This is a genomic window from Actinoplanes sp. NPDC048988 (genome assembly GCF_043197815.1).
Taxonomy (GTDB): domain Bacteria; phylum Actinomycetota; class Actinomycetes; order Mycobacteriales; family Micromonosporaceae; genus Actinoplanes.
In genome coordinates, this window is sequence record NZ_JBICTW010000003.1 from 391,135 (window position 1) to 445,814 (window position 54,680).

A 54,680-nucleotide genomic window follows, 5' to 3' on the forward strand; every position below is an offset into this window, starting at 1 on the left:
GTCCAGGCTTGGGGTTCGGCCCGCTGCAATTGACGTACGCCGTCCGGGCCGAGCCACGGCGCACAGTGCCGCAGATAGGCCGGCACCGACCACAGATCGCCCACGATGTCGGCCGCCTCGAGAATCGGCCAGGCCCGGCTGAACGCGCTCGCCAACTCGCGATGGCGTACCAGCGAACGGCGCAGCGATTCCTCCGGCTCGTCGCCGTCGTATTTCGCCACCAGAATCGCCAGCAATTCCTCCCACACCTGATCGCGGCCCTCGTTGTGCGGCGTGCCCGGCCCCGGCGCGCCGAACGCCTCGGCCCAGTCGCCGGCCGTGAGCCGGATCTCGGCGTCGTCGGTCGTCACCGTCAGGCCGGTGCGCGGCGGTTCCTCGTAGAAGCGCACCGCCGCCTCGATCGCCCGTACCATGCCGGCCTCGGCTTTCAGCCGGGCCACATCCGGGTCACTCTCCGGGACGGCTTGCGCCCCTTGGGGTACGAGGTCACGCAGCGTGCACGTCAGCACGTCCTCCTCGCCGAGGCTGGGCAGCACGTCGGACACGTACGCGAGGTACGGCTCGTGCGGCCCCACGAACAGCACACCACCCTGCCGGTGGCCCAGCCGCGGATCGGAGTAGAGCAGGTACGCCGTACGGTGCAACGCGACCACCGTCTTGCCCGTGCCCGGCCCGCCGTCGACCACGAGCGCGCCGCGCGACCCGGCCCGGATGATGGCGTCCTGGTCGGCCTGGAGGGTGCCGAGCACGTCGCGCATCCGGGCCGACCGGTTCGTGCCGAGGCTGGCCACGAACGCCGACTGGTCGTCGAGGGCCGCGTTGTTCTCGAGGCCGTCCGGGGTGAACACCTCGTCCCAGTAGTCGGTGACCCGCCCGCGCGCCCACCGGTAGCGGCGCCGGCTCACCAGCCCCATCGGGTTGGCGTGGGTGGCGCCGAAGAACGGCTCGGCCGCGGGCGACCGCCAGTCGACGAGCAACCGCCGCCCGTGACTGTCGGTGAGCCCGAAGCGGCCGATGTACACCGGTTCGCCGTCGCCCGACCCGACCATCCGGCCGAGGCAGATGTCGAGGCTGTAGCGGCGCAGCGAGCGCAGCCGGGCGGTCAGCCGTTTCACCGCGTCGTCCCGGTCGACCGCCTGCCGCCCCTTGCCCGCGGGCGCCTTCCGCTCGACCTCGAGGCGCGCGGTCAACTCGGCGATCGACTCGGCCAGGCTCTGCGCGATGACGGCGAAGTGCTTGTCGTCCTCGGCGATCAGGGCCGGGTCGGCCTTGGCCGCCAGATTGGCCGGCAGATCGAATGCGCGCATAGAAAGTCCCCCGATAATCGCCGACAATTCGGCCATTCTGCGGCACTAACCGGCTCTTGCCGCAAGACCCCCTATGTGCTATATGTTGGAAGTGGCGAGAAGTGCTTTTTACTTCTCGCCTTTTTCTTTGCCGTCCTATATCGACGATCGTGAGTTCATGGTTCTCTCACCGATCGTCGCCGGATTGCTGACGCTGACGCTCACACCCGCTGCCGCCGTCACCCCCACCGCCGCCCCGCCGCGCGAGAACGCCGTCGTCACCTGGAACGCGCACGCGCAGACCGCCATCTACGAGGTGGCCCGCCAGGCCCCGTACGTGGCCCCGCGCAGTTTCGCCATGGTGCACGGTGCCATCTACGACGCCGTGAACGCCATCGCCGGCACCCCCTACGAGCCGTACCTGATCGCCCCGCGCGCCCACCGCACCGACTCGGCCGACGCGGCGGTCGCCTCCGCCGCGTACACGGTCCTGCTTGATCTCTTTCCCGCCCAGAGCGACGCGCTCCGCGAGCAGTACGACACCGCCCTGGCCGCGATCCCCGCCGGCCGTTCCAAGGCGGCCGGCATCGCCGTCGGCGCCCGCACCGCCGACGCCATGCTCACCGCCCGCCGCGGCGACGGCGCCTTCGAGCCGGCCACCTGGAACATCTCGACCGAACCGGGCCAGTGGCGCCCGACCCCGCCGGCACTGGCCGCCGACGGCGCGTGGGTCGGCGACATGAAACCGTTCGTGATCGACAGCAACACCCGATTCCGTACGGCCGGACCGCCCCCGCTGACCACCGCCCGCTACGCCGCCGACCTCAACGAGGTGAAGGCGATCGGCGGCGCCACCAGCACGATCCGTACCGCTGACCAGACCGAAGCCGCGATCTGGTGGCACGACCGCCGCCTCACCGAATGGGAGATCAAACGCCAGGTCGCCACCCGCCAGCACCTGAACACGTTGCAGGCGGCCCGCTTCTTCGCGATCACGGAGATCGCCAACGCCGACTCCCTGATCGCCTGCTTCAACGAGAAGAAACACTGGAACTTCTGGCGCCCGATCACCGCGGTCCGGGAGGCCGCCTCGGACGGCAACCCGCAGACCACCGCCGATCCAACGTGGACACCGTTGCTGGTGACCCCGCCGTTCCCCGACTACACCTCAGGCCACACCTGCTCGACCTCCACCATCATGGCCACGATGCGCGCCTTCTTCGGCCGCGACGACATCCCGTTCAGCGCCTACAGCGCCGACGCGGGCACCACCCGCTCGTTCACCAGCTTCTCCAGCGCCCTGAACGAGGTCATCGAGGCCCGGACCTGGGGCGGCGTCCACTTCCGCTCGGCCGACGTCCAGGGCGCCAGAATCGGCACGGGCGTAGCCGCGTACGTTCTCAGACACGCTTTCCGGAGTCGTCACTGACCCACGCGCCGAGCACGGCCGCGAGAGCCCGCATGCGCTCCAGGGTGAGCTCGTCCGGTTCCCCCACATCGACGCTGCCGTCACTGACGTCGTCAAGGTGAAACGGAACGAGCTCACCGGACGGGTGCCCCGTCCAGCACGCGACGGGCGGGCACGCGATCCAGCGCCGCCCGTCCGGCACACGCGCCTCGATCCGCGTCTCCCACGCGAAGTCACCCTGCTCGGCGACCACACGGTCCCACTCGGTGGCCGAGATCGGCACCTCCCGAGTCAGGTAGTAGCGCGGATAGGGCAGATCGGCCGCGACAATGTCCCGCCCGGCGATGCGGTCCCCGTCCACGGTGACGATCTGAACCGACTCGAAGCTCAGCCACGCGCCCAGCGCGGTCGCCATCGCCGCCATCCGCCGAACCATGTCGTCGTCCGGGTTCTTCACGGCCACCAGCCCGCGCTCGTACCGGGTCCACCAGCCACCGGCCACGTCCAGGAGCCGAAAGTCGATCCCCGGCGTGATCCGCGGAACCATGCTCATACCGGGCGCCCGCTCGACATACGCGACGACCTCAGCTTCCAAATAGGAAATCGCGTCGCGTAAAGCGACGGCACCACACGGCTGACTTCGAGATCGACACCCATCAGACGATTGTCACCGCGCGGCCGAGGCGTCCTTCGCGGGCAGGCCGCGGACCATGTCGTGCGCGATCATGCGCAAGAGGGCGGCCTGGTGGACGTTCGCTCGGTTCTTGTCGGGCACCAGCAACCAGCCGACCACGCCGCTGACGACGGAGCCGAACGCCAGCAGGAAACCCGCCGCGACTCCGGCCACCGGCAGCCCATGGGCGACGAGGCCGGAGCGGCCCAGAAGGCCGGATGCCACGGCGAGGAGGAAACCGAGAACGCCGTAGCGGAGGCCGCGTACGTAGGCCCGATACGAGCCCTCGGCCCGCAGCCACGTCGGCTGGGCGCTCATGCCGTGACTTCCACGAGGCCGTGGCGGGCCATGATGGTGGCCCGGCGGGCACGGTTGACGGTGCGGACCCGGCGGCCCAGGACGAAGGCGTCGAGCAGGGTCCAGACGCCCAGGCCGCCCAGGGTGAACAGCATCGCCACCGAGCGGGCCGTGTCGCCCAGGTAGAAGCGGTGGCCGCCGAACAGGCCCGTCACGCACCACAGGGCGTACGCGACGCGGGGGTCCTTCTTGACGGCGTCGTACTCGAATTCGGCGCGGGCCGCGGTCAGGTCCATGCGCACGCGTCGCCGACGGTGACCGGGCCGGGGGTGACGACCTCGGCGACCACGCCCAGTGTCATGTCGTGGTGGGTGGCCAGCGTCTTGAGGAGGTCGTTGCGGGGGCGGGCGGATTCCTGGGCCATGTCGATCATTACGCAGCGGGTGAGCGGGCGGATCACCCGCAGCACCGTTGCCGGGCCCACGCGCAGCAGGCGGCCCGGCCAGTCGTCCTCGAGGACCGGTGCGGAGATCAGGAGGTTGGCCCGGAAGCGCAGCGCCTCGGCCGGGTCGCCGGTCAGGGCGGCCACCATCCGCAGCGACGCCGTGGTGAGCAGGCTGACCGGGCCCTCGTCGTGGTGCTTGACGGCCGCCTCGGGGGTGACGGTGACCGGGCGGCCCAGCACCTCGCTGATCGCGGCGTGCCCGGCCGGGTCGTCGGCGGCGAAGCGGCGCCCGTCCGGCGTTTCGACGATCGGGGCGGCCGTCGAGGCGTACGCCCGCAAGCCGAAGAGTCCCTCCATCCGCCGGAATCGGCGGGTGTTCTTGCCGCTGCCGAACTTGCCGTCGGCGTCGCGGACGGCCCACAGGCGATCGCCGTCGAGGCCGCGGGCGCCCACCGCCGAGGCCGGGACGACCTCGCCGAGCATCGACTTGACGGGGAAGCGGCGGATCTCGGTGACGTTCACGCGGCGCCGAGGTGCTTGGCTATCGCGTCGCGGACCGCCGCCTCGTCCACCGGGGCGCCCGAGATGCGGCGCAGCGAGGTCATCTCGACGTCCGGCAGGCGGCAGGCCGTGAAACGGTCGAAGACCGTCAGGTCGGGGTCGATGTTCAGGGCGAACCCGTGCGACGTGATGCCGCCGCGGATGCGCATGCCGATCGACACCAGCTTCTCGTGGGTGGGTGTCCAGACCCCGACCAGGCTGTCGGCGCCCTTGGGGGTGTCGCGCCGAACCGTCTCGTACCCCAGCGAGGCCAGCCCTTCGATCAGCGACGTCTCCAGCCACCGGACCACGTCGGCCGGCCCGCCGCCGCGCAGGTTCATCACCAGGTAGCCGACCAGCTGGCCCGGCCCGTGATAGGTCGCGTGCCCGCCCCGGTCGACCGGCACCACCGGAAACCCCGGGTCCACGGGCAGGTCCGAGACCGCGGTGTGCTTGCCGTACGTGATGACGGGCGGGTGGGTCAGCAGGAACAGCCGATCGGGCGCGCGCCCTTCCCGCCGCTCGTCGACCCACGTGGACATGAGCCGGAGCCCTTCGCCGTACGGCACCTCACCGAGATCGACACGCCGCAGAGAACTGTCAACCATGGCCGCCATGCTGCCACCTCCTAGGACTCGGCGAGGACCCGGCGGGACAGGATGTCGGCTTGGCGGGTCGGCTCGGGGATGCGGTATCGCCCGCTCAACCGGACCGCCAGGGAGGTGCAGTCCGGCAACGCGATCCGGTGGCCGGCGGAGACGAAGACAGGCTTCACCCCGGTTTGGGTACGCACGGCGCGCCCGACGACCTCGCCGTCGTCCACCATGTCCGCCCACGAGCCGCGCGCGTCCGCGATGTCGGAGAAGGCGCCGACGTACGGCGTCTTGGCGATGCCGAACGACGGCACGTCCAGCAGCACCCCGAGATGGCTGGCGAGGCCGAACCGCCGCGGATGGGCCACACCGTAGCCGTCACAGACGAGCAGGCGCGGGGAAACCGACAGGCGCGCCAGGGCGTCCTGCAGCAGGGGCAATTCACGAAAGGCCAGCAACCCCGGCACGTACGGGAACGAGACCGGCCCGGAAGCAGTCGCGACCTCGACCACCGACAGGGTCGCGACGTCGATGACCACCGCCGCCGCGACGCCGAACGCGTCCGCGTACGTGACGTCGAGCCCCACCACCGTCGGCGGCACCTCGAAGCCCGGCGGCGGCATGATCACCCGCGGGCGCAGAGCCTCCTGGATCGCGGCGGCTTCGGCGGGGAGCATCCCGGAGACGATACCGGCCTCCGGGATGCTCCCGTGCACAACCTCAGGCGGGCAGGACCGCCACGCCGCGGGCGGCCAGCGTCGTCTCCGGGCCGCCGAGCGAGCTGATGTCCAGCTGCTCGTCGGTGCGGTTGACGACGAAGCGGACACCCTCGCGAACCGTCAGCTCGACCCGGCCGCGCAGCTCCGACGGGAGCTCGCTGACCACGCCGGCCCGGCCGGCCAGGTCCTTCAGCAGCGGCGCGAGCGCGTTCGGGGCCAGCTTGGTCGAGACGTACGAGGCCGAGCCGGCACCGGCCGCGCGGCGGGTGACCGCCGGGCGCCCGGCGTAGTCGCCGGTCTTGTACGTGGCCAGCACCTCGGTGGCCGGGTCGATCAGGTCGATCCGGTCGCTCCACAGCGTGCCCTCGAGACCGTCCGAGAGCGCCACCGTGTCGCCCTCCAGCAGCGGCGCGAACTCCTCGATGCGCACGCCCAGCAGGTCACGCAGCGGGCCCGGGTAGCCACCGAGCCAGATGTGGTCGTTCTCGTCGACGATGCCCGAGAAGTACGTCGCCACCAGGTGGCCGCCGCCCTCCACGAAAGACGTGAGACGAGACGCCAGCGACGACGGCATCACGTGCAGGATCGGCGCCACGATGAGGTCGTAGCCGTCGAACGAGGCCGAGGCCGGCAGCACGTCGACCCGGACGCCGAGGTCCAGGAACGTCGTGTACCAGTCCAGCGCCTCCTGCTTGTACTTCAGCAGCTCGGTCGGGTGCGAGTCCTGCTCGGAGGCCCACCAGGACTCCCAGTCGAACAGGATCGCCGCCTTGGCCGGCGTGCGGCGCCTGCCCTGCACGTACGACAGCTCGCGCAGGCGCGACCCCAGGGCCACGACGTCACGGAACAGCTGGCTGTCCGTGCCGGCGTGCGGCACCATCCCCGAGTGGTACTTCTCGGCGCCCGCCCGCGACTGCCGCCACTGGAAGTAGCAGACCGCGTCGGCGCCGTGCGCCACATGGGTCAGCGCGTCGCGGGACAGCTCGCCCGGCCGCTTGGCCAGGTTGACCGGCTGCCAGTTGACCGCGCTGGTCGAGTGCTCCATCAGGAACCACGGCCGGCCGCCGGCCAGGTTGCCGGTCAGGTTGGCCGAGAACGACAACTCGTCGAGGCTCTGCGCGCCGGGCAGCCGGTAGTGGTCGTTCGAGACGAAGTCGACCTCGGCCGCCCAGTCGGCGTAGTTCATGCCCTTGGTCTCGCCCATCACCATGAAGTTGGTGGTGACCGGGACGTCGGGGGTGAGCTCGCGCAGGATCTCCCGTTCGGCCCGCAGGTAGTCCTTGAGCACGTCCGAGGAGAACCGCTTGAAGTCGAACTGCTGGGTCGGGTTCGGGAATGACGCGGCCAGCCGCGGCGGCAGGATCTCGTCCCACTCGCCGTAGCGCTGCGCCCAGAAGGCCGTGCCCCACGCTTCGTTCAGCGCCTCGACCGTTCCGTACCGGTTGCGCAGCCAGACCCGGAAGGCCTGGGCCGCGTCGTCGGAGTAGTCGTAGATGTTGTGGCAGCCGAGCTCGTTCGAGACGTGCCAGGCGACCAGCGCGGGGTGGTCGGCGTACCGCTGCGCCATGGTGCGGACCAGGCGCAGCGCGTACTCCCGGAAGACCGGCGAGGTGGGCCGCCAGTGCTGGCGGCCACCCTGCCAGAGGATCTGCCCCTCGTGGTTGACGGGCAGGATCTCCGGGTGTGCGGTGGTCAGCCACGGCGGCGGTGAGGCCGTCGCCGTGGCCAGGTCGACCGAGATCCCGTTGGCGTGGAGCAGGTCCATCACCTCGTCGAGCCAGGCGAAGTCGTACCGGCCGTCGGCCGGTTCGATCCGGGCCCACGAGAAGATGGCGAGGGAGACGATGGTGACGCCGGCTTCGCGCATGGCGCGGACGTCGTCGTCCCACACTTCCCTCGGCCACTGCTCCGGGTTGTAGTCCGCGCCGTACTCGATACGCGAGTCCGTCCGCAGCCAACGGGGTGTCACTGAGTCACTCATTTAACGGTGAAGCCCTGCTCGTTGCCGTACTTCGCGGACTGGTCCTGCCACGCCTTGAGGCCGTCGGCCAGCGTGGTGCTGGAGACGTACGCCTTGCCGGCGGTGTCGTTGAAGATGCTGTTCGAGTAGACCTGGAACGGCAGGTAGGTCCAGCCGCTGACCACGTTCTGCGACGACTTGGCGAAGATCTCGTTGGCCTTCTGGCCGCCGAAGTACTTGAACTCGGTGCCCAGGAACTTCGGGTCGGTGAGCTGCTTGGTGGTGGCCGGGAAGGCGCCACCGTCGACGCGGACCTGCACGCCGTCGCCGTCGTTGGCGAACTTCACGAAGCCGTACGCCAAAGCCTGGTTGTTGTTGAGGCCCTTGTTCATCAGCGACAGGGCGCTGCCGCCGTTCTCGGCCGAGGCGGTGGCGCCGGCGGTCCACTGCGGCATCTCGGCGGCGCGCCACTTGCCGGACGCGGCGGGGGCGCTGGAGACGAAGTTGGCCGGCATCCAGGCGCCGGTCGCGATGGTGGCGATGGTGTCGTTCTGCATGCCCTGGAACCACTGGTCGGACCAGCTGGAGATCGGGGCCAGCAGCTTCTCGCTGATCAGGGTCTGCCAGACCTTGACGAACTTCTGGCTGCCCTCGTCGGTGAAGTTGATGGTGACGTTGGTGCCGTCGACGGTGTAGGGCTTGCCGCCGGCCTGCCAGATCATCGAGGTGGTGAAGCCCGCGTCACCGGTGTCGTTGGTGATGTAGGCCTTCGGGTCGGCCTTGTGCAGCTTGCGGGCCGCGTCCAGGTACTCGTCCCAGGTGGTGGGGACCTTGATGCCGTACTTGTCGAAGACCGTCTTGTTGTAGTACAGCGCCATCGGGCCCGAGTCCATGGGCAGGCCGTACGCCTTGTCGCTGGAGTGGACCGAGTTCCACGGGCCGGTGGCGAAGTCGGCCTTGAGGTTCTCGGCGCCGAAGCCGGACAGGTCGGTCAGCGACTTGCCCAGGGCGAACTGCGGCAGCGCGTAGTACTCGATCTGCGCGACGTCGGGGATGCCCTTGCCGGCGGCCACGGCGTTCTGCAGGGCGGTGTACTGGTCGTTGCCGGTACCGGCGTTCACCAGGTCGATCTTGACGTTCGGGTACTTCTTCTGGAACTCGGTGACGACGTTCTTCAGGGTGGGCTCCCAGGCCCACACCGTCAGGTTGCCGCCCTTCTCGAGCGCCGCGGTGACGTCGGCGTCGGAGACGGTGGCCGACGAGCCGGACGAGCTCGAGTCGTCGTCGCCGCCACCACAGGCGGCGAGGCCCAGGGACAGCACGGCCGCGCTGGCCACCGCCCCGATCTTCAGGAGCTTGGACATGTAAGGACCTTTCACTCTTTCACGGAGCCGGCCGACAAGCCGGACTGCCAGTAGCGCTGAAGCAGGAGGAAGGCCGCCAGGAGCGGCAGAATCGTGAGCAGCGAGCCGGTGATGACCAGGTTGTAGACGGCCTCGCCGCCGGCGGTGGTCGACTGCGCGTTCCACGCGTTGAGGCCGACGGTCAGCGGGTACCAGTCCGGGTCCTTGAGCATGATCAGCGGCAGGAAGTAGTTGTTCCAGGTCGCGACGATGCTGAACAGGGCCACGGTCACGATGCCGGGGGCGAGCAGCGGGACGCTGATGCGGAAGAAGGTGCGGAACTCGCCCGCGCCGTCCATCCGGGCCGCCTCGAGCATCTCGTCCGGGATGGCCTGGGCCGCGAAGGTCCACATCAGGTACAGGCCGAACGGCGTGATCAGGGACGGGATGATCACGGCCCACGGCGTGTTGGTCAGGCCCATCTTGCTGAACAGCAGGAACGTGGGTACGGCGAGAGCCGTGCCGGGCACGGCGACGGCGCCGAGGACGATCGCGAAGACCGCGCGCTTGCCGACGAACTGGAACTTCGCCAGGCCGTAACCGGCCAGCGCCGCCAGCAGGGTCGCACCGCCGGCGCCGACGACGACGTACAGCAGGGTGTTGCCGAACCACCGCAGGAAGATGCCGTCGTTGTAGGTGAAGGTGTCATGGATGTTCTGCCAGAGCGCGAACTTGCCGTCGCTGTCGAACCAGAGCCCGAACGAGGTGAACAGGCTGCCCTGGGTCTTGGTCGAGTTGATGACCAGCCAGGCGAGCGGCACCAGGGCGTACAGCGCCATCAACGCGGTCAGGACGGTCAGCGTCACGCTGCCGGTACGCCGCTTCTTGCGGGCCGACGGGCGCACCGTGAGCGGCTTGGCCGAACGGGTTTCCACCGAGGTCGTCATCAGCTCTCCCGGTTTCCGCGCAGCTGCACGACGTAGGCGATGACCATGGTGATGATGCCCATGATGATCGCGACCGTGGCGGCGTAGTTGTACTGCTGACCCGAGAAGGACAGCTGGTAGGCGTACAGGTTCGGGGTGAAGTACGTGGTGATCGCGTTCGGCGCGAGCGGCTGCAGGATGACCGGCTCGGTGAACAGCTGGAAGCTGCCGATGATCGAGAAGATCGTCGCGATCGACAGCGCGCCCCGGATCGCCGGCAGCTTGATCGACCGGATGATCCGGAACTGGCCGGCGCCGTCGAGCGACGCCGACTCGTACAGGGAGCCCGGGATGACCCGCAGCGCCGAGTAGAAGATCAGCATGTTGTAGCCGATGAACTCCCACGTCACGATGTTGCCGATGGACGCGAGCGCGAGGTGGGGGGACAGCGGGTTCGGCAACGAGATGTCGAACGCGTCATTGATGTTGCCGACGAGACCGAACTGATCGCCGTAGATGAAGCCCCACATCAGCGTCGCGACCACCGCCGGCACCGCGTACGGCAGGAAGATCGAGACCCGGAAGAACGCCTTGCCGTACAGCCGCCCGCTGTCGATGGCCAGAGCCACGATCAGGGCCAGGATCAGCATGATCGGCACCTGGACGACCAGGAAGATCGCGACCCGGCCGAACGACTCCCAGAACTGGCTGTCGGAGAACAGCCGGGTGTAGTTGTCCAGGCCCACGAACGAGTTGCCGCCGATAAGCTGGTTGCGATACAGGCTCAGGTAGATCGAGTACACGATCGGCGCCAGGAAGACCAGCGCGAAGATCAGCATGAACGGGCCGACGAACTGCCAGCCTCGCCAGGAGCGGCGCCGGCGTGCCACCGCCGGCTGGAGGACCGCCATGGTCACCCTCTCAGTGATGCGATGATGTTTACGTAAACATCATGCACCGATGTCGTTCGATGTTTCTTCTTGTTTTCGAATGTTCGATGTTTACGTAAACATCGTGAGTGCGATAGTGTCACCGCGTGCGATCGTCGTCAAGCAGTGTTCGGCGAGTTTCCATGGCGGATGTGGCCCGGCTGGCCGGCGTGTCCTCCCAGACAGTGTCGCGCGTCTCGAACGGGCACCCCGGTGTCGTCGACGCGACGCGACAGCAGGTCCTCGACGCGATGAAGGAGCTGGGCTACCGGCCCAACAGCGCCGCGCGCGCCCTCAAACGCGGCGAGTTCCGCACCATCGGCGTCATCCTGTTCACCCTGGCCACCACCGGTAACAGCCGCACGGTCGAGGCTATCGCCAATCACGCGGCCGAGCAGGGATATGCCATAACGCTGATCCCGGTGGCCAGCCCCACCCAGGACGGCGTGCTCGGCGCCTTCACCCGCCTCGGCGAGCTCGCGGTCGACGGCGTCATCGTCATCATGGAGGTCCACCTCCTCGACGCGGTCGCCCTCGAGCTGCCCCCGGGCGCCCAGGTGGTCGTGGTCGACTCGGACGCCAGTGACCGCTACCCGGTGGTCGACACCGACCAGGCCGACGGCGCCCGCCAAGCCGTCAGCCACCTGCTCGAGCTCGGCCACGAGACGGTCCGGCACGTCAGCGGCCCGGCCGACTCGTTCTCGGCCGGCCGCCGGGCCCAGGCCTGGCGCGACGTGCTCACCGAGGCCGGGCGCCCGGTCCCGCCCATGCTCCAGGGCGACTGGTCGGCCGAGTCCGGATACCGGGCCGGCCTCGAGATCGCCGCCGATCCGACGTGCACGGCGGTCTTCACGGCCAACGACCAGATGGCCCTGGGCGTGCTGCGGGCCCTGCACGAGCGGGGCCGGCGGGTCCCCGAGGACGTCAGCGTGGTCGGTTTCGACGACATCCCCGACGCGGTCTCCTACCTGCCCCCGCTCACCACCATCCACCAGGACTTCGCCGAGATGGGCCGCCGCTGCGTCGACCGCCTGCTGCACCAGATCCGCGGCCAGTCGTCCCCGCCCGGCCGCACCCTCGTGCCGACCCGCCTGGTCGCCCGCGACAGCACGGCTCCGCCGCCCGCGTCCTAACCCAGCTGGTCGCGCCGGCGGGTCAGAAAGGCCATCTCGGCGGTGTTGCCGGCCAGTTCGATCGCCCGGTCGTACGCCGTACGGGCCGCCCGGCCGCGGCCCAGGCGCCGCAGCAGGCCGGCGCGGGTCGCGTGGAAGGCGTGGTAGCCGTCCAGCCGGTCGCCGAGGCGGTCGACGGCGGCCAGGGCCACCTCCGGGCCGTCGAGCTCGGCCACCGCGACCGCCCGGTTCAGGGCGGCGACCGGCGACGCGTCGAGGCGGACCAGCTGGTCGTAGAGGGCGACGATCTGCGACCAGTCGGTGTCCCGGAAGTCCCGGGCGTCGGTGTGCACGGCGTTGATCGCGGCCAGGATCTGATAGCGGCCGGGCGCCTCCCCCGTGGCCAGGCGTTCCCGCACCAGCCGGTGCCCCTCGTCGATCAGGGCGGTGTCCCAGGCCGACCGGTCCTGCTCGTCCAGCGGGATCAGCTCACCGCCGGCGGCGACCCGGGCCGGCCGCCGCGCCTCGATGAGCAGCATCAGCGCGAGCAGCCCGGCCACCTCGCCGTCCCCGGTCATCAGACCCCGCACCAGCCGGGTCAGCCGGATCGCGTCGGCGGTCAGCTCTCGCCGTACGGGATCGGAATCGGCCCCCGTGGCCAGGTAACCCTCGTTGAAGATCAGAAAAAGCACGGCGAGTACGCCGGACAGGCGCCCCGGCAGATCCTCGGCCGCCGGCACCGCGTACGGAATCCGGGCTGCCTTGATCTTGGTTTTGGCCCTGGTGATCCGCTGCCCCATGGCGCCCTCCCCCACCAGGAAGGCCCGCGCGATCTCGGGCACGGTCAGCCCGCCCACCATGCGCAGAGTCAGCGCCACCCGGGTGTCCATGGCGAGCGCCGGATGGCAGCAGGTGAAGATCAGCCGCAGCCGCTCGTCCTCGACGGCGCCGACCGGCTCGGGCGGCCCACCGTCGTACAGCACCCGAGCCTCCCGCTCTTTGCCGTCGCGTTTACCCTCGCGCCGCAGCCGGTCGACCGCCTTGCGGCTGGCCGTCGTGGTCAGCCACGCCCCCGGGTTCGGCGGCACCCCGTCGGCCGGCCACCGCTCGACGGCCGTGGCGAAAGCTTCGGCGGCCGCCTCCTCGGCGACGTCGAGGTCACCGAAGCGCCTGGTCAGCGCGGCGACGATCCGGGACCACTCCGCACGGTAGGCCCGCACGACGGCGTTCACAGGAACGGCCGCACCTCGACCCGGCGGTGGCAGGCCCGCGACCCCTCGGCGGCCAGCTTCAAGGCCACGTCGAGGTCGTCCGCCTCCATCACCCAGAACCCGGCCATGTACTCCTTGGTCTCCACGAACGGCCCGTCGGTGACCAGCCCGAGCCCATCCCGGTTGTCAATCACGGTGGCCGTGCCGGGCGCGGCCAGCCCGCCCGCGAAGACCCAGTGCCCCCGGGCCTGAAGCCCTTCGTTGAACACGTGGATGGCGGCCATCTCGTCGTCGGTGCCGGAGTTGCTCTTGTCGTCGATCACAGAAACCAGATACTGCACGGTCATCTCCCTCGGTCACCTGTGCAACGAACGCCGCGGCCGGGATCCGACACCCGTCAGGCAAGCAATTCCTCGGTACGAGGGTCAGCCTCACCGCCGTAGTACTTGTCGAGAACAGCGGTGAAGACGGTCTGGTCGGGCGCCGCGCGCTTGAAGAGCGTCATGGACGACCGCGCCTTGAGGTTGTCCGGATAGCCGAAGAGCTGATCGGCGGTCGCCGCGGGCGACGCCACCACGGCCTCGGCGATCTCGATCAGCCGGGGCCCGAGCACCGGGTGAGCGAGATAGTCCCGAGCCTCGGCCAGATCCCGGATCGCGTAGAACTGGGCCGTCGAGCTCGACCCGAGCCCCGCCAGCTGCGGAAACACGAACCACATCCAGTGCGTCCGCTTGCGGCCCCGCTTGATCTCGTCCAGGGCCTCGTCGTAGACACCCTTCTGCGCCGACACAAACCTTCCCAGGTCCGACATCGCCCCACCTCGTCCGTCACGTGATGCGACGAGCCTAGACGTCCGGCGCCCCCGCACGCTCGCTCTTACCCGCCGCCACATCACACCGCCCCCACGCCACGCCGCCCTCGCGTCACGCCGGACTCGCGTCAAGCCGGACTCGTGTCACGCCGGCCCCGCGTCACGCCGCCCCGCGTCACGCCGCCCTGCCTCACGCCGCCCTGCCTCACGCTGGGCCGCCTCACGCCGGTCCGCGTCACGCCGGGCCGCGTCACGCCGGGCCGCGTCACGCCGGCGCCAGCGGAGCCACTTCACGAGCCAGACCAGGGCGGCCAGCCCGAGAAGGACCGCCACCAGCCCCTTCCACTCCCGTTCCAGCCGGGGCCGGCCGTCACCGAACGCCGCCTCCCCCGCGAACTTGAGCCACACGACAAGGCCGAACCACCCGATCCGCTGCCGCAGCCGAGGCCTCTCCCGGTCGGTCACCGCCGCCACCAGCGCGCCCGCGCCGAACAGAACCAGGACGACCGGCAAACCGAACTGCCACACCGCCGCCAGCAACCGCACCACCAGCCCTTTTCCGCTGTACGCCGAAGACCAGAATGACGTTCCGCCGCCGGCACCCGCTCACCCGCCGACGGTTCCCTCGGAGAAGGCTTCCACCTTGCTCTGCCGAAGTCGCCGCACCAGTTCCCGCGCCTGCTCTTCGGTCAGCCCCGTAGCCACGATCGCGACAGCTTTCCGAGCCTCAGGAACACCTCACCGCGGCGCCGCCGACCACACAGCCGGGGCGCGAAGCCGCCGGTGCGGTGTGCCGGCGCGCGTTCGCGTCAACCGGCGTGCCGGGCCATGGTGAAGATCCCAGTTCGGCCACGCCTACACCAGCGTTGACTCCGCTGAAGCGCAGGTCACAGGGGCGCGTCTGATGCGGCGCGTGGCCTATGCGTGTTTCCGGTGAAACGGCCGCGACTCGCAGGTTTCGGGGCGAACGCCACGACGATGGTCTCCCCGGACCCGGTGAACGCGGCGGACGAGCGGACCACACCGGGCCGGCCGTCGGAGCCGGCGCGCGTCGCGGCAGTCTCGGCGATCACCGACATCGACACCGCATGCCGAGAATGGGCTCGGCGGCGTGCTTGGCCGATTCTGAGTGGAACGGCCACCGCGCCCACGACGGAAATGACGAGCACGAGCGCCATCAGCGCACGAAACGGCCACTTCCCTTTTCCCGTCAGGCGTCAAGCGCGGGAAGCGCGACGCACAGTCAATTTGAGCTATCGACCGCCATCGGTGTAGTCGGCAGGGTTCAGGCGAGCCGTACGGCGCCGGTATTCCGACGCCATGCCGGGCCAGTTGGTGACGATGCGGCCCGCGGCGTTGCGGTACCAGTTCTGGCACGCGGTCCACACCGAGCCCGACAAGCGCTGCTGGATCTCCGCGTCGTAGGCGGCCGCGACGTCACGGCGTACCTCCAAGGGCTTTGACCCCTGCGCGAGCCGGCGGACCGCCTGGACCAGGTAGCGAGCCTGGCACTCGTGGAAGTAGAGCACCGACGTGTTGCCGGTGTTGGTGTTGGGCCCGTACATCAAGAAGAGGTTGGGAAAGCCGGGGATCGTCATGCCGAGGTGGGCGTACGCGCCGTCGCGCCACTCCTCGTCGAGGCTGCCCTGGCGGCCGATGATCTTCAGTGGGGTGACCAGGTCGGAGGCGGCGAAACCGGTGGCGTAGACCAGCAGGTCGCACGGGTGGAGGGTGCCGTCGGCGGTTCGCAGGCCGTCGGCGGTGACCTCGACGATCTTCTCGGTGACCAGGCTGACGTCGGGGCGCGCGAGGGCGGGCAGCCAGGCGCTGGTGAACAGGACCCGCTTGCAGCCCATCGGCTCGTCCGGTGTGACAGCGGCCCGCAGTTTCGGGTCGCGGACCTGCCATCGGCGCTGCAGTCCGGAGACGGTCCGCAGCAGGGCGCCCGAAGCGCGCCGGCCGAGCAGTGCCCGGCCGGTCACGATGGTCATGGCCCAGACGCCGGCTCGCGGGAAACCCATCAGGGCCGGGATCTTCCGGTACGCGACGCGGCGGCCGGCGCCGTAACGACGGTCGGGCCGGGGCAGCGTCCACGGGGCCGTGCGCTGGAAGACGGTCACGTGGGCGGCGCGGCCGGCGATCGCGGGGACGAGCTGGATCGCGCTGGCGCCGGTGCCGACGACGGCGACGCGGCTGCCGTCGATGGGCAGGCCGGGACGCCAGCGGGCGGTGTGCACGGCCGGGCCCTCGAACCGCTCGGCGCCGGGCAGCGCGGGCACGACCGGCTTGGTGAGCTGCCCGACCGCGGGCACGAGCACGTCGGCCTCGATCCGGTCGCCGTCCGCCGTGGTGATCAGCCAACGATCGTCGTGCCAGCGGGCCTCGACGACGTCGGTGTTCAGCCGCACCCGGCGGGTGATGTCGCGTTCGTCGGCGACCCGCCGCAGATAGCCGAAAATCTCGTGGTGTGGCGGGAAACGCCGGCTCCAGACGGGATTCGGGGCGAAGGAGTACGAATACAGCGGGGCGGGCACGTCGCAGGCACAGCCGGGATAGGTGTTGTCGCGCCAGACACCGCCGATCTCGGCCGCCCGCTCGAGCAGGACGACATCGGTGAACCCGGCCTCGAGCAGCGCCGCGGCGGCGGCGATGCCGCCGAAGCCGGCTCCGATGACGACCACTCGCGGGTTCATGGGGCGAAATTATCAGCTTGTTGGCGGGGTGCCAATAGGCTGTCGGTGCGCCGCGTGCGACACGCGGATGAGGTTGCGAGGGCACGCCCGGCTCTGTTCAATGGCCGCTTCGACAGCCACCGCGGAGAGGTCTGATGACCAAAGTGAAGATCGGATCCGACGACCACGAGACGTTCACCGAGGCGGCCGCGGCCGCCGGCACGAGCGTCGGTCAGTGGCTGACCGCGGCGGGGCGCCGCCAGGTTCTCGCCGACGCCGCCGTCCAGGGACAGCCGGGCGCGAGGATCGTGCCGGTTCCGGTCTCGGCCGGCACGGCCGCGCTCCTCGACGAGCAGGCCGCCCGGTCCGGAACGCCCGACTGGGCCTGCGCGGCGCGCCTGGTCCACGATGTACTGGCCGCGCCACTCGTCGATCCGGAACGGTTGTGGTCCCGGGCCGTCACGTCGATCAGCCTGCCGTCCGGGCGCGAGCTGGCCTACCTCGACCAGGTGGGCATCGACACGATCGTCGGCAACACCGTCCTGCTGGTCGCCGCCGACGCGTTCACCCGCGACGTCGTCGAGACGCGCCTGCGCCCGGCGATCGCCGAGGCCCTGTCACGTCAGCTCGGCCGCCGCGTCCAGGTCGCCGTCACCGTCGAGGACCCCTCGGCCCGGCCGACACGCGCGGAGGGGTCCGCCCCGCCACGCCGGGATGACCTCGCTCAAGCGCGGGAGGTGGCGCGCGAACTGCTCCACCTCCTCAGTGCCCGGGCAACTACGACCTGACCGCCTCGCCAGAAACCCGGCCGGATTTACGTCCGGCGGCAGCCGAGAGCCCGCGAGTGGCCAGAACTCTGGTCGGCTCTCGCCGGCAGCGACCCAGGCGCGTGGATCCCGCAGGCCAGCGACCAAGGCGCCGGCAGCGGCCCGGCGCGGGCGCGTGGATCCCGCAGGTCTGCGACCAAGGCGCCGGCAGCGGCCCGGGCGCAGCGCGGGTCGAGGGTCCCGACACCCGGACGGCGCACGCCCAGCAGCAGCCGCGCTCAGCGCCGGTCACGTGACCGAAGGCTCGGCCAGCTAGCCTCCAGCGGCAGCCGGCCGTACGCGCGCCTCCCGTGGCCGGAGGCCCGGCCGACTCACGCCCGGCAGAAGGCGGGCGCAAATCGCGCGGCTTGAGCCCCGGCCGACCCACCCCCGGCATAAAGGCGGCCGCAAGTCGCGCGGCTTGAGCCCCGGCCCACTCACCCCCGACATGAAGGCGGCCGCAAGTCGCGCGGCTTGAGCCCCGGCCCACTCACCCCCGACATGAAGGCGGGCGTGAGATCGCGCGGCTCGAGGCTGGTCAACTCGCGTCCAGCAGGAGGCGGGCGCAGGCTCGGGGGTCGTCGGCGAAGGGGAGGTGGCCGCAGCCGGACAGCCGTACGTGGCGGGCTCGGGGCAGCATCGCGCGTGCCCGGGCCGCCTGCCGGTACGGCAGCACGAGGTCCCGGGTGCCCCACGCGATGGTCACCGGGATGCCGTCCACCATGCCGGGGCGATAACGCCATTCCCCCACCCGGTTGCGGGCGGGGCCGAAGCCCGGCGCCGCGACCAGCGCCCGGGCGTCGGTCACGCAGTCGGCCGGGTCGAGGCGGGCCGGCCGGCCGTAGAAGACACCGCAGAGAGCCACCCGCCCCGGCGTCGTGCGCATCAGCCACGGCATGGCCGGGCCCAGCGCCGCTCCCCCGGCCCGCGCCGCGGTCAGCACTCCCCGGCACCAGCGCGCGCCCGGCGAGCCGAAGAACCCGACCGGCGAGAACGCGGTCACCGAGCGGGCCAGGGCGCGGCGGCCGAGTTCGAGCGCCACCGCGCCGCCCAGTGAGCTGCCGCCCAGGGCCGGCCGCGTCACGCCGAGGTCGTCGAGCAACGCGGTCACCCGGTCGGCCAGGTGAGGCACGTCGCCGCGGCCTCCGTCCGGTTTGGACGCGCCGAAGCCGGGCAGGTCGAGGGCGATCACGTCGTGCCGCTCGGCGAGCTCGTCGAGGATCGGCTGCCACACCTGCCAGCGGCTGCCGAGGCCGTGGATCAGGACGAGGGGACTTCCACTTCCGCGCCGGTGGAAATTCAAGGGATCCTCCTTGTTGACAGCCCGCCAACAACGGTGCCACCGTACCCCATGACGTACGACTACGACGTCCTCGTCGTCGGCTCCGGCTTCGGCGGCAGCGTCAGCGCGCTGCGGCTCACCGAGAAGGGCTACCGGGTCGGTGTGCTCGAGGCGGGCCGCCGCTTCGCCGACGACGAGCTGCCGCAGACCTCGTGGCGGCTGCGCCGCTATGTGTACGCGCCGGCGTTGCGCTGCTTCGGCATTCTGCGCCTGACGCTGCTCGACAACGTGCTCATCATGTCCGGCGCGGGTGTCGGCGGCGGCTCGCTGGGTTATGCCAACACGCTGTACGAGCCGCCGGACACGTTCTTCGCCGATCCCCGCTGGTCGTCCGTCACCGACTGGAAGGCGGAGCTCGCGGGCCCGTACGACCAGGCCAAACGCATGCTCGGCGTGACACTCAACCCGGTGGAGACCGCGTCGGACCGGGCGCTGCGATCGGTCGCGGAGGATCTTGGGGTGGGGCACACCTTCCGCCGTACGCCGGTGGGTGTGCTCTTCGGAAATCCGGGCCGTGACCCGGACAGCGGAGGCCACGCGGCCGTGCCCGACCCGTTCTTCGGCGGCGCCGGGCCGTCGCGGGCCGCGTGCACCCAGTGCGGCTCCTGCATGACCGGCTGCCGCGTCGGCGCGAAGAACACCCTCGTCAAGAACTACCTGTACCTGGCCGAACGCCTCGGTGCGACGGTCGTGCCCCTGACCACCGTCACCGACGTACGACCGCTCCCGCAAGGGGGTTTCGCCGTCCGCACCCATCGCACCGGCGGGTTTCGCCGCCGGACCTTCACCGCCGGGCAGGTGATCTTCGCGGCCGGCGCTTTGGGTACGCAGCGGCTGCTGCACCGGCTGCGCGACCGCGGCTCCCTACCGGGCGTCTCGCCACGGCTGGGCGAGCTCAGCCGGACCAACTCGGAGTCGATCCTGGGCGCGCGCACCCGCCGGCGCGACGCCGACTTCAGCCGGGGCGTGGCGATCACCTCCTCGATCCATCCCGACGCCGAGACCCACGTCGAACCGGTCCGGTACGGGCGGGGCAGCAACCTGCTGGCGCTGCTGGCCACCACGCTGGTCGACGACGCCGGCGGCCGGTCCCGGATGCTCACCGGGCTGCGCCAGCTGGTCCGCGACCGCCGTGACCTGCGGCTGCTGACGTCGCCGCGCCGCTGGTCGACCGAGACCGTGGTGCTGCTGGCCATGCAGGCCCTGGACAACTCGATCACGGTCTACCGCAAGCGGGGCCGGCTGCGCACCCGGCAGGGGGTCGGCGAGCCGAATCCGGAGTGGGTGCCGGCGGCGCACGACGTGGCCCGCCGGGTCGCCGACAAGATCGACGGGGTGCCGCTGGGCGCCATGACCGAGCTCGCGGGGCGCCCGGTGACCGGGCACTTCCTGGGCGGTTGCGCCATCGGCACCTCACCGGAGACGGGGGTCGTCGACCCGTACCACCGGATGTTCGGCCATCCGGGCCTGCACGTGATCGACGGCTCGGCGGTGGCGGCCAACCTCGGCGTCAACCCGTCGCTGACGATCACGGCGATGGCCGAGCGCGCGGTCGCCCTGTGGCCCAACAAAGGAGATGAAGATCCACGACCGGGGCCCGGTACGCCGTACGTCCGCCTGAGCCCGGTGAAACCCACCCGGCCGGCCGTTCCCGCCGACGCTCCGGGCGCGCTCCGCCTGTGAAAACACGGGTATGCCACAGTTCTCCGAACGCTCGACCCGGCCGCCTTGGAGATCACGGTCGGCGGCTGGCACGTCCGCTTCCAGGCCATCGAGCCGATCTTCCGGTCGGAACCGGGGGCCACCGCGCTCGACGCGGCCGCCGTCAGCTACGCGGCGGGCGAGGAGACCCGGCCCTATCCGTACGGCAAGGACTCGCCGCACGCGATGCTCACCTGCCGCCGCGCCGGCGGCCGTCGTCGACATTATGTGGATCGCCCTTCATAAGTAGTTCGGCTACATATATAGTTCGCCCATGCGTGAACCGACCTACTTCATCCTGGCCGCGCTGCAGGACGAACCGCTGCACGGCTACGCGATCATCAAACGGACCGAGGCCCTGTCCCGGGGCCGGGTGAAGCCGGCGACCGGCACCCTCTACACGGCGCTCGACCGCCTGACCCACGAGGGCCTCGTCCAGGCCGTCCGGGAGGAGGTGGTCAACGGGCGGGCCCGGCGCTACTACACCCTGACCCCCGACGGCCTCGCCGCCCTGAAAGCCGAGGCCGCCCACCTCGCCGAGGCCGCCCGCGTGGTCACCGACCGCCCGTTCCCCGCGGGCCGCCTCGCCCGGGCCATCGGGTTCGCCGACCGCACGGCCCGGCTCGCGTGAGCCCGCTCGAGCGCCGGTACGCGCGTCTGCTGCGCCTCTATCCGGCCGGCTACCGCCACTCGCGCGGACCCGAACTCCTGGCGACGCTTCTCGAGTCCGCCGAGGAGGGACGGCGCCGGCCCTCGGCGCGGGAGGACGCCGCGCTGATCCTGGGTGCTCTGCGGGCACACGCCGGCCATCACCGGGGCGGCTGGCTCACCGCTTTCCGGGCCGCCGCGCTCATGCTGCTCGTCTACGACGTGGCCGACCGGGCGGTCGTCGTCACGAGCGACCTCACCCGCGGCGGGCCGGCCCTCTGGTCGCCCACCGAGTTCCGCCTCACCCTCGCGGCCCTCGCGCTCGGAGCCCTGGCCATCGTGGCCGCCCTGGCGAATCGCTTCGCCGCCGCGATCGTCACGGCCGCGGCCGCCTTCGGCGTGACGCTGTCCCTGGCGTACACCATGGGAAGCCCCGTCTTCAGCGGCTTCTGGTGCTTCCCGCTGGCCGTGGTGCTGCTCGCCCCGCTGGTCCGGCGCCGGCCGGCGCCGGCCACCGCGCTTGTCAGATACGCGCCGGTCCTGCCGCTCGTGCTGATCCTGACGTCGTTCTTCCCCAGCGTGTCGGGAATCCTGAACTTCGCCGCCCTGTCCGCCCTCTTCCTGGGCAGTCTGGTCTGGCTGGCCGTCGACGAGCGCCTGGCCATGGCGGCGGGCCTGTTCCTGCTGAACACCGTCCTGGTCCGGGCCGCGCTGTTCACCGCGGAGGGCCTTCCCGCCTTCCCCCTCGTGGCGGCCGACCTGGCGGTGACGGCGCTCCCGCCGGTGGCGCTTCTGCTGGCGGCCGGAGTTGTCGTACCCCGCTGGTACGGTCCGGGCTCATCCACACGGGGAGGAACCTGATGGCTGAGGTGGCGCTGCGCCCGATCGAGGACGCCGACCTGGACGCCCTGTTCGACCAGATGCGAGATCCCGAGTCCGTCCACATGGCCGCCTTCACGGCCCGCGACCCGAACGACCGGCCCGCCTTCGACGCCCACATGGCCACGATCAGGGCGAGGCCCGACGTCACCAACCGGATCGTCACGCTCGACGGCCGCCCGGTGGGCAGCATCGCCGCTTTCGTCATCGAGGGCGACACCGAGGTGACCTACTGGATCGACCGCGCCCACTGGGGCCAGGGCATCGCCGGCCGAGCCCTGACCCTGCTCCTCGACCTGGTACCGACCCGCCCGCTCTTCGCCCGCGCCGCGAGCGACAACGTGGCCTCGCTCCGGGTCCTGCGAAAGGCCGGCTTCACCGTCACCGGCACTGACACCGGCTACGCCAACGGCCGCCACACAGAGATCGAGGAGACCGTGATGCGCCTCGACTGAGAGCCGCCCAGCTCCGCGGACTCCGCCCCGCTGACACTCCCCGCGGTCTGAACTCGGCAGGGGCCGCACTCCGCGTCGGCTGAACTCGGCACGGGTCTGATCGCGGCACGGGCCGCACCCAGCCTCGGCTGGACTCGGCAGGGGCCGCGCTCCGCGTCGGCTGAACTCGGCACGGGTCTGATCGCGGCACGGGCCGCACCCAGCCTCGGCTGGACTCGGCAGGGGCCGCGCTCCGCGTCGGCTGAACTCGGCACGGGTCTGATCGCGGCACGGGCCGCACCCAGCCTTGGCTGGACTCGCCGCGGTCCGGACTCGCCCTCCGGCTGGACTTGGCGCGGGCCGGACTCGCCCGCCAGCTCGACTTTGCGCGGGCTGAACTTTGGCGCGGGCTGAAGTCGCCGCTGGCGGCACTTGGCGCGGGCTGGACTTGGTGCGGGCTGGACTTGGTGCGGGCTGGACTTGGTGCGGGCTGGACTTGGTGCGGGCTGGACTTGGTGCGGGCTGGACTTGGTGCGGGCGGGCCGGCCGGGGTCCCGACCGGCCGGTCCGCCCGGGGAGCGGGGGCGGGGCTGCGCGCCCCCGCTCCGGTTCGGGGTGGTGCTACTTCAGGGTGATGTTGGTGGCGGTGCAGGACTTGCCGTCCGGGACCGAGCTCACCTGGGTCGGTTCGCCGCTGGTCACGCCCTTGAAGATGGCGCAGACGACGGTCTTGCTCGTGCCGCCGACCACCGTCACCTTGTCCACAGTGGCCACGTCGCCGAGGTTGGCGTTGACGCCGACCAGGGCCTTGAGCGGCGTCGTCACCGTGACGTTGGAGACCTGGACCTTGCGGGCGTACTGCTTGGAACAGTTGCCGCAGGAACGGTAGAGCTTGCCGATGTCGCGGGCCTGGAAATCCTTGATGACGAAGGTGCCGGGGCCGTTGTGCTGGAAGGTCTTGTCCGAGGCGTGCATGGCGCCGCCGCCGACGACGGTCATGGTCTGGCTCGCCGAGGTGCCCTTGAAGGTGGCGGCGTCCTCGCCCACGTCCTGCCACCAGACGTTGCGCAGCGTGCAGGTGCCGAGGCAGTGCACGCCGTCGGCGGCCGGGCTGCCGATGATGACGTTCGACAGGGTGGCGCCGTCGGCCAGCTGGAACAGCGGGTCCTGGCCCTCGTCCTGCCCGTCGCCGCCCAGGTCACCGCCGCCGACGAAGCGCACGTTCCCGCCGTCCACCGAACCCGTGATCTTGCGGGTGGCGGTGAGCGTGGTGGTGCTGACCGGCGTCGGCCAGCTGGCGGCCACCGTCGGCGCCGTGGTGCTCGGCTTGGCGGTCGCGGTGGCCGTCGGCGCGGTGGTGGCCGGCTTGCCCGTGGCCGTCGCGGTCGGCGCCGCGGACGGCGCGGACGGCGCCGGGGTGGTCGCGGAGGCGGTGGACGTCGGTGCGGTTGTGGGGGTGCTTCCCGCCGTACCCACGGAAATGTCGTCGAAAGAGGCCGACGCGCCGACCGTGAGCAGGCCGACCCGGCCCTTCGCCAGCTTCGCGGTGGACACGTCGCCCACCAGTTTGCCGTCGACGTAGCCCGTGACGCGCTTGCCCGAGACGTCGAGGCGCAGCCTGTGCCAGCCGCTGCCGGCCGTCGGCAGGGTCAGCGAACCCAGCACCGTCACCGACGAGCCCTTGACCTCCTCCAGCCGCGCCGCCCCGGAGGCGAGGACCAGCCGCTCGAACTCGTGCGAGCCGCCGGCCCGGGCCGCGATGCCGGCCGACGCGCCGGACGACGCCAGCGTCAGCGGCCGCACCGAGGCCTGCACCGAGTAGTCGGTCCAGCCGCTGTCCCCCGCGAAGAACCGGGCCAGCTCACTGCCGTTGTCGGCCTGCCGGAGCGCCTTGCTGCCGTCGGCCACCACCGACCACGACCCGCCGGACTTGGACCAGCCGCTGGTGTCGCCGTCCTCGAACGTGTCGCTCAGCGACGGCCCACCCGCGGCGAACGCGGTGGCGGTCAGCCCGGCCGCCGCGAGCGCCACCACGGCGACCCCGACGGCCAGCGCACCCTTTGCGTGCTTCATCAAACGTCCTCCTGATCACTTCAGACATGATCAAGTGGTCCGGCGCCGCCGAAAGGTTGCTCGCGTTCCAAAGATTTTTTCCCGGGTACGTCACTCGCCATGTTCGAAGGCTTCCGTGACGAGTGGATCGACGTCGGCGAGGTGGGCTTGCGGGTCCGCCACGCGGGGGACGGCCCGCCCGTGCTTCTGATCCACGGCCATCCCCGTACCGGCGCCACCTGGCACCGCGTGGCCCCGCTGCTGGTGGCCGCCGGCTTCACCGTCGTCTGCCCCGACATGCGCGGCTACGGCCGCTCCGGCAAGGCCCCCATCGAACACGACCACCTGCAACAGTCGAAGCGCACCGTCGCCCGCGACCTGCACACCCTGATGGCCAGGCTGGGCCACGCCTCCTTCGCGGCCGCCGGCCACGACCGCGGTTGCTACGTGGCCCTGCGGCTGGCTCTGGATCATCCGGAGAGCGTCCACCAGCTGGCCGTCCTGGACGGCGTGCCGATCAGCGAAGCCCTGTCCCGCTGCGACGCCCGCTTCGCCCGCGACTGGTACCACTGGTTCTTCTTCGCCCAGCCCGACAAGCCCGAACGCGCCATCCTGGCCGACCCCGACGCCTGGTACTCCGGCGACCCGGCCCGCATGGGCGCCGAGAACTACGCCGAGTTCCGAGAGGCCACCAACGACCCCGACACGGTACGGGCGATGCTGGAGGACTACCGGGCCGGCCTCGGCGTGGACAACGAGCACGAGCTGGCCGACCGCGCCCAGGGCCGGACGATCACCTGTCCCACCCTGTTCGCCTGGTCCACCCGCGACGACATGGAAAAGCTCTACGGCGACCCGCTGGCCATCTGGCGCCGCTGGGCCCCCGACGTCCGCGGCGTCCCCATCGAGTCGGGCCACCACATGGCCGAGGAGAACCCCGAAGCTCTGGCGGCCGCCCTGATCGGCTTTCTCCACCAGCCATCAGCCGCCCGGAATGGCTAGCACGTTCAGGCGACGGAGTCGGCCGCATCACCCCATGGGAGTGCACACAGCGTGACATGACAATGACCGTCATGACTCCTGCCCCGCTCCGGGGTTGCTCGCACCAGGATTGCGACGTCAAGAAGATCCGGCGGGTAGACCTCTTTTGCCACACCCATCAGCAATTCTTGCCGCTCGCTGGCCTTCCCGGCTGGGTCGCGGCGTCCACACTGCTCGGCTTCGGCATCGCGCTCACCCTGCTGGTCCTGCTCGCCGCTCGGTCCGGAAGCGCGGTGCCCATCTTCACGGCGGCGGCGGTCGTGGGCCTTCCTTTGGTGACTCTGCCGTTGCGAGACCACGGGGCGGTGCCCATCGCGGCCGGCCTCGCCTGGGCCGGTATCTGCGCTTCGGCGCTGGTGTCGTTCGACGGTCAGGGCGCGCGACTGCACGCCACGTTCGCGCTTCTCTTGATCGTCGCCACCGTCGCCGTCTTCGTGGCGTGGTCGGTGGCCGTCATGGCCGGCGATCGGCCTGGAATCGGCCGAGTGGCCGCCGGTCTTCTGACGCTGTCGTTCGGCGCCCTGGTGCTCCGGTCGGTCGTGACCAGCCCGCCGTTCGGCGCGTTCGCTCCCCTGCCCGGCGGGCTGTCTATGGCTTTGCGGCTGATCAGCGTCTTCGCCGCGGCGGCGGCCGCTCTGCTCATCGTCGGAGTCGCGGCGATCGCCGGCGTCTTGCTCGTCGTCGACGAGCGCGAGGAGTGGTCGATCCCGGCGCCGACGCGGTTCCGAAGCCTGCGCCGGCCGCGACCGCCGGCGACCACGACGATGCGCGACCGTGACCCGTTGAGCCAGATCACCCATGCGGTGGCGCGATTTGTGGCGGTCGCCGCGTACACGGTCCTGACAGCACTTTCGATGGCCGGCACCGCGCTGCTGCGGATCGCCCACGCGTTGCTGGTCTTCCTGATCGGCGTGGTCAACTGGCTGCTGCAGTTCGTCCTGGCCTGCGCCACGTACCTCAAGGACGCGGCCGTGAGCCTCGTCCGGGCCGCCGGCGACTCGCTGCGCCGGATCGTGGTGCCGGTCGCCGCTCTGGCGGCCGCCGCCCTGCTCAGCGTCTCCTTCGCGACGACGGCGCAACGCTATCTGGCGTACGGAGAACTCGTCGGGATCCCGGAGATGCTGGGCTGCCTGCTGGGCGCCGTGGTGGCGATCGACGTCGCCTGGATCGCCGCCTGTGCGGTGGGCGTGAGCGAAGCGGCCAAGTCCGCCGCCCGCTCGATCGTTCCCCTGTCGGCCTGGTTCCTGATCTTCATGTCGATCGGCGGGATAACGCTCTGGGTGTTCGGCCCCCTGCGCCCCGGCCCGATCACGGTCATCAGCACCGGCGTGCTCGTGGTCCTGGTCGCGGTCGGCCTGCTCCGCCGGCCGGCGGTACGAACGATCTGATGGCTGAAGGCGGGCGCTCGAACTGACGCGCCCGCCTTCAGCGACGGCTCAGCGGGAGGCGCCCGCGCGGCGCTTCGTCCAGATGTCGAAGGCGACCGCGGCCAGGAGCACGGCGCCCTTGACCAGCATGACCTCTTCGGACTCGGCGCCGATCAAGGACATGCCGTTGTTGATGACGCCCATGATCAGGCCGCCGGTGATGGCGCCGACAACCTTGCCCACGCCGCCCTGGACGGCGGCGCCGCCGATGAAGGCGGCCGCGATGGCGTCCAGCTCGAAGCTGTTGCCGGCGGTCGGGTTGGCCTGGTTCAGGCGGCCGGCGAAGATGATGCCGGCCAGGGCCGACAGCACACCCATGTTGACGAAGATCCAGAAGATCACCGACTTGACCTTGACGCCGGAGAGCGTCGCGGCCTGCAGGTTGCCGCCGATGGCGTAGATCTGACGGCCGAAGACCGCCTTGTTCGTCAGCACCGAGTAGCCCAGGACCAGCGCCGCCAGCAGCACCAGGACCCACGGCAGGTTGCGGAAGCGGGCCAGCTGCACCACCACGAACATGACCACCGCGGCGGCGATCACGATCTTCGTGATGAACAGCGGGAACGGCTCGACCGACTGGCCGTACTTGAGGCGGCCCGCGCGGGCGCGCCACTGCACGACCACGATGCCCACCACCGCGGCCACGCCCACCAGCAGGCTGAGCAGGTCGGCGCCGCCGAGCGCGCCCAGGCCGATGTTGCCCAGATAGCCGTCGATGAAGCCGTTGGACAGGGTGCGGACCTCGTCGGGGAACGGGCCGATGCCGCGGTTGCCCAGGATCATCAGGGTGACCGCGCGGAACAGCAGCATGCCGGCCAGCGTCACGATGAAGGCCGGGATGCCGAAGTACGCCACCCAGTAGCCCTGCCACGCGCCGATCACACCGCCCACCACCAGGGTGATGAGGATGGCCAGCGGCCACGGCACGCTGTGCTCGACCATCAGCACGGCCGCGACCGCGCCGCAGGCCGCCACCACGGAGCCCACCGACAGGTCGATGTGCCCGGCGATGATGATCAGGATCATGCCGATCGCCAGGATCAGGATGTACGAGTTCTGGACGATCACGTTGCTGATGTTCTGCGGCGCCAGCAGGTCGCCGCCGGTGAGGATCGTGAACAGCGCAACGATCGCCGCGAACGCCAGGTAGATACCGCTCTGGCGCAGGTTGACGGAGAAACCCGGGCCTTTGCGTACGGGTACCGGCGGCGGCGCGTCGACGCTCAGGTCGGCGTTGGTCGGGGCCAGGCTGCTCACGAGTGGACCTCCTGCCCGGCGGTCATCAGGGTCATCAGGCCCTCCTGGGTGGCCTCGGCGCGGGGCACCTCACCGGTGATCCGCCCGGCCGAGAGCGTGTAGATGCGGTCGCAGAGTCCGAGCAGCTCGGGCAGCTCGGAGGAGATGACGAGCACGGCTTTTCCGGCGTCGGCGAGCTCGTTGATGATCGTGTAGATCTCGTACTTGGCGCCGACGTCGATGCCGCGGGTGGGCTCGTCGAGGATCAGCACGTCCGGGTCAGTGAAGATCCACTTCGCGAGGACGACCTTCTGCTGATTGCCGCCGGAGAGCTTGCCCGTCACGCTCGACACGCTGGGCGCCTTGATGTTCAGGCTCTTGCGGTATCCCTCGGCGACCTTGTACTCCTCGTTGTCGTCCACCCAGCCGCTCTTGGCGAGCCGGCTGAGCGCCGCCGCCGAGACGTTGCGCTTGATGTCCTCGATGAGGTTCAGGCCGTAGCGCTTGCGGTCCTCGGTGGCGTACGCGATGCCGTGCTCGATCGCCTCGCGTACGGACCGCAAGGTGATCTCCTTGCCGTCCTTGTAGAGACGCCCGGAGATGTTCGCCCCGTAGGAACGTCCGAAAATGCTCATCGCGAGCTCGGTCCGGCCGGCGCCCATCAGCCCGGCCAGCCCGACGATCTCGCCGCGCCGCAACGTCAGATTCGCCTGGTGTACGAGGGTCCGGCCGTGCTGGGTCGGGCTGTGCACCGTCCAGTCCTCGACCCGCAGCACCTCCGCGCCGACCGAAGGGGTGTGCGGCGGGAACCGGTGGTCGAGGTCGCGCCCGACCATGCCCGAGATGATCCGCTCCTCGGTCAGGCCCTCGGACGGCATCGTGGTGATCGTGTGACCGTCGCGCAGGATGGTCACCCGGTCGGCGATGTCGAGGACCTCGTTGAGCTTGTGCGAGATGATCACGCAGGTGATGCCCTCGTCGCGCAGGCCGCGCAGCAGCCCGAGCAGGTGGGCCGAGTCGTCGTCGTTGAGCGCCGCGGTGGGCTCGTCGAGGATCAGCAGCCGTACCTTCTTGGACAGCGCCTTGGCGATCTCGACCAGCTGCTGCTTGCCGACGCCGAGGTCGATCACCTGGGTGACCGGGTTCTCGTCGAGGCCGACGCGGTGCAGCAGCTCGGCCGCGGCCGCGTTGGTCCGGTTCCAGTCGATCAGGCCGCGGGTGGCGAGCTCGTTGCCGAGGAAGATGTTCTCGGCGATCGACAGGTTCGAGGCCAGCGCCAGCTCCTGGTGGATGATGACGATGCCCTTGTGCTCGCTGTCGCGGATGCCGGCGAACCGGACCGGCGCGCCGTCGAACTCGATCTCACCGTCGTACTCACCGTGGGGGTAGACGCCGGAAAGCACCTTCATGAGGGTGGACTTGCCGGCGCCGTTCTCCCCGCAGATCGCGTGGATCTCGCCGCGGAGCACCTCCAGGTTGACGTCGTCGAGCGCGCGGACGCCCGGGAACGTCTTGGAGATGCCCCGCATGCGCAGGATGGTGTCACTCATGACCCGAGCTGGGCCTCGGTGTAGTACCCGGTGTCGACGAGTTCCTTCTTGTAGTTGGCCTTGTCGACGATGACCGACTCGAGGAGCATCGACGGGACGACCTTGACGCCGTTGTCGTAGTCCTTGTCGTTGTTGGTCGTCGGCTTGTTGCCCTTCAGCACGGCGTCGGCCATCTCGACGGTGGTCTTGGCCAGCTGGCGCGTGTCCTTGTAGATCGTCGAGTACTGCTCGTTCGCGATGATGGACTTGACCGAGGCGGCCTCGGCGTCCTGGCCGGTGACGACCGGGTACTTCTGCGCGGCCGTACCATAGCCACTGCTCTTCAGGGCAGAGAGAATGCCGATCGAGAGGCCGTCGTACGGCGACAGGACGCCGTCGACCTTGGCCCCGTCCTTGTAGGTCGAGGTGAGCAGGTTCTCCATGCGCTCCTGGGCCACCTTCGGCTGCCAGCGCAGGATCGCCACCGTCTTGAAGTCGACCTGCTTGCTCTTGACGACCAGGGTGCCGTCGTCGAGGAACGGCTTGAGCACGCTCATCGCGCCGTTGAAGAAGAACGTGGCGTTGTTGTCGTCCGGCGAGCCGGCGAACAGCTCGATGTTCAGCGGGCCCTTGACCGAGCCCTTGGAGCCGTCGGCGTTGAGCACCTTGAGGCCGGTCAGCAGGGAGGTCGCCTGCTGCACGCCGACCTTGAAGTTGTCGAACGTCGCGTAGTAGTCGACGTTGGGGCTGTTGCGGATCAGGCGGTCGTACGCGATGACCGGGATCTTGTTGGCCTTCGCGTTCTCCAGCTGGGTGGTGATCGCGGTGCCGTCGATCGACGCGATGATCAGCAGCTTGGCGCCCTTGGTGATCTGGTTGTCGAGCTGCTGCGTCTGGGTGGCGATGTCGTCGCCGGCGTACTGGAGGTCGACCTTGTAGCCGAGGCCCTCCAGCTGCTTCTTCACGTTGTCGCCGTCGCTGATCCACCGCTCCGAGGTGCGGGTGGGCATGGTGACGCCGATCAGGGCGCCCGTATTGTCGGCGCCGGCGCCGGCCTCTTTATCGACGGTCTTCTCGGCCGAACCGCACGCGGTCAGGGCTGTCGCCAGCACGGCGGCGGACACCACCGCACCCATCCTGGACAGTCTCATGCGGGGGACTCCTTCGTTCCGAACTCGTTCTTTGGGGTGGGAGTGCGGTCGAGTGTGAACGCTCACATAGGAACATGTCAACCGTTCAAAGCAACGTTGCGGACACGAGACCGAAACTTTGTTATCGATAACAGGTGGGTCTCAACAGCAGCGTTCCGGCGGCGTTCGTGGTATTTCCGCGCCACCGCCCGCAGGCCTCTAGGGTGGCCTTATGCGGTGGACCACCAAGGCCCGTATCCAGCGGATCTGCGCCGCGGCGCCCGGCGGCGACCTCGCCTACCGGCAGATCCAGCGCCGCCTCGGCCGCCTCGCCGCCGACCCGTTCCGCCGCCTGCCGCAGCACGCCGAGATGATGCGCCACCTGGCCGGCCTCGGCCTGAAGCTCGACGGCATGCGCTGTCTGGAGATCGGCACCGGCCACCTGCCGATCGCACCGGTCGCCATGCACCTCTGCGGCGCCCGCGAGGTCGTCACCGTCGACCTGCACCGTCGCCTGCAACCCGACCTGACCACCCAGATGCTGCACAAGATGGTCAAGGCCGAGGATCGAATTCTTTCCCTGTACGAGGGCCTGGTACCACCCGCCGCCCTCCGGGCGCGACTCTCCGTGATCGCCGGCCTGGCCGACCGCCCGCGCGAGCTGTTCCGCCGGATCGGCGTCCGCTACCTGGCCCCCGGCGACGCCGCCCGTATGCCGGACCCCGACGGCAGCTTCGACCTCAGCTTCTCCATGACCGTTTTTGAACACGTCACACCGCGCGCGCTGCAAGCCATCCTGTCCGAGTCGCGCCGCCTGCTCGCCCCGGCCGGCTTCGCCGCGCACCTCATCGACCCCAGCGACCACTTCGCCCACCAGGACCCGTCCATCACCCGGATCAACTTCCTGCGCTACTCGCCGAAGCAGTGGACCCGCCTGGCCGGCAACGAGTACGCCTACTGCAACCGCCTGCGCGCCCCCCAGCTGATCCGCATGGTCGCCGACGCCGGCTTCGGCCTGGAACGCTGCGACCGTGTCGTCGACGAGGCGTCCCGCGCGGCCCTGGACGGCGCTTTCCCCGTACACAAGGATTTCGAAGCCTTCGATCCGGTCGACCTGTGCACCACCGAGCTGACGGTCTACGCCCGCCCCAAGGTCTTCGCGGCCACACCCGCGTAGCCGTCGACGTCGCGGCCGCCCGAAGTCGAGACCGTCACCGGCCCGCTCGACAACGGAGTCCACCTCCCGCAGATCACCCTCGACAACCCGCACACCACGGTCGCGCACCAGCGCCCGAGCATGCCCGACCACCAGCGGATCGTTGTCGACATACCCGGTCCGGCTCCCCGCCGGCACCACCTCATGCGTGTTACCCGCGGCCGGCAGCCCGCTGCCGATGTCAAGGAACTGCCGAACCCCTCGCTCCCCGAGAAACCCGACCGCCCGCCGCAGAAACCCCCGGGTCTCCCGCGCCGCCTCCACGATCTCGGGAAACACGGCCCGCACCTGATCCCCCACCCGCCGATCAACCGCGAAGTTGTCCTTCCCCCCAAGCCAGTAGTTCCAGACCCGAGCCGAATGCGGAAAGCTGGTGTCCACTGTGTAGTCACTCACCCACCCAGTCTGGCACCGCGCTTCCTACCCCGCCTGCCGCTCATCCCCGAGGTGCCTCCACTCCCCCAGCTCGCCCCCGGCACCGCGCGCTTGGCTCACGCGCCCGCCCCCTCTCATGCGGCGCCTCACGCAAGTCCGCACCGCCCACGCGCCCATCCCTGCCCCGAGCGCCGGCCACCGCACGTTCCCCAGCTGTCGCGAAGCTTCTGAACCGGGACTGTGCCAGGAGAGGTGTTTCCGGCCCGACACGCCGGGCTGAAGACCTGGCGGGATGGGCACCGTGAGTGATGACACCCAACGTTACGAATCCACGGCAGAAGACCGAGGTGACGGCCGGCAGTTGTCGCCTGAGCCGGCCGCCGCGGCGGCGATGGTGGCCGCGGCCAAGGCCCGCGGACTGGAACTGACCGGCCCGAATGTCCTGCTGTTCACCAAGAGTGTTCTCGAGACGGCGTTGAACGCGGAGATGACCGAGCATCTCGGTCAGGAGAAGAACCAGGCCGTGCCGGACCTCGAGTGGGCCGGCAGTTGGGCGTGCGTCACGAGGCCCTGCGCCCCCGGCTGGGGCGGGGTCGGTGAGACGGGCGGCGCAGGCGGGCCCAGGACGAGGACGACAGGAGCGACGCCGGCGCGCTCTCCGGGAGACCGGGAACGCCGTCTTCCGCCACCGCCCGTCTTCGTGGCGGCGGGTGGGGTGGTCAGGTCAGCGCGTGTCCGTAATGCTGTGCCAGGTCTGACAGTTCGGGCTGGCCGAAGTCGCGGATCAGTTCGTCGAAGCGCTCGGCCTTGGCCGGGCCGAACCGGATGAGGTCGGCGCGGTAGGTTGCGGCGCTCACGAACACCGGCGGCGTTGTCTTGCTGTGGAACTTGTCGGCGTACATGACCAGGGTCTCCTCAGGGCTGCCGGGCGTGTAGTCGCCCGGCGGCAACGGCAGGCCCTGCCGCTCGATGTCCTCTCGGGTGATGCCCACGCCCGTGTGACACGAGCAGAAGCGCTGCAACGGCTCGGGTAGGCCGGATCCGCGCAGCAGCTCGTGGCCGAGCAAGCCGTGCCTCAGGTAGCTTTCGCCCACCGCGAGCCGGTAGACGCCGATGTCGTGCAGCAGTGCGCCCGCCCGCACCAGCGCGACGTCGACCTCGCCCTCTCGGCCGCGCAGCAGCCGCTCGGCCACCTCGCACACGATCTGGCAGTGCGTGTGGACGAGCTCGAACGCTTCCCGGCTCGGCGCATGGCGCTCGTGCAGCGCCCGAATTTCCTCATCCGTGGGGATCTCCATGATCCCGCCGACTCTAGCCGTCGCTCGTCACTGCGGGCCGGTAGTCGAATGTCACGGACAACGTCGTCTCGACCGCGGCGTCGTAGTCGACGAAGGCGGAGTAGACGTGCCGGTCCTCGGTGCCGTAGCTGTCGAAGATGCCGCCCTCCCCCGGTGACGCCACGACGTCCTGGCAGGCGGTCGCGACCTCGGCCGGGGCCGGATGCGCCACGGCGCGCACGGTCCAGTCGGCCAGCGCACCACAGACCTCGCCCGCCGACGCGGGCGTCACCGTCGTGGTCCAGCTGACGGCGAACCGCCCCGTCTCCTCGTTGACGACGATCGGCCCGTACGCCTTGCCCCGCGCCTCGAGCAGCGTCACCGGCGTGCCGGCCTGGGCCCAGCCGGCCGGCCCGCCGAGGGCGGCCACCTGGCGCGCCACCACCTCGGCGGCCCCCGGCCCGCGCGGCCGCAGCAACAGCCAGCCCCCGCCGGAAACCACCACGACAGCCACCACGAGGGCGGCGATTTTCCCCGTTGACCTGGACATGGGTCAATGGTCCTCAGGGCGTTCCGGCTGGTCAACGTGGGGGTGCTGTCGGTTATCTCTCGGGGCCGGGAGTAAGCGGAACGCTCTCCTCGAGGCGTCACATGATCCACAGAACGTATGGTGGTGATCATGGACGTGGACGTGGACAACCGTTATCTGGAGCGCGCCATCGAACTCGCCTGGGAGGCCCGCCGGCGGGGCGACCACCCCTTCGGCGCGCTGCTCCTGACCCCGGACGGCACGACGCTCGAGGCGCGCAACAGCGTGGTCACCGGCCAGGACGCGACCGGCCACGCCGAGACCAACCTCGTACGGCTGGCCGGGTCCCTGTCGTTCGAGGAACTGTCCGGCAGTGTGCTGTACACCAGCACCGAGCCGTGTGCCATGTGTTCGGGGGCGATCTACTGGTCGGGCATCGGCCGTGTCGTCTTCGCGCTCTCCGAGGCCGACCTGGCCGGCCTGGTCGAGGAGGAGGAAGGCGTTCCGCCGCTGCGGTTGCCGTGCCGGGAGGTGTTCGCCCATGGTGGCCGCGAGATCGTCGTGGACGGGCCCGTGCCCCGGCCCGACGCCACCGCCGTACACGACGGCTTCTGGAATTAACGCATCGCCTCGCTGGTGAGGCCGTGGAAGCGCAGGAGGCGGCCCACCACGGGCAGGCAACCGCGCACCCGCATGCGGTTGTCGCTGGCGGTCACCGCCTGGATGAGCACGCGGGCCGCGGACGTGTCGGCGAAACGCAGGGCGGTGACGTCGACGACGGCCTCCTCGCCGTCCGGCTCCAGGTCGGCGATGACCCCGGCCAGCACCGACTCCAGCGCGTAGCGGTTCGACATGTCGGCTTCGCCGCTGAGCTTGACGCCGTACGGCTCGGTGGTGCGCCGGCAGCGCAGCGACGACGCCGGGTCGAACGGCAGCAGCGGGCCGGCCGCGCCCGGATGGGCCAGCGCCAGGCGGCGCAGGGTCAACGGATCGAAGAGCCTTCGGTCGTACGCGCACACGCCCGCCACGAAGCCGTCGACGAACAGCTCGTTGATGCGGAACTCGTACCGGTCCAGGGATTCCGCGCCCGGCACACCCCGGGCCGCCCACGACATGTCGCCGACCACCCGCAGGCCCCCGTAGCCCTCGTCGCGGGCGTTCTGCTTCTCGGCCAGGAAATGCTCGACGGTCGCCGCCGCGTCGAACGAGCCGCCGGCGAGGTAACTGCCCTCGGGCGTCCGCGCCACCAGTTGGCCGGTGGCCAGGGCGCTGCGCGGGGATACGCCGCGGTTCATCAGCCCGTCCAGGACCATCTCGGGCGACGGGCCCAGGTAGCAGACCTTCTGCCGGAGGCGCAGGCCGGACGCGAGAACGTCGACGGCCACGTCCAGCCGTACGGCGTCGTCGTCGACGGTCCAGCAGACGTGGTCACCGAGTTCGAGCTGATCGAGAACACCCAGCCCGCCCAACGCGACACCCCCTCAGGTCCGCGCCGCTCCTCCTGGTCGCGAAGTGTCGTTCACCGTACGCTACGAAACGTCACCGGTGTGTGACCCGTACGGGTGAAGTCGCGGCCGGCGCCGTTCAGGTCGCCGCGACCCACGTGGGGTGCGCCGCCGCGAATTGCGCGACCGTGTCGTTTCGGGCCGCTCGGAGCAGGTCCAGGCTGTCGTCGCTGAGCAGCTGGACACTGCCCACGCCGGGGATGTTCTCGCTGTTGAACTTGCCGTCGTTGGTCTTCAGGGTGACCAGGTCGTTCGGGTTGACGCCGCGCATCGCGAAGACCCAGTCCTCGAGCGAGATGCCGCCCGAGTCGACGGTGACCGCCTTGCCGATCGCGCTGAGCAGACCGGGCAGTTTCGTCGGCGAGTCGAGGCCGTCCTTGACCGTCTGCTGCACGACCGCCTTGAGGAATTGCTGCTGGTGGCGCTGCCGCCCGTAGTCGAAGTCGTCGTTGGCGAGCAGGTCACGCTGGCGGACGAAGTCCAGCGCCTCGGTCGGTGTGAAGCAGTGGTTGCCCTTGCCGTAGAAGTTCGCCGTCACGCCTTTGATCTTGTGATTGAGGGTGCCGTCTTTGTTGATGACGTACGGGGCGGCCTGCTTGCCGTCAGCGGTGTGGCCGATGTGGATCGAGGTGGTGTCCTCGTCGACGTACATGCAGACCTTGCCCAGGACGTTGACGATCTGCTGGAAGCCCTGGAAGTCGATGATCGCGCCGGCGTCGGGAGTGATGCCGGTGAGTTTTTTGATGGTGAGCGACAACAACTCGAATCCATGGGAAAGGGCCGCATTCCCGGTCAAACCCCTACTGCCGTACGCGAAAGCGGCGTTGATCTTGTTCTTGCCGCCGGCGTATTTCTGGGCGCCGTTGTCGTAGGCCGGGATCGGCACGTAGCTGTCGCGGGGCAGCGAGATCAGGTACGCGTTCCTGTGGTCGGCCCCGATGTGCAGGAGAATGATCGAGTCGGAGCGGGTGGGCTCGCCCGGCTTGGCCGAGGCGCGCTGGTCGATGCCGACGAGCAGGATGTTCTTGGCGCCGGTGACCGACGCGTGCTTCTCGGTCTCGACCGTCGTCGACGACCCGAGCAGGTTCTCCTGCTTGATCGAGTTCGTGGCCGCGCTGACAGTGGCCTGGAGGGCGATCACCGAGCCGCCGCCCGCGATCACGAGCAGGGCGCCGAAGCCCACGCACCAGCGCGCCCACCGGGGGCTCTTCTTCTTCCGCACGCTCCAGCCTCCCTCGGGCTGATCAAAAGCCGATGAGAGTTCGCTGCGGAGTTGCTGAGATCACCCCTGGCATTCACCGAGGCTCCCTAATGTCCGGTTTTCCGCGACTCCCAGCCCTCGTAAGCAGGTCGACATGTCCTCACAGCCGGACGTCAGCGTCGTCATCCCGACGCGCAACCGCCCGGAGCTCGCCGTCCGCGCCGTGCGGAGCGCGCTCGGGCAGACGCACCACGATCTCGAGGTCATCGTCGTCATCGACGGCCCGGACCCGTTGTCGGCGGCGGCGCTCGCCGCCGTGGATGACGATCGTTTGCGGGTCATCGAGCTCCCCGAGAGCGGAAAAGCGCCGAATGCCCGCAATCAGGGCGTCCACCACGCGTACGGCAGATGGGTCGCCCTGCTGGACGACGATGACGAGTGGCTGCCGGAGAAGATCGAGACGCAGCTGGCACTCGCGGCGACCTCGAAGCTGGCCTCGCCGATCGTGGCCACGAGGATGATCAGCCGGACGCCCCGGGCCGACTCGGTCATGCCGCGCCGCCTGCCCGAGCCCGGCGAACCGCTCAGCGAGTACCTGACCGTGCGGCGGGGCCTGTTCTACGGCGACGGTTTCATCCAGACCTCGACCATCATGGCCCCCACCGAACTGCTGCGCCGGGTGCCGTTCACGGTCGGCCTGCGCCGGCAGCAAGAGCTCGACTGGACGCTGCGCGCGCTGCGGCACGAGGATGTCGAGCTGCTGTACGCCCCCGAGGCGCTCGTGCTGTGGCACCAGGACGAGAACCGCGAGCGGATCAGCCTGCAGAACCCGTGGGAGGAACAGCTCGAATGGCTGCGCGCCAGCCGGGAGCTGTTCACCCCGCGCGCGTACGCTGCCTTCACGATGAGCGTCCTGAGCTCCATGGCCGCGCCGACGCGCAGCACCCGGGTCTTCCGCGAGATCCTGACCGAGGCGCGGGAGCACGGCCGCCCCGGCGCGATCGACTACGTGACGTACCTGCAGATCTGGGCGCTGCCCCCGGCCGTACGGCACCGCCTGCGCGACGTCGTGCTGGGCCGGAAGACCGCCGATGCCTGAGGCGCCCCGGCGGGTCGCGGTCTGGCGCAGCGCCATGCTGCCCGCCTCCGAGACCTTCATCCGCAACCAGGCCGACAACCTGACCCGCTGGCGGCCCGTCTACGTGGGCGCCACCAAGGTCGAGTCGACGCTGGCCCGCGACACCGACCTGATCGCCTACCCGTCGCCGGCCGACCGCCGCCCGTTCCTGCGGTTGCGCCTGACCGGCAGCTCCCCCCGCCTGCGCCTGCTGCTGGCCGGCGCCGAGCCCGACCTGGTGCACGCCCACTTCGGCGGCGACGGCTGGCTGGTCTCCGGTGAGACGAAACGCGTCGGCGTGCCCCTGGTGGTCACCCTGCACGGCCACGACGTGACCCGCCAGCCGCTGTCGCCGGGCGCCCACGGCCTGCGGTACCGCCGCAACCTGCGCGCCGTCTTCCAGCGCGCCGACCTGCTGATCGCCGTCTCGGAGGTGATCCGCCAGAAGGCGATCGGCTGGGGCGCCGACCCGGCCAAGGTCCGGGTACACCACACCGGCGTGCCCGTGCCCGCGTCGGTACCGTCCGCCGGGAAACGCTGGGACGTCGCATTCGTCGGCCGCTTCGTCGAGAAGAAGGGCGCCGACGACCTGATCGCCGCCCTGGCCGCGCTCGGCTCGGCCAAGGCGATCCTCATCGGCGACGGCCCGCTGCTTCCCGAGATTCGGTCGTACGCCGCCCGGGCCGGCACCGACGCGACGTTCACCGGCGCCCAGCCCGCGTCCGAGGTCTACCGCCTGCTGGCCGAGTCCCGGGTCCTGGCCGCCCCGTCGAAAACCGCCGCCGACGGCGACACCGAGGGCCTGCCCACCACCATCGTCGAGGCCGCGGCCCTGGGCCTCCCGGCGGTGTCGACGGTGCACAGCGGCATCCCCGAGGCCGTCCTCGACGGCGAGACGGGCTTGCTGGGCCCGGAGGGCGACCGCGAGGCCCTGACGGCCAACCTGCGCAAGCTCCTGGACGACGACACCCTCCGCGTCACCATGGGCGAGCGGGCCCGCGCCCACGCCGAGGCGAACTTCAACGTCGCCACCCAGTCCCGCCGCCTCGAGGACCTTTACGACGCGCTCCTTTGACCGGCGATGCCACCATGCGCTCACAGACCCTGAGGTCGTCGTTTCAGAAGGTCTCCCCCGGCGCCGACCGCATCCAGGTCCGCAAGACGGGCCTACAGTTGAGTGATGGCCCGGGATGAGTTGCTGCGGCTGAAGTCGAGCGCCGAGGAGGACGCGGCGACGCTGGCTCGCGATCTGGAGGCGGTGTTCGCGGCGTCGCGGGACTCGAACGCCGACGACGAGCACGACCCGGAGGGCGCCACCATCGGCTTCGAGCGGGCCCAGCTGACCGCGCTGCTGGCCGCCGCCCGCGACCGGATCGCCGAGGTCGACGACGCGCTGCGCCGCGTGGACGACGACACCTACGGCGTCTGCGAACGCTGCGGAAAGCCGATCGGCGCCGAACGGCTCGAGGTGCGGCCGTTCGCCCGGTTCTGCATGAGCTGCGCCTAGCAACCGCCGGAAACGCTACCCGCGGCCCCGTTTCACCACCGCCCGCACGGCTCGGCGGCCCGCCTTGAGGCCGCCGAGGACGGCCTTTCCGGGGGCGGTGGCCGACAAAACCGCGTTGATCTGGCGGACGCGCTTGAGTTCGGCGTCGCGGCCGCGGATCTGCCGTTCGTAGAACTCGTGCCTGGCTCGGGCCTCGGCCAGTTCGCGGGCCAGGCGGTCGCGGTCGGCGGTCAGCTCGCGGACGGCTCCCGGGGCGGTGCGGGGCGGCCGCGGCGGGATGGCCGCGGGCTCGACCTCCCGGCCGGTCATGCCGGCGATCAGCGCGGTCAGTTCCGCTTCATCGGCCGGCGCCGGCCACAGGCCCGCGATGTCGCCCTCAACGGCAGCCGCGGCGAACTGACGCAACGCCACCAGCGGGTCGCCGCCGGCAGCCAGCGGGATCAGGTCACCGCCGTCCGGAATCAGCGAGGTCCCGTCGCCGGGTGGGACGACGACGATCTGGGCCGCCACCACGCCGGCGGCGGGGCTCTTCTGCCAGCGGGTCAGCAAGGTGCGCATGGTGGGCAGGTCGCGCTGCTGGGCGGCCACGAAGAGCAGGTCCTCCAGCGTGCGCCCGCGGGGCAGCTCGCCCGCCGAAAGGGCGCGGCCGTCCACCACCGCCTCGGGCGTTTCCGGGCCGCCGGTGTCACGGTCGGCGATCACGACCCAGGACGGGGCCAGGTCGGCGGCGAGGCCGTGCCGCAGGGCCCGGGTGGCCAGCGTGGCCGGGTCGGCCAGGGCGTTCTCGAGGTGGAAGCCGGCCAACGTCGCGGTCAGGAAGCCGGACACGTCGCGGTCGGCCAGCAGGGTGCGGCTGAGCAGGGCGCCGCCGTACGCGGCGTACTCCCGCTCGGCGGACAGGCCGGCCCCGGCCAGGCGGTCGCGCAGGGCGGCCAGGCCGGCCGGGCGCCGGGGGTCGCGGTCGTCGGGGACCAGCCACTCGTCGTCGGTCAGCGCTCGGGGCGGGGTCAGCAGCCGGTGCAGGCCGAACAGGTTCTCCACGGCCAGCAGCAGGCGGCCGCCGGGGCGCAGCATCGACAGCAGATGGGCCAGGCGCTCGTCCCAGCCGTCCAGCGTCTCCGCCTCGACCGAGCAGAGCCGGTCCAGGCCGTCCAGGGCCACGATCGTGTCGAACGCCGGGGACGCCGCCGCCTTCTCCAGACTGCCGCACCACACCGGTACGCCGAGCGCGGCCACCGTTTCGGCGTCGGCCTGGCCGCGGAGCAGGACGGTGACCCGGTCGGCCGGCAGGGCGGCGACGAACTCTCGCGTGTGGGGGCCGGCCACGAGCGTACGACCGCTGATTGTCTTGGCCAGGGGCCGCAGGCCCGAACCCGCGGGAGCGGAATCGGACCAGCTGAGCATCTCGCCGCCGAGCAGGGTCATGGTCATGCGGTCACGGCTCCGGTGAGTTCGATGTCTTCGGTGCTGCGCGGGACCGGCCAGCCGAACAGGCGGCGCAGCTCGGCCGGCGGCAGCAGGCGGTCGGCGCCCAGCTCGGCAACGGCGACGCGGCGCGCGGTCTCGAGGTCGACCTCGGCGCCGATCATGTCAGACCACTCGCGCAGGATGCGGGCCTGCCCGCCGAACGCGGACTTCTCGTTCTCCAGCTGCATCGGGTCGCCGTAGACGGCCGGTTCGCAGCCGGCCAGCGTGCCGTAGAAGACGGCGCTGCACAGCCGATTCGAGGCCACGCGGGAATGTTTGCGCAGCTCGGCGAGTTGGCGATAGAGGAATCCGGGGTCCAGGTCTTTCCACCAGCCACCGCGGTAACCGTGGCAGATGACCCGGAAACCCGCTTTCTCGTACGTGGCCCGCACGCCCCGATCGCGGTATTCCTGCCAGTACAGGCAGACGGTCACCGGTCCCGGCTCGGTCTCCTTGATCTCGGCGATCAGGCCCTCGTGGCTGCCGAGGACGTGCTGTCCTTCCCAGCCGTGGAAGGGATACCAGATGGTTCCCTCGCGCTCGGGCGCCGGGTCCGGTTCCAGGGCCAGGAGGTACGCCCAGGGGGCACCGACCACGTACACGTCGCGCCGCCCGAGGGACCAGGCGCGCCGGCGGACCCGTTCGGACCAGACGAACTTCGCCACGCCCGGCACGAACTCGTGGTCGGGGGCGAGCCCGTCGCCGATGTTCCAGCCGTGCTGGAGGTAGCCCTGGATCCGGGGCGCCTCGGCGTCGTCGAGCCCGCAGTACCGGGCCAGGACGGCCGAGTGACCGTAGTAGTGGTTGGCATGGTGCACGCCGCATTCCATACCCCGCAGACGTACGGGGGGCAAACTCCCGGTGGCCCGCGTGTTACCGTTAGCGGCAGTTGAGTTCTGGAGTTGGCGTTCGCCCCCGGAATTCCCCGCCGTGAGTCTCCCGGCACATCTTTCCCACTCTTCTCAGGAGTGCTCTCTATGAGTGAACCCTACGTATCCACACGTGTCGATGCCTTGCTCGACATCGTCGACGACCGCGCCTGGCTGCGCGCCGACGGCTACCTGCCAGGACCGAAAGACATTCCCGTCAACATCCATGACGTACGACGTCACGGCCTCCGCCGAGGCGACCGCGTCAACGGCACCGCGAAACGGGCCGGCACCAAACCGGCCACGCTCCAGATCGACCCGGTCGGGAAACGCACCGACTTCGCCGAGCTGACCTCGCTCCACCCCCGGGAACGGCTGCGCCTGGAAACCGAGCCGCAGATCCTGACCACCCGGCTCATCGACCTGGTGACGCCCATCGGCAAGGGCCAGCGCGCCCTGATCGTCGCCCCGCCCAAGGCCGGCAAGACGATCATCCTCCAGCAGATCGCCAACGCGATCGCCGTGAACAACCCCGAATGCCACCTCATGGTCGTCCTGGTCGACGAGCGCCCCGAGGAGGTCACCGACATGCAGCGCACGGTCAAGGGCGAGGTCATCGCGGCCACCTTCGACCGCCCGCCCCAGGAACACGCGGCGGTGGCGGAACTGGCCATCGAACGCGCGAAACGCCTGGTCGAACAGGGCGAGGACGTGGTCGTCCTGCTCGACTCGATCACCCGCCTGGGCCGCGCGTACAACCTGATGGCCCGAGGAGGCGGCCGCACCCTGAGCGGCGGCCTGGACTCGACCGCCCTCTACCCGCCGAAACGCTTCCTGGGCGCGGCCCGCGCCCTCGAGGGCGGCGGCTCCCTGACCATCATCGCCACGGCCCTGGTCGAGAACGGCTCAGCCATGGACACCCTCCTCTTCGAGGAGTTCAAGTCCACCGGAAACGCCGAACTCAAGCTGGACCGCGCCCTGGCCGAGTCCCGCCAGTTCCCGGCCATCGACCTGTTCGCCTCCGGCACCCGCCACGACGAAGCCCTGTTGACCCCCAGCGAACGTGCCGTGGTCACCCAGGTCCGCCGAGCACTGGCCGGCGCCGACCGCCGAGACGCCATGAAACAGCTCCTCGACCAGCTACGGGCCACAACCTCGAACCGCGACTTCCTGCGCCGGGCCGCCCTCGCCCTGGCCGCATGAGATACATCCTCACCTGCGCCGTTTGAAACTCGACGGCTACGCCAAGCCTTGGGCGTCGCGGAGCCGTGGCAGGACCCGGACTTCATCGACCGCACAGTCGCCCTGCAACGCCACCACCAGTCGGCCGCCACCGGGGACCGCTCCCCCATCTACACGCCGGCCTCGCCCCCACACCCGCCCTGCTCGCCGAGATCAAGCTTGCGCCGAAAACACCCGGACCAGTCGGAGTACGAGATCGCGTCCATGACGGCGCGGCACGGATGCTTCGGGATTCGCCCCGGCTCCTTGATCAGCGAGAGCATCGGCTCGATGATCTCCCACTGCTCGCCAGTCAGGTCCGCCGGATACACGCGATGACGGCACACCCGGGCGACCATCTCGCAAACACTCACTAACCGAATTCACAAACCCTCCCTCGGTTTCAATAATTTGGTATGATACTTCCTTTGCCTTCGATCTTCGGGTTACGGGATAATGGTTCATGGCGCAGCTGGGGTTGTTTTCTAGGTCGATCATTTCCACAATGCGTGACTGGACTAAGGCGCGCAATTATTCGCCAAGCCTGGCAGATTTTCAGCAGGATCATCCGGAGCGTCGGCGGTGGGGCCTCAAACGGCGCCACGCGTTGAAGTTGTGTCAGTTACACGGCTGTTCGCGGAAGTGTGGAGAGTTGGGCCTACACGACCCGACCGAGCGGATACCTCCGTTGATCTGCGACGACGAGGCCCCGTGGTGGGCGTCGGCCGACGGCATTCCGACGCCTGACACAGCGCAACCCCCGGCGGCACGTCGAGAGGGGAAGCCGGCCCAGGCCCACCCACCAAGGCAGCAACCCGGGCCTGATCGGCGGCCCCAGCCACCGGCGACACCGGCCGCCACCGCCACCGCCACCGCCACCGCCACCGCCACCGCCACCGCCACCGCCACCGCCACGGTAATGATTTCCGCCGATGCAGTGGATAGCCCCGATGTAATGGCCCAAGCAAAGACGCCAGGCCCAGCGAAGACAGTGGTCCAGGGCAACACAGTAAGCCCAGACGAGACCGCGCCTCCGCCTGCGGCGGGAACCTCAACCAATGCGGCGGCCCCAGCCAAGACGGTGATCCCGGCTAACGTCGAGCGCCTGGCTGAAGCGGTGGCCGCAGACAAGGCGGCAATCCCGGCCATGGCGGCGAGCGCAGCAAATACCGTGGCCGTTGACAAGGCGGTAATCCCCGCCAAGGCAAGGAGCGCGGCCAATGCGGTGGCCGCAGCCAAAGCGGCGACCCCGTTTGGGGCGCTGACCCCGGCCGAATCGCTGACCCCAGCCAAGGAAAGGAGCGCAGGAAAAATGGCGAATCAGCGGTAGCAGTGGACCCGGCCGAAGCAGCGGAACGGGCGGTACGAGCGAGGGCGACTTTGCCGAGTGGAGTGGTGCTGCGGCCGGCGGCGGCGCACCCCCTCGAAAAGCGCGGCGAACACATCAATCGGCGGTGCCTTATTGTCCGACGGCGGGATGCGCGACGACGGTGGCGCTGGGCTGTTGCCGACAGCGGGTGGAATAGACCGAAGACGGCCGGCTCCGAGATCGCTTTGCCGCCCGTGTGAAGGAATTTCGAGGGGACCTGCGACGAGAAGCCGGCGGGGAGCAAGGCGCCGGTGGGACGCGCGGGATCGGTCGATGGGCTTCATGCTGGGCAGACTTCCGGTAGGCCGTGTCGCAATCGATGACTGACTGTGCGGCGGCGGAAACTGTTCTCGCGGCATGGGGAGGGGCTACCGTGCGGCATGGGCCTCTTCGGATGGACGCTCGTCGCCGCCGGGGTCGTTGTCGCGCTTGTTGCCGGGGCGAAAGTGCGGCGGCGGTGGGCCCGGCGGCGCGAGGAAGGGCGGTTCCGGCGGCTCATCGAGGCCGGCTGGCTGCCGTGCCCCCGGTGTGACGGGTCGGGGAAGGTTTCCACCCCGGCCGGCTATCTCGGCGCGCCCGTCTTCCACGTGTGCGGGCCCTGCGGCGGCGAAGGCATGCTGCCGCCGCTCTAGGGTCGTGCTCATGAGTGTGCGGGAAGTCGTCGAGCGGGTCGTGGCCGCGACGCCGGGCGTGCAATGGTCGATCTCGGTGCCCGGCCTGGCCGAGCACGCCCCGGATCGGAAGCTGCGGACGGCCAGCATCGGGAAGCTGCTTCTGCTCCTGGAGACCGCGAAGCGCTTCGACAGCGGGGAGCTCGACCCCCACGAGCTTCTTCGCAAGGATCCGGCGCTCGCCGTGGCCGACTCGGGGCTGTGGCATCTGCTGGCCGTGGACGCGCTGCCCGCCGCCGACGTGGCCGCGCTGGTCGCCGCGGTCAGCGACAACTACGCGACGAACGTGCTGCTCCAGCGGATCGGCCTCGACAATGTGGGCCAGGCCGCCTTCCAAGACACGGCACTGCTTGATTTCGTACGGGACAAGCGCGAACCCCATCACCCGCCCACCCTTTCCACGGGGTCGGCCCGGGAGCTGGCCGCCCTCATGCGGCGCGTCGCCACCGGGGACACCGCCGTCGAACGGCGGATGCGGGCCTGGCTGGGCACCAACACCGACCTGTCCATGGTGGCGAGCGCCTGGCACGCCGACCCGCTGTGGCATCCGGGCGAGTTCGGCAACAAGACCGGCACCGACGACGGGATCCGCGCCGACGTGGGCTTCCGCGGGCGACAGCCGTACGCCGTACTGACCAATTGGAATCCCGCCCAGGGTGACCGGACCGCCGAGGTCCTCACCGCCATGCGGGAGATCGGCGCCGCCCTGCGCTGACCGGACGAAGCCGAGTGGCAGATGTTGGACAGAACCGTTATTGGCCGATAGGACAGTGGCGGGGCGCGATGATCAAGGCAGAATTACAGGTGGGATGGGTGCCTTTCCCCGCCAGGGGGCATCCATGACAATGGGCCCGGATCACTCCGGGCCCATCCCCTTAAGCGATCACGGTGCCGGGTACTCGTTGAGGTAGACCGGCACACCGATCTTGCTGGTGTCGGCGGCCTCGCCCACGCCGTTGACGACGTGGTCGATGGTGCCGGCGGCCAGGTTGACCGTCATGATGTGGTGCAGTTTCACGCCGGGACTCCTCGGGACCTCGAAGCCGTTCTCGGTGTGGATCGACGGGTTGTTCTGGTTGAACACGTACACGCCACCGCCGTACAGCGTGTGGTTGCGCACGTGGTTGCCGACCTTGTAACCGGCGTAGCCCTCGACCTTGCCGTTCATCCAGTCGGCCTGCGTCGGCGGGTCGTACGGCAGCTCGTTCTGGTAGAGCACCGTGGTGCCCTTCTCGCCGTTCCAGACGGTGTTGTACTTCTGGAAATGCTCGACGAACAGGCCGGTCGCCACGACGTTGTCGCCGTTGATGACCGCGCCGTAGCGGCCGGTGTTGGTGTTCCACCGCTCGGTGTCGCCCGAGAAGCCCTCGACGCCGTGGTCCGCGCGCCACACCCAGGTGTGGTCGATGAGCACGTTGTCGCTGTTGACCTCGAGCGCCGTGTCGGTCTTGCCGATGTGCGGGCCGCCCACCCGGAAGTAGACGTCGCTCAGGGTCGTCGGGTTCGCCGGGGAGCTGATCTTCAGGCCGTGCTTGTCGCCGACCTGCAGCAGCGTCTTCGACTCCTTGAGACCGGCGTCGATGGTCACCCCGGCGACGATCACGCCGGGCACGTCGCCCACCTTCAGCGGCGTGGCGCCGTTGACGGCCGTCAGCGTGGCGTGGCCGATGCCGAGCACGACCTGGTTGGGCCGCCGGACCTGGATGGTCTGGTCGACGTTGTAGACGCCCGGGGTGAGCAGCAGGTTCTTGCCCAGCAGGAGCTGCGCGTTGATCAGCCACTCGGGGTCGGACGGCTTGGCGACGAAGAAGTCGCTGAGCGGGATCGTCCGGCCCTGGGTCAGGTCGGCCGCCCACGACGTGCCGCTGGTGTTGCGGTGCGCCGACGGGACACGGACGTTGTACTTGCCCTTGGCGTCGACGAACAAGTACGGCTTCTCCCGGCTGAGCGGGTTCTGCTCCAGGGTGGTGTACGGCGGGTTGGGGAACGCCGCGTCGTCCGGCGCGCCCTGGACCCCGGCGAAGACCTGGTTCCAGACGCCGTTCGACCACTGGCCGACACTGCTGTTGCGGGTCAGCCACTGCTGCTGCGAGCCGTTGGTGACGTTGCCGAACGCCGAGTCGGCGATGAAGCCGCCGCTGGCGTACTGCGGGCCGGCCGTGCAGTAGTCCATCAGGGTGAACCCGCCGTCGACCTTGAGCCGGCGCATCGAGACGGCCTGGGAGACCGCCCAGAAGTTCGCGCCGGCCCGGCAGCCGTCCTGGCCGGCGCCGTTGACCTTGATGGACAGGTTCGACAGCGTACGCCAGAAGTTGACCAGGGCCAGGCAGTTGCTGGTGCCGCCGTCGGCCAGGCAGCGGTTGTAGACCTCCACCTTGCCGTTGATGACGACGTCGGTGGGTGACGCGCCGAGGCCGGAGACCTCGGTGTAGTAGCCCACCTTGATCTGCAGCGGGTGCTCGTCGGTGCCGTACGTGCCCGGCTTGAACAGGAACGCGTACCGCTGCGTGCCCATCTCGTTGTCGACCTGCTGGGCGTGCGCGGCGTCGAGCTTGGCCTGGATCTCGGCGATCGGGGTGCTCGGGTCGAAGATCGTAACGTTGGCGCCGAGCGACGGGGCGCTCTTGGTTGCCGTGGAGGGTGAAGCTGAGGCAGAGGTGCCGGTGAGCGAGGCCGCGGTGACCACGGTCAGCCCGACGGCGAACAGACGCCGAAGGCGCATGCGGTGGGTCCTTCCGTTAACGGGGAGGCAACAAACTGGATCACAGGAAGCAATAGACGCCGTGGCATGTCAAGAGATGCCCATGCGTGAATCGCCAGTGTTCGGACATCTCGCCGCGGTTCCGGAACCGACATTGCCCGAACGGTCATCAGCCCTGGACCTTCGACGCCGGTACCGGTTCCGGGATCGGTGTCGGAAACTCGCCGGGACGGGCGCCAAGCCGCAAGCCCTTCGCGGAAGATCTCGGCATGCCGCTGTTGCACCCGCTCGCAGTGGTGGCCGGCAACGTCGCCGGGCACCGGGTTCTTCGCGGTTCGCGTGAACCTCTGCAACCGCTGTCCCTCGGGGATCGACAGCGCGCCCGAAACCGGCTCAGAAGCGACGGATCAACGGCCAACGTTCTCAGAATGGGCATCAGGTTCGATGATCTGCCCGGCTTGGCGCATCGCCGCCCAGAACTGTGCGTTGCCGGGCCATCGGCGATCCCCGAGGTGTTCGAGTTGCCGGTAGGCGTCGACGAGACGTCCCGTACGGAGGTGAGTGCTCAACGTAGCCGCGGATCCACTGGGAATCCCCACGACCGATCGCAGTGCCGCCCGCAAGTGCGCGAGAGCCGCCTGTTGCCGATCATCGAGGACGGCGTCCGGCTCGAAGTAGCCGAGCAGGACAAGCAGATCGACGCCGTCGGCTTCCCGCTCGGGAGGGAACGCATCCCACAGACCCGCGAACTGCCGTAGGCGGTCCACCGCTTCTTCGCGACGGGAGCCGGCCGCGACGCAGACGGCAATCGCGGCAGCATCAGGGTCGGCGCCGTCCCGCAACAGATGGAGAAACGTCGCCCGTACGCCATCGCCCTCGGCCAGGCCTCGACCGGCGGATTCAACCCACCGCGCGTCGTCAGGCTCGGGAAGCATCACATGATCCTATGCGGAGCCACTATCGTGGCCCGATGGCGTCGGTGAGGAAGATCCAGGTCACGTTCGACTGTGCTGATCCCGTGCGGGTCGGCCGCTTCTGGTGCGAGGTTCTGGGCTACGTGGCGCCGCCGGAGGAGGACGACTCCTCGTTCGCCATCGTGGACCCCACCGGGGAAGGGCCTCGGCTCTACTTTCAGCGCGTGCCCGAGGGCAAGGTCGTCAAGAACCGGGTGCATGTGGATGTACGGGTCGGCACCGGCCTCGTCGGGGCCGAGCGCCTGGCCGCCCTCGAGGCCGAGAGCGCCCGGCTCGAGGCACTGGGCGCCACGCGGGTCCGCCTGCTGCTCGCCGACGAGGACAACGAGTCCTGCCAGGTGATGCAGGACGTCGAGGGCAACGAGTTCTGCCTCGACTGAGCCTGTCTGATCGAGATCGAACGAGGCCCTCCCCAACCTGGTGGTGGGAAGGGCCTCGGATACGGCCGGTTACAGGGCCGTGGTGGCCAGGCGGTCCGGGTTGCCGAACCGGTGGGCGGTGATGCTGACCGCCTGCTCGTGCAGGAACGGCAGCATCTCGATGCGGCCGGACTCCGTCACCGGGCCGTGCCAGACGGCCAGGTCGGGGCGGCCTCCGGTGGCCGCCGTGAGCTGGGCCAGGGAACCGCCGATCAGGCGTACCCGGCTGACGCCGTCCAGGTTGCCGGCGAAGGTGGCGTCGTCCTCCACCTGGACCGGCACCGGGAGGTCGACCGGCACGGGGACCGCCGACGAGATGCGGAGCGGTGCTCCGGCCCGCAGGCCGGCCGCGACCACGCGCAGCAGCTGCTCGACCGGGGCGCCCGCGGCCAGGCGGACCGTGACCGGGACGGGCACGTAGCGCAGCACGTTGCGTTCCGCCCACAGGCCGGACACGTCGGCCAGCTGGCCGAACTCGGCCGCCCAGGCCGCGGCGTCGCTGCGGGCCGCGCGGGCCAGGAACTCGCTGTCCGTCGCGGCCAGCAACGCGCGCACCGCGGGGTGGTCGGCCGTCGCGGTCGCCGTCGACGGGGCCGGCTCGAAGCGGGACAGGCCGATCAGGTAGTTGGGGCCGCCCGCCTTGGTGCCCGCGCCCACCGCGGAGCGCTTCCAGCCGCCGAACGGCTGGCGGCGGACGATCGCGCCGGTGATGCCGCGGTTGACGTACAGGTTGCCCGCCTCGATCCGGTCGAGCCAGGTGCCCAGGTCGTCCGGGTCGAGGGTGTGCAGGCCCGACGTGAGGCCGTAGTCGACCTCGTTGACCAGGTCGATCGCCTCGTCCAGGGTGGACGCCGTCATGATGCCGAGGATCGGGCCGAAGTACTCCGTGCGGTGGTACTCGGAGCCTCGGCGGACGCCGTCGCGGACACCGGGGCTCCACAGGCGGCCGCTGTCGTCGAGCTCGCGCGGCTCCAGCAGCCAGCTCTCGCCGGGGCCGAGCTTGGTCAGGCCGTCGAGCAGTTTGCCGGCGGCGGGTTCGATGACCGGGCCGACCTGGCTCTCCGGGTCGGACGGCCAGCCCACGGTCAGCGACTCGACCGCGTCGATCAGCTGGTGGCGGAAGCGCTGCGAGCGGGCCACCGAGCCGACCAGCACGACCAGCGACGCGGCCGAGCACTTCTGGCCGGCGTGCCCGAAGGCCGAGGACACCACGTCCTTCACGGCCAGGTCGAGGTCGGCGCTCGGGGTGACGATGATGGCGTTCTTGCCGCTGGTCTCGGCCAGCAGGGGCAGGTCGGGGCGGAAGGACCGGAAGAGCTGGGCCGTCTCGTACGCCCCGGTCAGCACCACCCGGTCGACGAGCGCGTGGCCCACCAGCTGGCGGCCCAGCGCCTGCTCCTCGACCTGCACCAGGGTGAGCAGGTCGGCGTCGGGCAGGACCGGCTTGATGATCTCGGCGAGCAGTGCTCCGCATCGTTCGGCCGGACCGGCCGGTTTGAGGGCCACGGCCGAGCCGGCGGCCAGGGCGGCCAGCACCGATCCGGCCGGGATGGCCACCGGGAAGTTCCACGGCGGGGTGACGAGGGTCAGCTTCTCCGGTACGTGGGTGGCGCCGTCGATGTCGTCGAGGCCGGCCGCGAGTTCGCCGTAGTAGTGGGCGAAGTCGATGGCCTCGGAGACCTCGGGGTCGGCCTGGTCGGCCGTCTTGCCGGTCTCGGCCGCCATCACCTCGATGAGGTCGGCCCGCCGGGCTTCGAGGGCGTCGCCGACGCGGTGCAGGATCTCGCCGCGTAGTGAGCCGGGCAGCGAGCCCCAGTTGGCGGCGGCCGCGACGGCGGCGTTCAGCCGGGAGTCGAGCTGCGACTCGGTGGTCACGCGGGCCGCGGCGATCGCGGCCACGCCGAGTTCGGACGAGGGTACGCGGGCCAGGACCGCGCGGACAAGGTCGCGGTTGGCCGCGACGGAGGGGTCGGTGTCGGGGGTGTTCTCGAAGTGGCCGGGCTTGGAGGGGGCCACGGCGGCGAACCGGTCGGCCACGCGGTGCGGCGGGGGCACGGTGTCGTCGAGAGCGTTCAGCGACGCCAGGAAACGGTCGCGCTCGCGGGCGAACATTGCCTCGTTCTTGTCCAGCTCGAAGACCGCCGACATGAAGTTGTCGCTGCTCGCGCCCTCTTCGAGACGGCGGATCAGGTACGCGATGGCGACGTCGAACTGCTCCGGGCGTACGACCGGGGTGTACAGCAGCAGACCGCCGACCTCGCGCCGGACCACCTCGGCCTGGCCCTCGGCCATGCCGAGAAGCATTTCGAATTCGATTCCCGGCCGTACGCCTCGCCGACCGGCCAGCAGCCAGGCGTACGCGACGTCGAAGAGGTTGTGGCCGGCGACGCCGAGCCGGACGTTGCCGATCCGGTCGGGGTGCAGGGCGTAGTCGAGGACGCGCTTGTAGTTGGTGTCGCTGTCCTGCTTGGTGTTCCAGGTGGCCAGGGGCCAGCCGTGCACGTTCGCCTCGACCTGCTCCATCGGCAGGTTCGCGCCCTTGACCAGGCGGACCTTGATGCCGGCGCCGCCGTCCGCGCGGCGAGCGGCCGCCCACTCCTGCAGGCGGATCATCGCGGCCAGGGCGTCCGGGAGGTACGCCTGCAGGACGATGCCGGCCTCCAGGTCGCGCAGCTCCGGCTTCTCGAGCAGGCGGGTGAAGACCGCGATCGTGAGGTCGAGGTCCTTGTACTCCTCCATGTCGAGGTTCACGAACTTCTTGGTGGGCGCGGTGGCGGCCAGCCGGAACAGCGGGGTCAGCTGCTCCACGATGTGGCCGACGGCCTCGTCGAACGCCCACGGGTTGTGCGGGGCGACGGTGGCCGACACCTTGATCGAGACGTAGTCGACGTCGGGCCGGCCCAGCAGCCGCTCGGTCTCGCGCAGGCGGCGGGTGGCCTCCCCGCGACCCAGGACGGCTTCGCCCAGGAGGTTCACGTTCAGCCGTACGTCACGCCTCTTGATCCTGGAAATGGCCTTGCCGAGCTTGGCGTCGGTGGCGTCGACGATCAGGTGGCCGACCATGCGGCGCAGCACGCGGCGGGCGATCGGGACGACCACGCCCGGCATGACCGGCGCCAGGGCGCCACCGAGGCGCACCGCGGCGCGCAGCGGGGCCGGCAGGAAGCGCGGCACGTCCGGCGCGAGGGTGTGCAGGGCGCGGGCGCTGACCTTCAGGTCCTCGGGGCGGACGACGCCGTCGACGAACCCGACCGTGAAGGCGAGGCCCTTGGGGTCCTTCAGGACGCCGGCGAGTTGCGCGGCGGAACCGCCCACCGGGATCGTCGCGGCTTCGTGCAGCCAGCGGCGGACCAGGGCAACCGCCTCGTCGGCGAGTTCGTTGTCCGCGGCCGGGGTGTTGGCCGGGGAGTGGGCGACGTCAGTCATGCCGAAAGTGTCCTTCCGAGTTCCGTTCAGGAAAAGCGACGGTTCATGACGAGTACTCTTCAGTTCTTCTTACGCTTTATTCCGGGGTGCGCATGCTTGAGATCCGGCGTCTGGTGCTGCTGCGCGAGCTGGCCATCCGCGGCACCATCGCGGCCGTCGCCGAGGCCCTGAACTTTTCTCCCTCGGCCGTGTCGCAGCAGCTCAGCCTGCTGGAGAAGGAGGCCGGCATGCCGCTGCTGCGCAAGGCCGGCCGCCGGGTCCAGCTCACCCCGCAGGCCGAGGTGCTGGTGGCCTCGGTCGACGAGGTGCTCGACACCCTGGAGCGGGCCGAGGCCCGCCTGCAGGCCGCCGGTACGCGCGTGAGCGGCCGGGTGCGCGTCGCGGTGTTCCAGTCCGCGGCGCTGGCGCTGATGCCGGCCACCCTGCTCGCCATGGCCACCCGCTTTCCCGACGTCCGGGTCGAGATGGTGCAGCGCGAACCCGAGGAGGCGCTGCGCGAGACCTGGGCCCGCGACTTCGACATGGTGATCGCAGAGCAATACCCGGCGCACGCCGCGCCACACCACCCCGGCCTCGATCGGCGTCCGCTGACCACCGACCCGATCCGTCTCGCGCTGCCGGCCGCCGAGGTCGCGCTGCGGCCGGTGGCGTCGCTGGCCGAGGCCCGGCACATGCCGTGGGTGATGGAGCCGCGCGGTGCCGCCTCCCGGCATTTCGCCGAGCAATTGTGCCGGAGCACGGGGTTCGAACCGGACGTACGCTACGAGACCGCCGACCTGCAGGCACACATCCGCCTGGTCGAGTCGGGCAACGCGGTCGCGCTCATCCCGGACCTGGTGTGGGCGGGCCGGCAGACGTCGTGCCGCCTGCTCGACCTGCCGCTGCGGCCGCGGCGGACCATCTTCACCGCTCAGCGGGTGGCGGGGGCGGCGTCGCCGGCGGCGCGGGCGTTCCGGACGGCTCTGGAGGAGACGGCGAGTTCCGGTGCCACAATCGCGGACGCCACGCCTCCACCACCTTAGCCACCGCCGTGACCAGGAAGAGCTGGCCGACCAGGGCCTCCAGCACGGCCAGGGTCTGCCCCGGGTTGCCGGCCGGCACGACATTGCCGTACCCCGTGGTGGTCAGCGTGACGAAGCTGAAGAACAGCGTGTCGGCCAGGTCTCCGTCGCCCACCCCCCGGCCGAAGAACGGGCCCGGCTGCAGCGTCGCTATGCAGCGATAGGCAAACCCGAAAGCCATTCCCAGCATGAGGTACGCCGAGAGCGCCCCCAACATCAGTTCCCGGTCGGCGTCGGGACGGCGGGCCACGTCGCGCACGATCGCGATCGGCGCGATCAGGTAGAGCGCGCTGCTGGTGATGAAGGTGGCGGCGGTGAGCACCCGGTTGCCGTCGGTGATCGCGTTCCAGGCGGCGGTCATCAGCGCCAGCACCAGCACCACGCTGGCCACGGCCCGGATGCCCCGGCGGAGGGCGGAGACCCGCAGCGTGTACCAGACGGTGCCGACCTGCACGAGCAGAACGATCGAGATCGACCAGTACCCGCTGAGCGAGGTGGCGAGCACGTAGGTGGTGGCGATCAGGATGACCACCGGCAGGTACGAGCGCTTCGGCGTCATTCCGGGCTCAGGCGCAGCACCGCGGTCCGGGCGATCTTGTCGTGGATCGCCTGGTGGCGGCGGTCG

The 54,680-nt window shown here is 70.3% G+C and carries 55 protein-coding genes and 1 pseudogene (2 of these 56 only partly in view); 21 read left to right on the forward strand and 35 right to left on the reverse strand.

Annotated features, from left to right (window positions below; translation table 11 throughout):
• Positions 1 to 1,307: the 5' portion of an RNA polymerase recycling motor ATPase HelR gene (helR, locus tag ACGFJ7_RS12640; protein WP_392642247.1), read on the reverse strand. The gene continues 820 nt to the left of window position 1, outside the view; the window shows 1,307 of its 2,127 coding nt (coding positions 1–1,307); the start codon lies at positions 1,305 to 1,307; the stop codon falls past the left edge of the window.
• 157 nt (positions 1,308 to 1,464) lie between these two features.
• Between helR and ACGFJ7_RS12645 the strand changes: the two genes are divergently transcribed.
• The gene (locus tag ACGFJ7_RS12645; protein WP_392642248.1) at positions 1,465 to 2,715 is read left to right on the forward strand and encodes a vanadium-dependent haloperoxidase; all 1,251 of its coding nucleotides are present in this window, start codon (positions 1,465 to 1,467) and stop codon (positions 2,713 to 2,715) included.
• Here the strand turns inward: ACGFJ7_RS12645 and ACGFJ7_RS12650 are convergent.
• The 10 genes from ACGFJ7_RS12650 to ACGFJ7_RS12695 all read right to left on the reverse strand — a co-directional run bounded on the left by ACGFJ7_RS12650 (position 2,687) and on the right by ACGFJ7_RS12695 (position 11,101).
• On the reverse strand, positions 2,687 to 3,289 hold the full coding sequence (locus ACGFJ7_RS12650) for a hypothetical protein (protein WP_392642249.1): 603 nt from the start codon (positions 3,287 to 3,289) through the stop codon (positions 2,687 to 2,689). The two genes, ACGFJ7_RS12645 and ACGFJ7_RS12650, sit on opposite strands and share 29 nt — an antisense overlap.
• A gap of 72 nt (positions 3,290 to 3,361) precedes the next feature.
• Positions 3,362 to 3,685 carry a hypothetical protein gene (locus ACGFJ7_RS12655; RefSeq protein WP_392642250.1) on the reverse strand — a complete coding sequence of 108 codons (324 nt, stop codon included), beginning with the start codon at positions 3,683 to 3,685 and terminating at the stop codon, positions 3,362 to 3,364.
• Positions 3,682 to 3,960 carry a TM2 domain-containing protein gene (locus ACGFJ7_RS12660; protein ID WP_392642419.1) on the reverse strand — a complete coding sequence of 93 codons (279 nt, stop codon included), beginning with the start codon at positions 3,958 to 3,960 and terminating at the stop codon, positions 3,682 to 3,684. The genes ACGFJ7_RS12655 and ACGFJ7_RS12660 overlap by 4 nt, the downstream gene beginning before the upstream one ends.
• The gene (locus tag ACGFJ7_RS12665) at positions 3,951 to 4,631 is read right to left on the reverse strand and encodes an MOSC domain-containing protein (protein ID WP_392642251.1); all 681 of its coding nucleotides are present in this window, start codon (positions 4,629 to 4,631) and stop codon (positions 3,951 to 3,953) included. The genes ACGFJ7_RS12660 and ACGFJ7_RS12665 overlap by 10 nt, the downstream gene beginning before the upstream one ends.
• Positions 4,628 to 5,257: a lipoyl(octanoyl) transferase LipB gene (gene lipB / locus ACGFJ7_RS12670; protein WP_360248625.1), complete on the reverse strand. Its 630-nt coding sequence runs from the start codon at positions 5,255 to 5,257 to the stop codon at positions 4,628 to 4,630. Before lipB ends, ACGFJ7_RS12665 begins: the two co-directional genes overlap by 4 nt.
• Before the next feature lie 20 nt (positions 5,258 to 5,277).
• Positions 5,278 to 5,832, reverse strand: a complete 555-nt coding sequence (locus ACGFJ7_RS12675; RefSeq protein ID WP_392642420.1) for an endonuclease V — start codon at positions 5,830 to 5,832, stop codon at positions 5,278 to 5,280.
• Positions 5,833 to 5,962: 130 nt separating this feature from the next.
• Positions 5,963 to 7,930: a beta-galactosidase gene (locus ACGFJ7_RS12680; RefSeq protein ID WP_392642252.1), complete on the reverse strand. Its 1,968-nt coding sequence runs from the start codon at positions 7,928 to 7,930 to the stop codon at positions 5,963 to 5,965.
• Positions 7,931 to 7,938: 8 nt separating this feature from the next.
• Entirely contained in the window at positions 7,939 to 9,285 is a 1,347-nt protein-coding gene (locus tag ACGFJ7_RS12685; RefSeq protein WP_360248619.1) for an extracellular solute-binding protein, read from the reverse strand.
• A gap of 11 nt (positions 9,286 to 9,296) precedes the next feature.
• A complete protein-coding gene (locus ACGFJ7_RS12690; protein WP_360248617.1) occupies positions 9,297 to 10,211 on the reverse strand; it encodes a carbohydrate ABC transporter permease in 915 nt (304 codons plus the stop codon).
• Positions 10,211 to 11,101 (reverse strand): sugar ABC transporter permease, encoded by an 891-nt coding sequence (locus tag ACGFJ7_RS12695; RefSeq protein ID WP_360249986.1) that lies wholly within the window; start codon positions 11,099 to 11,101, stop codon positions 10,211 to 10,213. Before ACGFJ7_RS12695 ends, ACGFJ7_RS12690 begins: the two co-directional genes overlap by 1 nt.
• 161 nt (positions 11,102 to 11,262) lie before the next feature.
• On the opposite strand from ACGFJ7_RS12695, the gene ACGFJ7_RS12700 reads away from it, so the two are divergent.
• Positions 11,263 to 12,252, forward strand: coding sequence for a LacI family DNA-binding transcriptional regulator (locus ACGFJ7_RS12700; protein WP_360248614.1), 990 nt, complete (start codon positions 11,263 to 11,265; stop codon positions 12,250 to 12,252).
• Here the strand turns inward: ACGFJ7_RS12700 and ACGFJ7_RS12705 are convergent.
• From ACGFJ7_RS12705 to ACGFJ7_RS12730, 6 genes are all read right to left on the reverse strand, one after another.
• A complete protein-coding gene (locus ACGFJ7_RS12705; protein WP_360248611.1) occupies positions 12,249 to 13,463 on the reverse strand; it encodes a DUF6596 domain-containing protein in 1,215 nt (404 codons plus the stop codon). The genes ACGFJ7_RS12700 and ACGFJ7_RS12705 overlap by 4 nt on opposite strands.
• Complete coding sequence (locus tag ACGFJ7_RS12710; protein WP_392642421.1) at positions 13,460 to 13,726, reverse strand: YciI family protein; 267 nt, start codon at positions 13,724 to 13,726, stop codon at positions 13,460 to 13,462. The genes ACGFJ7_RS12705 and ACGFJ7_RS12710 overlap by 4 nt, the downstream gene beginning before the upstream one ends.
• Positions 13,727 to 13,839: 113 nt before the next feature.
• A complete protein-coding gene (locus ACGFJ7_RS12715; RefSeq protein ID WP_360248605.1) occupies positions 13,840 to 14,253 on the reverse strand; it encodes a DUF1810 domain-containing protein in 414 nt (137 codons plus the stop codon).
• 144 nt (positions 14,254 to 14,397) lie between these two features.
• Positions 14,398 to 14,802 (reverse strand): hypothetical protein, encoded by a 405-nt coding sequence (locus tag ACGFJ7_RS12720; protein ID WP_392642253.1) that lies wholly within the window; start codon positions 14,800 to 14,802, stop codon positions 14,398 to 14,400.
• Between the two features lie 338 nt (positions 14,803 to 15,140).
• On the reverse strand, positions 15,141 to 15,431 hold the full coding sequence (locus ACGFJ7_RS12725) for a hypothetical protein (protein WP_392642254.1): 291 nt from the start codon (positions 15,429 to 15,431) through the stop codon (positions 15,141 to 15,143).
• Positions 15,432 to 15,506: 75 nt separating this feature from the next.
• Positions 15,507 to 16,946 (reverse strand): flavin-containing monooxygenase, encoded by a 1,440-nt coding sequence (locus tag ACGFJ7_RS12730; RefSeq protein ID WP_392642255.1) that lies wholly within the window; start codon positions 16,944 to 16,946, stop codon positions 15,507 to 15,509.
• 134 nt (positions 16,947 to 17,080) lie between these two features.
• Here ACGFJ7_RS12730 and ACGFJ7_RS12735 point away from each other — a divergent pair, with 134 nt between their 5' ends.
• Positions 17,081 to 17,713: a hypothetical protein gene (locus tag ACGFJ7_RS12735; protein WP_392642256.1), complete on the forward strand. Its 633-nt coding sequence runs from the start codon at positions 17,081 to 17,083 to the stop codon at positions 17,711 to 17,713.
• A 556-nt stretch (positions 17,714 to 18,269) separates the two neighbouring features.
• Here the strand turns inward: ACGFJ7_RS12735 and ACGFJ7_RS12740 are convergent.
• The gene (locus ACGFJ7_RS12740; RefSeq protein ID WP_392642257.1) at positions 18,270 to 19,034 is read right to left on the reverse strand and encodes an alpha/beta fold hydrolase; all 765 of its coding nucleotides are present in this window, start codon (positions 19,032 to 19,034) and stop codon (positions 18,270 to 18,272) included.
• Positions 19,035 to 19,082: 48 nt separating this feature from the next.
• Here ACGFJ7_RS12740 and ACGFJ7_RS12745 point away from each other — a divergent pair, with 48 nt between their 5' ends.
• Genes ACGFJ7_RS12745 through ACGFJ7_RS12765 form a run of 5 tightly spaced genes read left to right on the forward strand, consistent with a single transcriptional unit; the run spans position 19,083 to position 22,756 of the window.
• Positions 19,083 to 20,756, forward strand: a complete 1,674-nt coding sequence (locus ACGFJ7_RS12745) for a GMC oxidoreductase (RefSeq protein ID WP_392642258.1) — start codon at positions 19,083 to 19,085, stop codon at positions 20,754 to 20,756.
• 45 nt (positions 20,757 to 20,801) lie between these two features.
• Positions 20,802 to 21,020 carry a hypothetical protein gene (locus ACGFJ7_RS12750; RefSeq protein ID WP_392642259.1) on the forward strand — a complete coding sequence of 73 codons (219 nt, stop codon included), beginning with the start codon at positions 20,802 to 20,804 and terminating at the stop codon, positions 21,018 to 21,020.
• A gap of 28 nt (positions 21,021 to 21,048) precedes the next feature.
• Positions 21,049 to 21,405, forward strand: coding sequence for a PadR family transcriptional regulator (locus ACGFJ7_RS12755; RefSeq protein ID WP_360248584.1), 357 nt, complete (start codon positions 21,049 to 21,051; stop codon positions 21,403 to 21,405).
• Positions 21,402 to 22,283, forward strand: a complete 882-nt coding sequence (locus ACGFJ7_RS12760; RefSeq protein WP_392642260.1) for a hypothetical protein — start codon at positions 21,402 to 21,404, stop codon at positions 22,281 to 22,283. The genes ACGFJ7_RS12755 and ACGFJ7_RS12760 overlap by 4 nt, the downstream gene beginning before the upstream one ends.
• A complete protein-coding gene (locus ACGFJ7_RS12765) occupies positions 22,283 to 22,756 on the forward strand; it encodes a GNAT family N-acetyltransferase (RefSeq protein WP_360248578.1) in 474 nt (157 codons plus the stop codon). The genes ACGFJ7_RS12760 and ACGFJ7_RS12765 overlap by 1 nt, the downstream gene beginning before the upstream one ends.
• Before the next feature lie 600 nt (positions 22,757 to 23,356).
• On the opposite strand, the gene ACGFJ7_RS12770 is transcribed toward ACGFJ7_RS12765, so the two are convergent.
• On the reverse strand, positions 23,357 to 24,808 hold the full coding sequence (locus tag ACGFJ7_RS12770) for a pectate lyase (protein WP_392642261.1): 1,452 nt from the start codon (positions 24,806 to 24,808) through the stop codon (positions 23,357 to 23,359).
• 99 nt (positions 24,809 to 24,907) lie between these two features.
• Between ACGFJ7_RS12770 and ACGFJ7_RS12775 the strand changes: the two genes are divergently transcribed.
• Together ACGFJ7_RS12775 and ACGFJ7_RS12780 are read left to right on the forward strand one after the other, a co-directional pair.
• On the forward strand, positions 24,908 to 25,789 hold the full coding sequence (locus tag ACGFJ7_RS12775; protein ID WP_360248572.1) for an alpha/beta hydrolase: 882 nt from the start codon (positions 24,908 to 24,910) through the stop codon (positions 25,787 to 25,789).
• A gap of 167 nt (positions 25,790 to 25,956) precedes the next feature.
• Positions 25,957 to 27,216, forward strand: a complete 1,260-nt coding sequence (locus tag ACGFJ7_RS12780; RefSeq protein ID WP_392642262.1) for a hypothetical protein — start codon at positions 25,957 to 25,959, stop codon at positions 27,214 to 27,216.
• 48 nt (positions 27,217 to 27,264) lie between these two features.
• Here the strand turns inward: ACGFJ7_RS12780 and mmsB are convergent, their stop codons facing one another.
• From mmsB to chvE, 3 genes are read right to left on the reverse strand one after another with little or no spacing between them, the layout of a single operon-like run.
• Positions 27,265 to 28,512 (reverse strand): multiple monosaccharide ABC transporter permease, encoded by a 1,248-nt coding sequence (gene mmsB / locus ACGFJ7_RS12785; RefSeq protein WP_360248567.1) that lies wholly within the window; start codon positions 28,510 to 28,512, stop codon positions 27,265 to 27,267.
• Positions 28,509 to 30,041, reverse strand: coding sequence for a multiple monosaccharide ABC transporter ATP-binding protein (gene mmsA, locus ACGFJ7_RS12790; RefSeq protein ID WP_360248564.1), 1,533 nt, complete (start codon positions 30,039 to 30,041; stop codon positions 28,509 to 28,511). The genes mmsB and mmsA overlap by 4 nt, the downstream gene beginning before the upstream one ends.
• Positions 30,038 to 31,171, reverse strand: coding sequence for a multiple monosaccharide ABC transporter substrate-binding protein (gene chvE, locus ACGFJ7_RS12795; protein WP_360248561.1), 1,134 nt, complete (start codon positions 31,169 to 31,171; stop codon positions 30,038 to 30,040). The genes mmsA and chvE overlap by 4 nt, the downstream gene beginning before the upstream one ends.
• Before the next feature lie 211 nt (positions 31,172 to 31,382).
• Between chvE and ACGFJ7_RS12800 the strand changes: the two genes are divergently transcribed.
• Positions 31,383 to 32,327 (forward strand): class I SAM-dependent methyltransferase, encoded by a 945-nt coding sequence (locus tag ACGFJ7_RS12800; protein WP_392642263.1) that lies wholly within the window; start codon positions 31,383 to 31,385, stop codon positions 32,325 to 32,327.
• A 72-nt stretch (positions 32,328 to 32,399) separates the two neighbouring features.
• Here ACGFJ7_RS12800 and ACGFJ7_RS12805 read toward each other — a convergent pair.
• The 3 genes and pseudogenes from ACGFJ7_RS12805 to ACGFJ7_RS12815 form a co-directional block, all read right to left on the reverse strand.
• Positions 32,400 to 32,762: pseudogene (locus ACGFJ7_RS12805) on the reverse strand (SAM-dependent methyltransferase); the annotation flags it as partial.
• Between the two features lie 698 nt (positions 32,763 to 33,460).
• Positions 33,461 to 34,039 carry an HD domain-containing protein gene (locus ACGFJ7_RS12810; RefSeq protein ID WP_360248556.1) on the reverse strand — a complete coding sequence of 193 codons (579 nt, stop codon included), beginning with the start codon at positions 34,037 to 34,039 and terminating at the stop codon, positions 33,461 to 33,463.
• Positions 34,040 to 34,052: 13 nt separating this feature from the next.
• On the reverse strand, positions 34,053 to 34,568 hold the full coding sequence (locus tag ACGFJ7_RS12815) for a hypothetical protein (protein WP_392642264.1): 516 nt from the start codon (positions 34,566 to 34,568) through the stop codon (positions 34,053 to 34,055).
• Between the two features lie 129 nt (positions 34,569 to 34,697).
• Here ACGFJ7_RS12815 and ACGFJ7_RS12820 point away from each other — a divergent pair, with 129 nt between their 5' ends.
• A complete protein-coding gene (locus ACGFJ7_RS12820) occupies positions 34,698 to 35,168 on the forward strand; it encodes a nucleoside deaminase (RefSeq protein WP_360248552.1) in 471 nt (156 codons plus the stop codon).
• Here ACGFJ7_RS12820 and ACGFJ7_RS12825 read toward each other — a convergent pair.
• Together ACGFJ7_RS12825 and ACGFJ7_RS12830 are read right to left on the reverse strand one after the other, a co-directional pair.
• Positions 35,165 to 36,016 (reverse strand): MEDS domain-containing protein, encoded by an 852-nt coding sequence (locus ACGFJ7_RS12825; protein WP_360248550.1) that lies wholly within the window; start codon positions 36,014 to 36,016, stop codon positions 35,165 to 35,167. The genes ACGFJ7_RS12820 and ACGFJ7_RS12825 overlap by 4 nt on opposite strands.
• Before the next feature lie 115 nt (positions 36,017 to 36,131).
• Positions 36,132 to 37,274: an LCP family protein gene (locus ACGFJ7_RS12830; RefSeq protein ID WP_360248548.1), complete on the reverse strand. Its 1,143-nt coding sequence runs from the start codon at positions 37,272 to 37,274 to the stop codon at positions 36,132 to 36,134.
• A gap of 133 nt (positions 37,275 to 37,407) precedes the next feature.
• Here ACGFJ7_RS12830 and ACGFJ7_RS12835 point away from each other — a divergent pair, with 133 nt between their 5' ends.
• The 3 genes from ACGFJ7_RS12835 to ACGFJ7_RS12845 all read left to right on the forward strand — a co-directional run bounded on the left by ACGFJ7_RS12835 (position 37,408) and on the right by ACGFJ7_RS12845 (position 39,877).
• On the forward strand, positions 37,408 to 38,352 hold the full coding sequence (locus ACGFJ7_RS12835) for a glycosyltransferase family 2 protein (RefSeq protein WP_360248546.1): 945 nt from the start codon (positions 37,408 to 37,410) through the stop codon (positions 38,350 to 38,352).
• Entirely contained in the window at positions 38,345 to 39,445 is a 1,101-nt protein-coding gene (locus ACGFJ7_RS12840) for a glycosyltransferase (protein ID WP_360248544.1), read from the forward strand. Before ACGFJ7_RS12835 ends, ACGFJ7_RS12840 begins: the two co-directional genes overlap by 8 nt.
• A 105-nt stretch (positions 39,446 to 39,550) precedes the next feature.
• Positions 39,551 to 39,877 carry a TraR/DksA C4-type zinc finger protein gene (locus ACGFJ7_RS12845; protein WP_360248542.1) on the forward strand — a complete coding sequence of 109 codons (327 nt, stop codon included), beginning with the start codon at positions 39,551 to 39,553 and terminating at the stop codon, positions 39,875 to 39,877.
• Between the two features lie 15 nt (positions 39,878 to 39,892).
• Here ACGFJ7_RS12845 and ACGFJ7_RS12850 read toward each other — a convergent pair whose 3' ends face one another.
• Both ACGFJ7_RS12850 and ACGFJ7_RS12855 read right to left on the reverse strand, forming a co-directional pair.
• On the reverse strand, positions 39,893 to 41,308 hold the full coding sequence (locus ACGFJ7_RS12850) for a hypothetical protein (RefSeq protein WP_360248540.1): 1,416 nt from the start codon (positions 41,306 to 41,308) through the stop codon (positions 39,893 to 39,895).
• Positions 41,305 to 42,162, reverse strand: a complete 858-nt coding sequence (locus tag ACGFJ7_RS12855; protein ID WP_360248538.1) for a hypothetical protein — start codon at positions 42,160 to 42,162, stop codon at positions 41,305 to 41,307. The genes ACGFJ7_RS12850 and ACGFJ7_RS12855 overlap by 4 nt, the downstream gene beginning before the upstream one ends.
• 159 nt (positions 42,163 to 42,321) lie before the next feature.
• Between ACGFJ7_RS12855 and rho the strand changes: the two genes are divergently transcribed.
• Complete coding sequence (gene rho / locus ACGFJ7_RS12860; protein ID WP_392642265.1) at positions 42,322 to 43,416, forward strand: transcription termination factor Rho; 1,095 nt, start codon at positions 42,322 to 42,324, stop codon at positions 43,414 to 43,416.
• Positions 43,417 to 43,565: 149 nt separating this feature from the next.
• Here the strand turns inward: rho and ACGFJ7_RS12865 are convergent, their stop codons facing one another.
• A complete protein-coding gene (locus tag ACGFJ7_RS12865; RefSeq protein WP_360248536.1) occupies positions 43,566 to 43,793 on the reverse strand; it encodes a hypothetical protein in 228 nt (75 codons plus the stop codon).
• 560 nt (positions 43,794 to 44,353) lie between these two features.
• Here ACGFJ7_RS12865 and ACGFJ7_RS12870 point away from each other — a divergent pair.
• The 3 genes from ACGFJ7_RS12870 (at position 44,354) to ACGFJ7_RS12880 (ending at position 46,189) form a co-directional block, all read left to right on the forward strand.
• Entirely contained in the window at positions 44,354 to 44,764 is a 411-nt protein-coding gene (locus ACGFJ7_RS12870; protein WP_360248534.1) for a hypothetical protein, read from the forward strand.
• Between the two features lie 419 nt (positions 44,765 to 45,183).
• Entirely contained in the window at positions 45,184 to 45,435 is a 252-nt protein-coding gene (locus tag ACGFJ7_RS12875; RefSeq protein WP_360248532.1) for a hypothetical protein, read from the forward strand.
• Positions 45,436 to 45,445: 10 nt separating this feature from the next.
• Positions 45,446 to 46,189, forward strand: a complete 744-nt coding sequence (locus ACGFJ7_RS12880; RefSeq protein WP_360248531.1) for a serine hydrolase — start codon at positions 45,446 to 45,448, stop codon at positions 46,187 to 46,189.
• A 168-nt stretch (positions 46,190 to 46,357) separates the two neighbouring features.
• Here the strand turns inward: ACGFJ7_RS12880 and ACGFJ7_RS12885 are convergent, their stop codons facing one another.
• Together ACGFJ7_RS12885 and ACGFJ7_RS12890 are read right to left on the reverse strand one after the other, a co-directional pair.
• Positions 46,358 to 48,196: an adenylyl cyclase gene (locus tag ACGFJ7_RS12885; RefSeq protein WP_360248529.1), complete on the reverse strand. Its 1,839-nt coding sequence runs from the start codon at positions 48,194 to 48,196 to the stop codon at positions 46,358 to 46,360.
• A gap of 386 nt (positions 48,197 to 48,582) precedes the next feature.
• Entirely contained in the window at positions 48,583 to 49,110 is a 528-nt protein-coding gene (locus ACGFJ7_RS12890) for a hypothetical protein (RefSeq protein ID WP_392642266.1), read from the reverse strand.
• 35 nt (positions 49,111 to 49,145) lie between these two features.
• Between ACGFJ7_RS12890 and ACGFJ7_RS12895 the strand changes: the two genes are divergently transcribed.
• Positions 49,146 to 49,529: a VOC family protein gene (locus tag ACGFJ7_RS12895; RefSeq protein ID WP_360248525.1), complete on the forward strand. Its 384-nt coding sequence runs from the start codon at positions 49,146 to 49,148 to the stop codon at positions 49,527 to 49,529.
• A gap of 69 nt (positions 49,530 to 49,598) precedes the next feature.
• Here the strand turns inward: ACGFJ7_RS12895 and ACGFJ7_RS12900 are convergent, their stop codons facing one another.
• Positions 49,599 to 52,994, reverse strand: a complete 3,396-nt coding sequence (locus ACGFJ7_RS12900; RefSeq protein ID WP_392642267.1) for a bifunctional proline dehydrogenase/L-glutamate gamma-semialdehyde dehydrogenase — start codon at positions 52,992 to 52,994, stop codon at positions 49,599 to 49,601.
• A 92-nt stretch (positions 52,995 to 53,086) separates the two neighbouring features.
• Between ACGFJ7_RS12900 and ACGFJ7_RS12905 the strand changes: the two genes are divergently transcribed.
• Positions 53,087 to 54,016, forward strand: a complete 930-nt coding sequence (locus ACGFJ7_RS12905) for a LysR family transcriptional regulator (protein WP_392642422.1) — start codon at positions 53,087 to 53,089, stop codon at positions 54,014 to 54,016.
• Here ACGFJ7_RS12905 and ACGFJ7_RS12910 read toward each other — a convergent pair.
• Together ACGFJ7_RS12910 and ACGFJ7_RS12915 are read right to left on the reverse strand one after the other, a co-directional pair.
• Complete coding sequence (locus tag ACGFJ7_RS12910) at positions 53,898 to 54,614, reverse strand: potassium channel family protein (protein WP_392642268.1); 717 nt, start codon at positions 54,612 to 54,614, stop codon at positions 53,898 to 53,900. The two genes, ACGFJ7_RS12905 and ACGFJ7_RS12910, sit on opposite strands and share 119 nt — an antisense overlap.
• Positions 54,611 to 54,680 carry the final stretch of an RDD family protein gene (locus ACGFJ7_RS12915; RefSeq protein WP_360248517.1) on the reverse strand. Its footprint extends 380 nt past the window's final position, so only the last 70 of its 450 coding nucleotides appear in the window; its start codon lies off the right edge, out of view; it ends in the stop codon at positions 54,611 to 54,613. The genes ACGFJ7_RS12910 and ACGFJ7_RS12915 overlap by 4 nt, the downstream gene beginning before the upstream one ends.

Excerpts from the sequence above, each read along its gene's own strand:
- ACGFJ7_RS12645 (WP_392642248.1), top strand. The coding sequence starts at position 1,465 with ATGGTTCTCTCACCGATCGTCGCCGGATTGCTGACGCTGACGCTCACA.
- ACGFJ7_RS12655 (WP_392642250.1), bottom strand. The coding sequence starts at position 3,685 with ATGAGCGCCCAGCCGACGTGGCTGCGGGCCGAGGGCTCGTATCGGGCC.
- ACGFJ7_RS12660 (WP_392642419.1), bottom strand. The coding sequence starts at position 3,960 with ATGGACCTGACCGCGGCCCGCGCCGAATTCGAGTACGACGCCGTCAAG.
- lipB (WP_360248625.1), bottom strand. The coding sequence starts at position 5,257 with ATGGTTGACAGTTCTCTGCGGCGTGTCGATCTCGGTGAGGTGCCGTAC.
- ACGFJ7_RS12685 (WP_360248619.1), bottom strand. The coding sequence starts at position 9,285 with ATGTCCAAGCTCCTGAAGATCGGGGCGGTGGCCAGCGCGGCCGTGCTG.
- ACGFJ7_RS12690 (WP_360248617.1), bottom strand. The coding sequence starts at position 10,211 with ATGACGACCTCGGTGGAAACCCGTTCGGCCAAGCCGCTCACGGTGCGC.
- ACGFJ7_RS12695 (WP_360249986.1), bottom strand. The coding sequence starts at position 11,101 with ATGGCGGTCCTCCAGCCGGCGGTGGCACGCCGGCGCCGCTCCTGGCGA.
- ACGFJ7_RS12700 (WP_360248614.1), top strand. The coding sequence starts at position 11,263 with ATGGCGGATGTGGCCCGGCTGGCCGGCGTGTCCTCCCAGACAGTGTCG.
- ACGFJ7_RS12710 (WP_392642421.1), bottom strand. The coding sequence starts at position 13,726 with ATGGCCGCCATCCACGTGTTCAACGAAGGGCTTCAGGCCCGGGGGCAC.
- ACGFJ7_RS12715 (WP_360248605.1), bottom strand. The coding sequence starts at position 14,253 with ATGTCGGACCTGGGAAGGTTTGTGTCGGCGCAGAAGGGTGTCTACGAC.
- ACGFJ7_RS12725 (WP_392642254.1), bottom strand. The coding sequence starts at position 15,431 with ATGGCGCTCGTGCTCGTCATTTCCGTCGTGGGCGCGGTGGCCGTTCCA.
- ACGFJ7_RS12730 (WP_392642255.1), bottom strand. The coding sequence starts at position 16,946 with ATGAACCCGCGAGTGGTCGTCATCGGAGCCGGCTTCGGCGGCATCGCC.
- ACGFJ7_RS12735 (WP_392642256.1), top strand. The coding sequence starts at position 17,081 with ATGACCAAAGTGAAGATCGGATCCGACGACCACGAGACGTTCACCGAG.
- ACGFJ7_RS12745 (WP_392642258.1), top strand. The coding sequence starts at position 19,083 with ATGACGTACGACTACGACGTCCTCGTCGTCGGCTCCGGCTTCGGCGGC.
- ACGFJ7_RS12755 (WP_360248584.1), top strand. The coding sequence starts at position 21,049 with ATGCGTGAACCGACCTACTTCATCCTGGCCGCGCTGCAGGACGAACCG.
- ACGFJ7_RS12765 (WP_360248578.1), top strand. The coding sequence starts at position 22,283 with ATGGCTGAGGTGGCGCTGCGCCCGATCGAGGACGCCGACCTGGACGCC.
- ACGFJ7_RS12770 (WP_392642261.1), bottom strand. The coding sequence starts at position 24,808 with ATGAAGCACGCAAAGGGTGCGCTGGCCGTCGGGGTCGCCGTGGTGGCG.
- ACGFJ7_RS12775 (WP_360248572.1), top strand. The coding sequence starts at position 24,908 with ATGTTCGAAGGCTTCCGTGACGAGTGGATCGACGTCGGCGAGGTGGGC.
- mmsA (WP_360248564.1), bottom strand. The coding sequence starts at position 30,041 with ATGAGTGACACCATCCTGCGCATGCGGGGCATCTCCAAGACGTTCCCG.
- chvE (WP_360248561.1), bottom strand. The coding sequence starts at position 31,171 with ATGAGACTGTCCAGGATGGGTGCGGTGGTGTCCGCCGCCGTGCTGGCG.
- ACGFJ7_RS12800 (WP_392642263.1), top strand. The coding sequence starts at position 31,383 with ATGCGGTGGACCACCAAGGCCCGTATCCAGCGGATCTGCGCCGCGGCG.
- ACGFJ7_RS12810 (WP_360248556.1), bottom strand. The coding sequence starts at position 34,039 with ATGGAGATCCCCACGGATGAGGAAATTCGGGCGCTGCACGAGCGCCAT.
- ACGFJ7_RS12815 (WP_392642264.1), bottom strand. The coding sequence starts at position 34,568 with ATGTCCAGGTCAACGGGGAAAATCGCCGCCCTCGTGGTGGCTGTCGTG.
- ACGFJ7_RS12820 (WP_360248552.1), top strand. The coding sequence starts at position 34,698 with ATGGACGTGGACGTGGACAACCGTTATCTGGAGCGCGCCATCGAACTC.
- ACGFJ7_RS12835 (WP_360248546.1), top strand. The coding sequence starts at position 37,408 with ATGTCCTCACAGCCGGACGTCAGCGTCGTCATCCCGACGCGCAACCGC.
- ACGFJ7_RS12840 (WP_360248544.1), top strand. The coding sequence starts at position 38,345 with ATGCCTGAGGCGCCCCGGCGGGTCGCGGTCTGGCGCAGCGCCATGCTG.
- ACGFJ7_RS12845 (WP_360248542.1), top strand. The coding sequence starts at position 39,551 with ATGGCCCGGGATGAGTTGCTGCGGCTGAAGTCGAGCGCCGAGGAGGAC.
- ACGFJ7_RS12850 (WP_360248540.1), bottom strand. The coding sequence starts at position 41,308 with ATGACCATGACCCTGCTCGGCGGCGAGATGCTCAGCTGGTCCGATTCC.
- rho (WP_392642265.1), top strand. The coding sequence starts at position 42,322 with ATGAGTGAACCCTACGTATCCACACGTGTCGATGCCTTGCTCGACATC.
- ACGFJ7_RS12865 (WP_360248536.1), bottom strand. The coding sequence starts at position 43,793 with ATGGTCGCCCGGGTGTGCCGTCATCGCGTGTATCCGGCGGACCTGACT.
- ACGFJ7_RS12870 (WP_360248534.1), top strand. The coding sequence starts at position 44,354 with ATGATTTCCGCCGATGCAGTGGATAGCCCCGATGTAATGGCCCAAGCA.
- ACGFJ7_RS12875 (WP_360248532.1), top strand. The coding sequence starts at position 45,184 with ATGGGCCTCTTCGGATGGACGCTCGTCGCCGCCGGGGTCGTTGTCGCG.
- ACGFJ7_RS12880 (WP_360248531.1), top strand. The coding sequence starts at position 45,446 with ATGAGTGTGCGGGAAGTCGTCGAGCGGGTCGTGGCCGCGACGCCGGGC.
- ACGFJ7_RS12885 (WP_360248529.1), bottom strand. The coding sequence starts at position 48,196 with ATGCGCCTTCGGCGTCTGTTCGCCGTCGGGCTGACCGTGGTCACCGCG.
- ACGFJ7_RS12890 (WP_392642266.1), bottom strand. The coding sequence starts at position 49,110 with ATGCTTCCCGAGCCTGACGACGCGCGGTGGGTTGAATCCGCCGGTCGA.
- ACGFJ7_RS12895 (WP_360248525.1), top strand. The coding sequence starts at position 49,146 with ATGGCGTCGGTGAGGAAGATCCAGGTCACGTTCGACTGTGCTGATCCC.
- ACGFJ7_RS12900 (WP_392642267.1), bottom strand. The coding sequence starts at position 52,994 with ATGACTGACGTCGCCCACTCCCCGGCCAACACCCCGGCCGCGGACAAC.
- ACGFJ7_RS12905 (WP_392642422.1), top strand. The coding sequence starts at position 53,087 with ATGCTTGAGATCCGGCGTCTGGTGCTGCTGCGCGAGCTGGCCATCCGC.
- ACGFJ7_RS12910 (WP_392642268.1), bottom strand. The coding sequence starts at position 54,614 with ATGACGCCGAAGCGCTCGTACCTGCCGGTGGTCATCCTGATCGCCACC.